59 protein-coding genes and 2 pseudogenes (1 of these 61 only partly in view) are annotated in these 55,560 nt (G+C 59.9%); 46 read left to right on the top strand and 15 right to left on the bottom strand.

Features of this window, described 5'->3' with window-relative positions; translation table 11 throughout:
* Positions 1-22: 22 nt before the first annotated feature.
* The 25 genes and pseudogenes from ACQ66M_RS16280 to ACQ66M_RS16400 all read left to right on the top strand — a co-directional run bounded on the left by ACQ66M_RS16280 (position 23) and on the right by ACQ66M_RS16400 (position 21,309).
* On the top strand, positions 23-829 hold the full coding sequence (locus ACQ66M_RS16280) for an enoyl-CoA hydratase/isomerase family protein (RefSeq protein WP_430405046.1): 807 nt from the start codon (positions 23-25) through the stop codon (positions 827-829).
* 32 nt (positions 830-861) lie between these two features.
* Positions 862-1,246 (top strand): annotated as a pseudogene (locus ACQ66M_RS16285) (IS3 family transposase); the annotation flags it as partial.
* A 65-nt stretch (positions 1,247-1,311) separates the two neighbouring features.
* Positions 1,312-1,662, top strand: coding sequence for a winged helix-turn-helix domain-containing protein (locus tag ACQ66M_RS16290; protein ID WP_430405048.1), 351 nt, complete (start codon positions 1,312-1,314; stop codon positions 1,660-1,662).
* Positions 1,663-1,694: 32 nt separating this feature from the next.
* The gene (locus ACQ66M_RS16295) at positions 1,695-2,651 is read left to right on the top strand and encodes an XdhC family protein (protein WP_430405049.1); all 957 of its coding nucleotides are present in this window, start codon (positions 1,695-1,697) and stop codon (positions 2,649-2,651) included.
* Positions 2,644-3,243 (top strand): nucleotidyltransferase family protein, encoded by a 600-nt coding sequence (locus ACQ66M_RS16300; protein ID WP_430405051.1) that lies wholly within the window; start codon positions 2,644-2,646, stop codon positions 3,241-3,243. Before ACQ66M_RS16295 ends, ACQ66M_RS16300 begins: the two co-directional genes overlap by 8 nt.
* Entirely contained in the window at positions 3,236-4,267 is a 1,032-nt protein-coding gene (moaA, locus tag ACQ66M_RS16305) for a GTP 3',8-cyclase MoaA (RefSeq protein ID WP_430405053.1), read from the top strand. Before ACQ66M_RS16300 ends, moaA begins: the two co-directional genes overlap by 8 nt.
* Positions 4,268-4,270: 3 nt before the next feature.
* Positions 4,271-4,519, top strand: a complete 249-nt coding sequence (locus ACQ66M_RS16310; RefSeq protein ID WP_350172301.1) for a MoaD/ThiS family protein — start codon at positions 4,271-4,273, stop codon at positions 4,517-4,519.
* 8 nt (positions 4,520-4,527) lie between these two features.
* On the top strand, positions 4,528-4,986 hold the full coding sequence (locus tag ACQ66M_RS16315) for a molybdenum cofactor biosynthesis protein MoaE (protein WP_350172303.1): 459 nt from the start codon (positions 4,528-4,530) through the stop codon (positions 4,984-4,986).
* A 3-nt stretch (positions 4,987-4,989) separates the two neighbouring features.
* Entirely contained in the window at positions 4,990-5,520 is a 531-nt protein-coding gene (gene moaB / locus ACQ66M_RS16320; protein WP_350172305.1) for a molybdenum cofactor biosynthesis protein B, read from the top strand.
* Positions 5,521-5,525: 5 nt separating this feature from the next.
* Positions 5,526-6,008, top strand: coding sequence for a cyclic pyranopterin monophosphate synthase MoaC (gene moaC, locus ACQ66M_RS16325; RefSeq protein WP_430405055.1), 483 nt, complete (start codon positions 5,526-5,528; stop codon positions 6,006-6,008).
* Complete coding sequence (locus ACQ66M_RS16330) at positions 6,005-7,213, top strand: molybdopterin molybdotransferase MoeA (protein WP_350172309.1); 1,209 nt, start codon at positions 6,005-6,007, stop codon at positions 7,211-7,213. Before moaC ends, ACQ66M_RS16330 begins: the two co-directional genes overlap by 4 nt.
* A 3-nt stretch (positions 7,214-7,216) precedes the next feature.
* Entirely contained in the window at positions 7,217-7,981 is a 765-nt protein-coding gene (locus ACQ66M_RS16335) for a sulfite exporter TauE/SafE family protein (RefSeq protein WP_350172311.1), read from the top strand.
* A 203-nt stretch (positions 7,982-8,184) separates the two neighbouring features.
* The gene (locus ACQ66M_RS16340; protein WP_350172313.1) at positions 8,185-8,640 is read left to right on the top strand and encodes a (2Fe-2S)-binding protein; all 456 of its coding nucleotides are present in this window, start codon (positions 8,185-8,187) and stop codon (positions 8,638-8,640) included.
* 10 nt (positions 8,641-8,650) lie between these two features.
* Positions 8,651-10,834, top strand: coding sequence for a molybdopterin cofactor-binding domain-containing protein (locus ACQ66M_RS16345; protein ID WP_430405057.1), 2,184 nt, complete (start codon positions 8,651-8,653; stop codon positions 10,832-10,834).
* Between the two features lie 96 nt (positions 10,835-10,930).
* The gene (locus ACQ66M_RS16350) at positions 10,931-11,179 is read left to right on the top strand and encodes a c-type cytochrome (RefSeq protein ID WP_350172317.1); all 249 of its coding nucleotides are present in this window, start codon (positions 10,931-10,933) and stop codon (positions 11,177-11,179) included.
* Positions 11,172-12,458: an NAD(P)/FAD-dependent oxidoreductase gene (locus tag ACQ66M_RS16355; protein WP_350172319.1), complete on the top strand. Its 1,287-nt coding sequence runs from the start codon at positions 11,172-11,174 to the stop codon at positions 12,456-12,458. Before ACQ66M_RS16350 ends, ACQ66M_RS16355 begins: the two co-directional genes overlap by 8 nt.
* A gap of 38 nt (positions 12,459-12,496) precedes the next feature.
* Positions 12,497-12,910 (top strand): sulfur oxidation c-type cytochrome SoxX, encoded by a 414-nt coding sequence (soxX, locus tag ACQ66M_RS16360; protein ID WP_430405059.1) that lies wholly within the window; start codon positions 12,497-12,499, stop codon positions 12,908-12,910.
* 1 nt (position 12,911) lies between these two features.
* The gene (locus ACQ66M_RS16365) at positions 12,912-13,382 is read left to right on the top strand and encodes a thiosulfate oxidation carrier protein SoxY (RefSeq protein ID WP_430405061.1); all 471 of its coding nucleotides are present in this window, start codon (positions 12,912-12,914) and stop codon (positions 13,380-13,382) included.
* A gap of 9 nt (positions 13,383-13,391) precedes the next feature.
* Positions 13,392-13,712: a thiosulfate oxidation carrier complex protein SoxZ gene (gene soxZ, locus ACQ66M_RS16370; RefSeq protein WP_350172325.1), complete on the top strand. Its 321-nt coding sequence runs from the start codon at positions 13,392-13,394 to the stop codon at positions 13,710-13,712.
* Positions 13,709-14,491: a sulfur oxidation c-type cytochrome SoxA gene (gene soxA / locus ACQ66M_RS16375; RefSeq protein ID WP_350172327.1), complete on the top strand. Its 783-nt coding sequence runs from the start codon at positions 13,709-13,711 to the stop codon at positions 14,489-14,491. The genes soxZ and soxA overlap by 4 nt, the downstream gene beginning before the upstream one ends.
* A 222-nt stretch (positions 14,492-14,713) precedes the next feature.
* Positions 14,714-15,043 carry a helix-turn-helix transcriptional regulator gene (locus ACQ66M_RS16380; RefSeq protein ID WP_350172329.1) on the top strand — a complete coding sequence of 110 codons (330 nt, stop codon included), beginning with the start codon at positions 14,714-14,716 and terminating at the stop codon, positions 15,041-15,043.
* Positions 15,040-16,338, top strand: coding sequence for a type II toxin-antitoxin system HipA family toxin (locus tag ACQ66M_RS16385; protein WP_430405063.1), 1,299 nt, complete (start codon positions 15,040-15,042; stop codon positions 16,336-16,338). The genes ACQ66M_RS16380 and ACQ66M_RS16385 overlap by 4 nt, the downstream gene beginning before the upstream one ends.
* Positions 16,339-16,602: 264 nt before the next feature.
* Entirely contained in the window at positions 16,603-17,754 is a 1,152-nt protein-coding gene (locus ACQ66M_RS16390; RefSeq protein ID WP_350172332.1) for an HlyD family secretion protein, read from the top strand.
* A 92-nt stretch (positions 17,755-17,846) separates the two neighbouring features.
* Positions 17,847-19,400, top strand: coding sequence for a DHA2 family efflux MFS transporter permease subunit (locus ACQ66M_RS16395; RefSeq protein ID WP_430405065.1), 1,554 nt, complete (start codon positions 17,847-17,849; stop codon positions 19,398-19,400).
* 211 nt (positions 19,401-19,611) lie between these two features.
* Positions 19,612-21,309 carry a class I adenylate-forming enzyme family protein gene (locus ACQ66M_RS16400; protein WP_430405066.1) on the top strand — a complete coding sequence of 566 codons (1,698 nt, stop codon included), beginning with the start codon at positions 19,612-19,614 and terminating at the stop codon, positions 21,307-21,309.
* 8 nt (positions 21,310-21,317) lie between these two features.
* Here the strand turns inward: ACQ66M_RS16400 and ACQ66M_RS16405 are convergent, their stop codons facing one another.
* From ACQ66M_RS16405 to ACQ66M_RS16420, 4 genes are read right to left on the bottom strand one after another with little or no spacing between them, the layout of a single operon-like run.
* A complete protein-coding gene (locus ACQ66M_RS16405; RefSeq protein WP_350172338.1) occupies positions 21,318-21,635 on the bottom strand; it encodes an ArsR/SmtB family transcription factor in 318 nt (105 codons plus the stop codon).
* Positions 21,635-24,904: an efflux RND transporter permease subunit gene (locus ACQ66M_RS16410; RefSeq protein WP_430405067.1), complete on the bottom strand. Its 3,270-nt coding sequence runs from the start codon at positions 24,902-24,904 to the stop codon at positions 21,635-21,637. Before ACQ66M_RS16410 ends, ACQ66M_RS16405 begins: the two co-directional genes overlap by 1 nt.
* A gap of 5 nt (positions 24,905-24,909) precedes the next feature.
* Positions 24,910-25,902 (bottom strand): efflux RND transporter periplasmic adaptor subunit, encoded by a 993-nt coding sequence (locus tag ACQ66M_RS16415; protein ID WP_350172342.1) that lies wholly within the window; start codon positions 25,900-25,902, stop codon positions 24,910-24,912.
* Positions 25,889-26,311: a rhodanese-like domain-containing protein gene (locus tag ACQ66M_RS16420; protein ID WP_350172344.1), complete on the bottom strand. Its 423-nt coding sequence runs from the start codon at positions 26,309-26,311 to the stop codon at positions 25,889-25,891. Before ACQ66M_RS16420 ends, ACQ66M_RS16415 begins: the two co-directional genes overlap by 14 nt.
* 85 nt (positions 26,312-26,396) lie before the next feature.
* On the opposite strand from ACQ66M_RS16420, the gene ACQ66M_RS16425 reads away from it, so the two are divergent.
* The 8 genes from ACQ66M_RS16425 to ACQ66M_RS16460 all read left to right on the top strand — a co-directional run bounded on the left by ACQ66M_RS16425 (position 26,397) and on the right by ACQ66M_RS16460 (position 33,843).
* Positions 26,397-27,668 (top strand): NAD(P)/FAD-dependent oxidoreductase, encoded by a 1,272-nt coding sequence (locus ACQ66M_RS16425; protein WP_430405069.1) that lies wholly within the window; start codon positions 26,397-26,399, stop codon positions 27,666-27,668.
* 44 nt (positions 27,669-27,712) lie between these two features.
* Positions 27,713-28,135, top strand: a complete 423-nt coding sequence (locus ACQ66M_RS16430) for a thioredoxin family protein (protein ID WP_350172589.1) — start codon at positions 27,713-27,715, stop codon at positions 28,133-28,135.
* A 33-nt stretch (positions 28,136-28,168) separates the two neighbouring features.
* Entirely contained in the window at positions 28,169-28,372 is a 204-nt protein-coding gene (locus tag ACQ66M_RS16435; protein ID WP_350172348.1) for a YgaP family membrane protein, read from the top strand.
* A gap of 190 nt (positions 28,373-28,562) precedes the next feature.
* The gene (locus ACQ66M_RS16440; RefSeq protein WP_350172350.1) at positions 28,563-29,990 is read left to right on the top strand and encodes a circularly permuted type 2 ATP-grasp protein; all 1,428 of its coding nucleotides are present in this window, start codon (positions 28,563-28,565) and stop codon (positions 29,988-29,990) included.
* Between the two features lie 4 nt (positions 29,991-29,994).
* Positions 29,995-30,936, top strand: coding sequence for an alpha-E domain-containing protein (locus tag ACQ66M_RS16445; protein WP_350172352.1), 942 nt, complete (start codon positions 29,995-29,997; stop codon positions 30,934-30,936).
* A 2-nt stretch (positions 30,937-30,938) separates the two neighbouring features.
* Entirely contained in the window at positions 30,939-31,736 is a 798-nt protein-coding gene (locus ACQ66M_RS16450; protein WP_350172354.1) for a transglutaminase family protein, read from the top strand.
* Positions 31,737-31,773: 37 nt separating this feature from the next.
* On the top strand, positions 31,774-32,505 hold the full coding sequence (locus tag ACQ66M_RS16455; protein ID WP_350172356.1) for a proteasome-type protease: 732 nt from the start codon (positions 31,774-31,776) through the stop codon (positions 32,503-32,505).
* Positions 32,506-32,643: 138 nt separating this feature from the next.
* The gene (locus tag ACQ66M_RS16460) at positions 32,644-33,843 is read left to right on the top strand and encodes a CaiB/BaiF CoA transferase family protein (protein ID WP_430405071.1); all 1,200 of its coding nucleotides are present in this window, start codon (positions 32,644-32,646) and stop codon (positions 33,841-33,843) included.
* A gap of 22 nt (positions 33,844-33,865) precedes the next feature.
* Here ACQ66M_RS16460 and ACQ66M_RS16465 read toward each other — a convergent pair whose 3' ends face one another.
* Positions 33,866-34,744, bottom strand: a complete 879-nt coding sequence (locus tag ACQ66M_RS16465; RefSeq protein WP_350172360.1) for a LysR family transcriptional regulator — start codon at positions 34,742-34,744, stop codon at positions 33,866-33,868.
* Between the two features lie 107 nt (positions 34,745-34,851).
* Here ACQ66M_RS16465 and ACQ66M_RS16470 point away from each other — a divergent pair, with 107 nt between their 5' ends.
* The 3 genes from ACQ66M_RS16470 to mmsB are packed head-to-tail and all read left to right on the top strand — an operon-like array spanning position 34,852 to position 38,033.
* The gene (locus ACQ66M_RS16470) at positions 34,852-36,351 is read left to right on the top strand and encodes a CoA-acylating methylmalonate-semialdehyde dehydrogenase (protein ID WP_350172362.1); all 1,500 of its coding nucleotides are present in this window, start codon (positions 34,852-34,854) and stop codon (positions 36,349-36,351) included.
* A gap of 5 nt (positions 36,352-36,356) precedes the next feature.
* The gene (locus ACQ66M_RS16475) at positions 36,357-37,133 is read left to right on the top strand and encodes an enoyl-CoA hydratase-related protein (RefSeq protein ID WP_350172364.1); all 777 of its coding nucleotides are present in this window, start codon (positions 36,357-36,359) and stop codon (positions 37,131-37,133) included.
* A 9-nt stretch (positions 37,134-37,142) separates the two neighbouring features.
* Complete coding sequence (gene mmsB / locus ACQ66M_RS16480; protein WP_430405073.1) at positions 37,143-38,033, top strand: 3-hydroxyisobutyrate dehydrogenase; 891 nt, start codon at positions 37,143-37,145, stop codon at positions 38,031-38,033.
* Here mmsB and ACQ66M_RS16485 read toward each other — a convergent pair.
* The 3 genes from ACQ66M_RS16485 to ACQ66M_RS16495 form a co-directional block, all read right to left on the bottom strand.
* Complete coding sequence (locus ACQ66M_RS16485) at positions 38,030-38,827, bottom strand: crotonase/enoyl-CoA hydratase family protein (protein WP_350172368.1); 798 nt, start codon at positions 38,825-38,827, stop codon at positions 38,030-38,032. The two genes, mmsB and ACQ66M_RS16485, sit on opposite strands and share 4 nt — an antisense overlap.
* Before the next feature lie 76 nt (positions 38,828-38,903).
* Entirely contained in the window at positions 38,904-39,692 is a 789-nt protein-coding gene (locus tag ACQ66M_RS16490) for a TIGR03084 family metal-binding protein (protein ID WP_430405075.1), read from the bottom strand.
* Between the two features lie 145 nt (positions 39,693-39,837).
* Entirely contained in the window at positions 39,838-40,182 is a 345-nt protein-coding gene (locus ACQ66M_RS16495) for a hypothetical protein (RefSeq protein WP_430405077.1), read from the bottom strand.
* A gap of 488 nt (positions 40,183-40,670) precedes the next feature.
* Here ACQ66M_RS16495 and ACQ66M_RS16500 point away from each other — a divergent pair, with 488 nt between their 5' ends.
* The 8 genes from ACQ66M_RS16500 (at position 40,671) to arsH (ending at position 46,935) form a co-directional block, all read left to right on the top strand.
* Positions 40,671-42,800 carry a TonB-dependent receptor domain-containing protein gene (locus ACQ66M_RS16500; RefSeq protein WP_430405079.1) on the top strand — a complete coding sequence of 710 codons (2,130 nt, stop codon included), beginning with the start codon at positions 40,671-40,673 and terminating at the stop codon, positions 42,798-42,800.
* Entirely contained in the window at positions 42,800-43,177 is a 378-nt protein-coding gene (locus tag ACQ66M_RS16505) for a MerC domain-containing protein (RefSeq protein ID WP_350172376.1), read from the top strand. The genes ACQ66M_RS16500 and ACQ66M_RS16505 overlap by 1 nt, the downstream gene beginning before the upstream one ends.
* Before the next feature lie 83 nt (positions 43,178-43,260).
* Complete coding sequence (locus ACQ66M_RS16510; RefSeq protein ID WP_350172378.1) at positions 43,261-43,596, top strand: ArsR/SmtB family transcription factor; 336 nt, start codon at positions 43,261-43,263, stop codon at positions 43,594-43,596.
* Between the two features lie 84 nt (positions 43,597-43,680).
* Positions 43,681-43,827 (top strand): hypothetical protein, encoded by a 147-nt coding sequence (locus tag ACQ66M_RS16515; RefSeq protein WP_350172380.1) that lies wholly within the window; start codon positions 43,681-43,683, stop codon positions 43,825-43,827.
* An 11-nt stretch (positions 43,828-43,838) separates the two neighbouring features.
* A complete protein-coding gene (gene arsB, locus ACQ66M_RS16520; protein ID WP_430405081.1) occupies positions 43,839-44,861 on the top strand; it encodes an ACR3 family arsenite efflux transporter in 1,023 nt (340 codons plus the stop codon).
* Positions 44,862-44,873: 12 nt separating this feature from the next.
* Positions 44,874-45,743, top strand: coding sequence for a VOC family protein (locus ACQ66M_RS16525; protein ID WP_430405083.1), 870 nt, complete (start codon positions 44,874-44,876; stop codon positions 45,741-45,743).
* Positions 45,736-46,164, top strand: a complete 429-nt coding sequence (locus ACQ66M_RS16530) for an OsmC family protein (RefSeq protein WP_350172384.1) — start codon at positions 45,736-45,738, stop codon at positions 46,162-46,164. The genes ACQ66M_RS16525 and ACQ66M_RS16530 overlap by 8 nt, the downstream gene beginning before the upstream one ends.
* Positions 46,165-46,215: 51 nt before the next feature.
* Entirely contained in the window at positions 46,216-46,935 is a 720-nt protein-coding gene (gene arsH, locus ACQ66M_RS16535; protein WP_430405085.1) for an arsenical resistance protein ArsH, read from the top strand.
* A gap of 76 nt (positions 46,936-47,011) precedes the next feature.
* On the opposite strand, the pseudogene ACQ66M_RS16540 reads toward arsH, so the two are convergent.
* The 3 genes and pseudogenes from ACQ66M_RS16540 to ACQ66M_RS16550 all read right to left on the bottom strand — a co-directional run bounded on the left by ACQ66M_RS16540 (position 47,012) and on the right by ACQ66M_RS16550 (position 49,705).
* Positions 47,012-47,442, bottom strand: a pseudogene (locus ACQ66M_RS16540) (RpiB/LacA/LacB family sugar-phosphate isomerase).
* Positions 47,443-47,455: 13 nt separating this feature from the next.
* Positions 47,456-49,018 (bottom strand): glutamine-hydrolyzing GMP synthase, encoded by a 1,563-nt coding sequence (gene guaA, locus ACQ66M_RS16545; RefSeq protein ID WP_430405087.1) that lies wholly within the window; start codon positions 49,016-49,018, stop codon positions 47,456-47,458.
* Between the two features lie 69 nt (positions 49,019-49,087).
* Complete coding sequence (locus ACQ66M_RS16550; protein ID WP_350172392.1) at positions 49,088-49,705, bottom strand: M15 family metallopeptidase; 618 nt, start codon at positions 49,703-49,705, stop codon at positions 49,088-49,090.
* A 140-nt stretch (positions 49,706-49,845) separates the two neighbouring features.
* On the opposite strand from ACQ66M_RS16550, the gene ACQ66M_RS16555 reads away from it, so the two are divergent.
* Entirely contained in the window at positions 49,846-50,910 is a 1,065-nt protein-coding gene (locus ACQ66M_RS16555; RefSeq protein WP_350172394.1) for an aspartyl/asparaginyl beta-hydroxylase domain-containing protein, read from the top strand.
* On the opposite strand, the gene ACQ66M_RS16560 is transcribed toward ACQ66M_RS16555, so the two are convergent.
* The 3 genes from ACQ66M_RS16560 to ACQ66M_RS16570 all read right to left on the bottom strand — a co-directional run bounded on the left by ACQ66M_RS16560 (position 50,907) and on the right by ACQ66M_RS16570 (position 53,655).
* Positions 50,907-51,365, bottom strand: a complete 459-nt coding sequence (locus ACQ66M_RS16560) for a hypothetical protein (RefSeq protein ID WP_350172396.1) — start codon at positions 51,363-51,365, stop codon at positions 50,907-50,909. The genes ACQ66M_RS16555 and ACQ66M_RS16560 overlap by 4 nt on opposite strands.
* Entirely contained in the window at positions 51,362-52,669 is a 1,308-nt protein-coding gene (locus tag ACQ66M_RS16565; protein WP_430405197.1) for an RsmB/NOP family class I SAM-dependent RNA methyltransferase, read from the bottom strand. The genes ACQ66M_RS16560 and ACQ66M_RS16565 overlap by 4 nt, the downstream gene beginning before the upstream one ends.
* A gap of 83 nt (positions 52,670-52,752) precedes the next feature.
* A complete protein-coding gene (locus tag ACQ66M_RS16570) occupies positions 52,753-53,655 on the bottom strand; it encodes an NAD(P)/FAD-dependent oxidoreductase (protein ID WP_430405089.1) in 903 nt (300 codons plus the stop codon).
* 129 nt (positions 53,656-53,784) lie between these two features.
* On the opposite strand from ACQ66M_RS16570, the gene ACQ66M_RS16575 reads away from it, so the two are divergent.
* A complete protein-coding gene (locus tag ACQ66M_RS16575; protein ID WP_350172400.1) occupies positions 53,785-54,387 on the top strand; it encodes a GNAT family N-acetyltransferase in 603 nt (200 codons plus the stop codon).
* Positions 54,388-54,392: 5 nt separating this feature from the next.
* Here ACQ66M_RS16575 and guaB read toward each other — a convergent pair whose 3' ends face one another.
* Positions 54,393-55,560 carry the 3' portion of an IMP dehydrogenase gene (gene guaB, locus ACQ66M_RS16580; RefSeq protein ID WP_350172402.1) on the bottom strand. The gene runs 290 nt beyond the window's last position, so only the last 1,168 of its 1,458 coding nucleotides appear in the window; the start codon falls outside the window, past its right edge — the gene reads right to left on this strand; its stop codon occupies positions 54,393-54,395.

The following is a 55,560-nucleotide window of genomic DNA, read 5'->3' on the forward strand; positions in this document are numbered from 1 at the left end:
TTCAGGAGAAAACGTCGAGACTATGCAGAAAACTTACGAGACGATCAGCGTGGAGAAGCGCGGAAAGGTCGATTGGCTTATGCTGAACCGGCCGGAATCATTGAATGCAATCAACCTGAAGATGGTTGAGGAGCTCAATGACTACTTTGGCACTCTCTATAACGATGGAAGCGTACGGATCGTTGTAATGAAGGGCGCAGGCCGGTCCTTCTGCGCCGGTCTGGATATCAAGTCTCGCCACGATTCCGCTGACAGGGCCGTTCCCTTCGGCGGAGGCTTCCACTTTCAGGGTTACCTTGCGGATGTATATATCAAGATGCGGCGTTGCCCTCAGCCGATCATCTCACTTGTCCATGGCGCAGCGTGCGGCGGCGGCTTTGCCTTTGCGCTTGCATCTGACGTTCGGATTGCCGGTGAGAGCGCGCGCATGAATGCCGCTTTCATAAAGCTCGGCCTGTCAGCATGTGACATGGGCGTGAGCTATTTCCTGCCACGTCTCGTGGGCGCTTCTGTTGCTTCGGAGCTAATGCTGACTGGGCGCTTTATCCACGCGCCGCGTGCGCTGGCGACTGGACTCGTATCCGAGGTGGTGCCCGACCAGGATCTTGAAAGTGCAGCACAGTCATATGTTGACGAGATGCTTGACACATCGCCAATGGGACTTCGCATGACCAAGGAAGGTCTGGCGATGGCAATCGACGCATCCAGCCTCGAAGCAGCGATGGCGATTGAAAACCGCAATCAACTGATGACAAGCAAAAGCCCCAATGTCGCCGAAGGAATGGCGGCCTTCCTGGAGAAGAGAAAGCCAATCTATTCAGACGATTGACTCATTACATCCTTTCAGACGCACAAATAGACGCCCTGAACAGCCTCTGGGTTTCGGACTTCGCCTGTGTCTCGACCAGGACCGGGTATGTCCATGTCGCTTTCCAGATCGATGGCTTCGCGCGCCGTATCGCTGGCTGGCGGCTCAGGCGCATTTGACATGCAGGCTTTGTCCTGGTTGCCCCAAGCAGGCCTCAAGCCTTACGGCGGCAGCGCCGGAGACTCCGATGCAATGCGCGAGGCAGAGACGATCAATGGTCTGTACAAGTCTGAAGTCGTCCATCGAAAGGCGCCATGGAAGTCGATGGACGCCGTCGCGTATGCGCCCCTCATCTGGGTGGACGGGTTCAACAGTCGCTGGCTGCCGGCGGAAGCCGTCGCCAACGCCTATGCAAGGCTCAGGGAAATCGCTATCGCTGGATGGTCCCAACAAAACTGCCTCCGGAGTTACCGCGGCGGTTCAGTGCCTAGGAACGTCTCTCGATGGACATAAATCTGAGCATACGTCTGGATGTCGACAATGAGGGCCGGTTTGGCCCCGGAAAGGCGGCGCTGCTCGACGCCATAAAGGCGTCCGGCTCGATTGCGGCCGGTGCTCGCGCGCTTGGCATGTCATATCCGCGCGCATTGAAGCTCGTCGAGAGTATGAACGTTTTGTTTCGGGCGCCCCTGGTGGCGTCCAGCCATGGTGGCAAGGATGGCGGCGGCGCCGTTCTTACCGCACGGGGGCTAAGAGTGCTTGAACTGTACCACGCTCTCTGCGAACAGGCAGCCGAGTCAACGAGCACCTTCCGCAGCGAGATCGCATCCCTGATTGTATCCTCGAAGGACTAGTATCGATATAAATCGCCATTTATAATGATGGCATGAGTACGGTCTCACCTCTTGCCACATGCGAGCATCCTCAGGACGCGCTTCGCGCCGCGCTGGACTTCATCGACGCCGGAGAGGAAGTCGCGCTCGCTATCGTAACAGCGACGCTTGGCGGCGGCGTTAGGGCGCCCGGCGCAATGATGGCCATCTCGAGAGCGGGCGGTTCTGCGGGCTACGTTTCGGGCGGCTGCATCGATGCTGATGTCCGCCTCAATGCCATCCGCAGCCTGCAAACGGGCCAGATCCAGCATCTGCGATACGGGTCGGGGTCACCTTTTGCCGATATCCGGCTTCCCTGTGGCGGCGCCATCGATGTACTGATCGTTCCCGTGACGAACGCGCAAACAGTCTCAATGGCGCTCGCATCGCTGGAAGCCCGCAGGCCCCTATCGTTCGCTGTGCAACCCTCAGGCGAGATTGCGATATGCGACGATCCTGACATGCCTGCTGCATTTCGAACAAGATACCGACCGAAACTTTCGCTGCGCATTGCCGGTCGAGGTTCAGACTGCCTGGCACTCGCTCGCCTTGCCAGCGCAAGCGGGTTCAATATCCGGCTGCAGCTACCCGATCAGGATGACTTCGATGCAGCCCGTTCAGCCGCCATCGGAAAGGTCGAGCGCCTGACCACACCATCAAGCCTTCCGGCGGTCGACGATGACGCGGAGACAGCCTTCGTTCTGATGTTTCACGATGCGCACTGGGAAACGGCCTTGTTGCACCAGGCGCTTGGCGGACCGGCTTTCTATATCGGCGCTGTGGGCAGCGCGAGGACGCACGCTGCCAGGTGCGCCCTGTTGCAGGCAGCAAGCGTACCGGTCGCCGACATTGCGCGAATTCGCGGACCAATCGGTCTTGTGCCTTCCATGCGCGACGCTTCGATGCTGGCAATTTCAGTGCTCGCCGAAATTGTCGACGCCTTTCACAAAGTGGAACCGGCCCATGTTTGACCAGGCGTCCATCTTGCTGCTCGCAAGCGGCCTCTCATCCCGCTTCGGTGTGGAGGACAAACTCATGGCAGACCTTAATGGCCGCCCGGTTTTGAGCTATCCGGCCCGTGTGCTCGGGTCCGAATCAGGCGTCCATCGCTTTGCTGTTGTTGGCGCCTGCCAGGAGGCTCGCAAAGCCTTGCTGGAAGCACACGGCTTTCGTGTCGTAACAAACCCTGTCCCGGAAAAAGGCCAGGGGCGGTCCCTGGCAATCGGCACGGAGCACATTCGCGACACGACCAATTCTGACAAGGTACTGATCCTTCTCGGCGACATGCCGTTTGTGACGGACGCGCTCGTCACCTGCCTGGCAGCAACTCTGGCGCGAGACGCAAGCGCTGTCATGTCAGAAGCAAACGGCGTCCTGTCGCCTCCGGCCATGTTCCGCCGCTCGGCTTTTGATCACCTCGCCTCACTTCAGGGCGACCGGGGTGCGCGCAGCGTATTTGATCAATTGCCTGAAGCAAGGGTCGTGGCCACCGATGCAGGCATGCTCACCGACATTGACGACAGAAACGACCTGGAGCGAGCAGAGGAGCGAATGCATGGCTGATGGCGAATTCCTGACCGGTAAAAGTCCGTTGGTCGATCGCTACGGGCGGCAGGTCACCTATCTGCGCCTCTCCGTCACCGATCGCTGCGACTTGCGCTGCACCTATTGCATGTCTGAAAAAATGTCATTCCTTCCAAGAGCCGAGTTGCTGACACTGGAGGAACTTGACCGGGTCGCAACCGCATTCGTCAGCCGCGGTGTCCGCAAGATCCGGATTACCGGTGGAGAACCGCTCGTGCGCAAGGACATTGGCTCCCTGTTTCTCCGCCTGGGGCGCCTTATTGGGCAGGGACTCGATGAGCTGACCCTGACGACGAACGGGACACTGTTGACTGAACACGTGGACGGGCTCTTGCAGGCAGGCGTGCGGCGCGTGAACGTATCTCTCGACGCGCTCGATCCGGAAAAGTTTTCGCAGATCACCCGACGCGGCGACGTCTCGAAAGTCCTGAATGGCATTGAGGCGGCGCTGTCTGCGGGCTTGAAAGTAAAGATCAATACGGTTGCGCTGAAACACCAGAATGCGTCCGATATAGCAGGCATGGTCGAGTGGGCGCACACCAAAGGCATGGACATGACACTTATCGAAGTCATGCCCCTGGGCGACACAGGCGAAGACCGCATGGACCAGTACATTCCGCTCCCTATGGTCCGGGATGCCCTTGAGACACGCTGGACCCTGTCCGACGAGACAGACCGCCAGCCCGGCGCAGGTCCCTCGCGATATGCGCGCGTTCACGAAACCGGCGGCCGACTGGGTTTCATTACGCCGCTCACAAACAATTTCTGTGCAGGCTGCAACCGGGTGCGGGTCACATGCACGGGACGAATCTACATGTGCTTGGGGCAGGAGGATCACATCGATTTGCGCGCGGCCCTGCGCGAGGCACCTGAGCCGGATCTTGCGCTCGACGCTGCGCTTAATCGGGCCATGTTCGCGAAGCCGGAAAAACACGATTTCGAGATCAAAAGACGCGGGGACGTCTCCAAACTGCCCCGCCACATGTCTGTTACGGGAGGCTGAAATTTGGCCAGGCTGCGTTACTTCGGACGTCTCATGGACCTTCTCGGCGCGAGTTCGGAAACCCTCGCCTTGCCCGCGGGCGTAACGGATACCCGCGCCCTGCGACGCTGGCTGGACACTGACCGCCAGCTTGGAGGGGCTCTGTTGGAGAGGTCGGTGCGCATGGTCGTGAACGACGAGATCGTCAACGACCCATGGGCAATATCGGACGCCGACGAAATCGCATTCCTTCCACCCGTCGGCGGGGGTTGAGCGGTCAAGTGATTTCCCTGATCGGCCATCCCTTTGACGCCGCCGACGCGTTGCGCGCTTTCGAAACGCGCGCCGTGGGGGCTGGAGCGATCGCCAGCTTCACGGGGCTCGTGCGCGAGACCGGCAAGATGGGAATTGTGAAGACATTGCATCTGCAGGCCTTTGACCCGTTGACCGAGCGCGGCATAATCGCTGCGGTCAGCGAAGCGAAGAGGCGCTGGCCGCTGACGGCGGAGACTATCATCCACCGGACAGGCGACCTGGCGCCCGGAGAACCGATCGTGTTCGTCGCTGCAGCATCGGCGCACCGTCGCGCAGCACTCGAAGCCGTCGACTACCTCATGGATTACCTGAAGACAGAGGCCGTCTTCTGGAAAAAGGAAACGACCGCCACGGGTGCGCATTGGATCGAGCCGCGACCGGAAGATTACACTGACCGGAACCGCTGGTCGAAGACAGGAGAGTAAACCTTGCACGGCATAAATCAAAAGCTTGAATTTTTTCCCGTGCGCATCGCTGTACTGATCGTCAGCGATACGCGAACGACCGAAACCGACACGTCCGGTGCATTGCTTGTACAGCGCATCGAGACGGCCGGACATGTCGTGGCGGAAAGGCTCATCGTGCCAGATGATGTGATGTCGATCCGGAATACTGTCTCATCCTGGATCGCTGATCCGGATGTCGACGTGGTCATTTCCAGTGGCGGCACGGGCCTGACGGGACGGGATGTGACGCCCGAAGCCGTCACCCCCCTTTTCGAGAAGACGATCGACGGGTTCTCGGTGATCTTTCACCAGGTCAGCTTCCAGAGTGTGGGGCTGTCGACTCTCCAGTCGCGCGCCGTTGCGGGACTGGCGGGTGGCACATTCATTTTCTGCCTTCCAGGCTCGAATGGTGCCGTGAAGGATGGCTGGGACAAGGTCATTTCCTACCAGCTGGACAGCCGCCACAAGCCCTGCAATCTCGTTGAACTCATGCCGCGCCTGCAGGAGCGATGAGCGCGATGAACGATCTCACGCATATCGGGCCGGATGGCCGCGCCCAAATGGTGGATATCGGCTCCAAGGCCGAGACAGACCGAACCGCCGAGGCGACAGGACTGGTGCGTATGGCGCCCGCCACTTTGCAACGCGCACTGAGCCGGGACACCAGAAAGGGTGACCCCCTTGCCGTTGCAGAACTCGCAGGTATCATGGGCGCCAAGCGCACATCGGATCTTGTCCCCCTGTGCCACCCCCTGCCCCTCACAAGCGTGACAGTCGCAATCGAACAGGAACGCGAGGCCTGCGCCCTGCGCGTGACCGCGACGGCAAAGACGACCGGCAGGACCGGCGTCGAGATGGAGGCACTGACAGCCGTGTCCGTCGCCTGCCTTACGCTCTACGACATGCTGAAAGCCATCGACAGGTCAATGGTGATAGAAGGTATCGAACTGGTCGCGAAGTCTGGGGGAAAGTCTGGCGACTACAGAAAGCCCGCCTCATGAGCGCGCTGACAAGCGTGGATGAAGCACTGGGTTTGCTTGCGCAAAATACCTTTGCGCGCGCCGCCGAAACTGTCTCGCTTGACGCCGCCCTCGGTGCCCGGCTCGCGGCGCCCGTGATCGCGCGTGTATCACGGCCACCGGTCGCGGTGTCGGCCATGGATGGTTATGCGGTGCGGCTTGCTGATGTTGCCGCCGCTGGAGCAAGACTTCGCATCATAGGAGATGCGCCAGCTGGTCGTCCTTTCGCGGGACGCATCCGCGAGGGCGAGGCGGTGCGCATATTCACCGGGTCAGTTATTCCGGACGGCGCTGACCATGTGGTTATCCAGGAAGATGCAGACACGGATGGCGCCACAATTGTCTGCCTCAATACTTATGCCGCACCTGAACATGTCCGCCATGCCGGGATCGACTTTGCCGAGGGTGACACCTTGCTCGAGCAAGGTGCATTGATCACGCCTGCTGGATTGTCCGTCGCTGCAGCGGCCAATCACGGCAGTCTTTCGGTCTGGAAGCGGCTGCGCATCGGCATCCTGGCAAATGGCGACGAACTGCGCCCGCCCGGATCTGAGCTGAGCGCCGGGCAGATCGTCAATTCCAATCCGGCGGGATTGGGCGCGCTGGTCCGGGAATGGGGCGGCGAGCCGGTCGACCTAGGTATTGTGGGCGATTCACTGAGCTCCATTCATTCGAGAATTGAAGGTGCGCGAGACATAGACATTTTCCTGCCAGTCGGCGGTGCGTCAGTCGGAGACCATGACCTGATGCGGCCCGCCTTTGCAGGCGCCGGCTTTATGCCAGTGTTCGAAAGGGTTGCGGTCAAACCGGGTAAACCGACCTGGTTTTCCAGGCGCGGTCAGCAACGCGTTGTCGGCCTGCCGGGCAATCCCGCGTCCGCATTCGTATGTGCCCACCTGTTCCTCAAACCGCTCCTCACGGGCCGAACCGGTCATGCGTTCATCAAGGCGCGGTCCGTCAGTGCGCTGCCTGCTCCCGGGCGAAGGGAGACGTTCCTGCGAGCCTCAATCCACGCTGGCCCGGACGGTGTCCTCCACGTGGAATCAGCGCCCGATCAGGACAGCTCGCTCATCTCGCCGTTTCTGAATGCGAATGGGTTGATCAGACGGCTTTCCGGCTCCCCGGCAGTCGCTGTCGGCGACCTCGTGGACGTATTGATGATCGGACCTGTCAGGCCGGGGAAATAGCCCGTGCCCCTCCTGCTGGCTGCCCTCTTTTTTATCACCGCCACGCTATATGCAGCGGTCGGGTTCGGAGGCGGGTCGACCTATAACGCCCTGCTTGTCCTTTACGGCACGGATTACAGGATCCTTCCGTCGATCGCGCTCGCCTGCAATATCGTCGTGGTGACTGGTGGGGTGATCAGGTTCTGGCGTGCGGGACTGCTTTGCGTCAGGCGACTTCTTCCATTCCTGCTGGCATCCGTTCCGGCCGCCTGGATCGGTGGTCGACTACCTGTGTCCGAGATCATGTTCGTCGGCCTGCTCGGCGCAGCGCTGATGCTTTCAGCACTGCATCTCACCTTCCAGCCTTCACCCGCATTGGATGACAAATCCCGCCCGCGCGCATCTTCGCTACCGATTGGCCTGGGCATTGGCGCGGGCATCGGACTATTATCAGGACTCGTGGGGATCGGAGGAGGGATTTTCCTCGCGCCAGTTCTGTATGTCCTGAGGTGGGGTGGCCCCCGCGAGATCGCTGCGGCATGCAGCTTTTTCATCCTCTCAAATTCCCTGTCCGGCCTCACCGGACAGGTTATGAAATTGCAGGATGCGGATGTGCTGGCGCTTGCGGTGCCCTATTGGCCCGTCTTGCCATGCGTCTTAGTCGGCGGGCAGATCGGGTCCTGGCTGGCCAGCAAGCGCATGCCGGCGACGCTGATCAAGCGCATGACCGCAATCCTTGTCTTCTATGTGGCAGCGCGTCTCCTGTTGCGCTGGGCCGCGCTGCTTTGATCAGGCGGCTGACGCCTGGAAACTGACCATTGTTTTTCCCGAACTCCCTCGAAATCGACGACGGAGTCTTGGCAATCAGCTGAAATGAACGCATCCTGTCCCTTGAGCGAGCCAGGAGGCGTGGGTCAATGATTGAACCCTGCTTTCGTTCGCCCGGATAGAACGACTGCCTGATCGCCGGCCAAGACCGAAGGAAATCGACAATGACAACGCTTAAAGTCAACGGACAAACGCTAACAGTTGAAGTGGATGATGACACGCCACTCCTTTGGGTCCTGAGAGAGCAGCTTGGCCTGACCGGCGCCAAGTATGGATGCGGCATTGCCCAATGTGGCAGCTGCACGGTTCATGTCGATGGCGCACCAGTCCGCTCCTGCGTCTATCCGGTCGCCGCGCTATCGGGGACAGAAGAAATCACAACGATCGAAGGTCTTTCGAAGGCAGGCGATCACCCCGTTCAGAAAGCCTGGGCGGAACTGGACGTCCCGCAGTGTGGCTATTGCCAGCCGGGGATGATCATGGCCGTCGCAGCCATGCTGGAAAGCAACCCGAACCCAACCGACGAAGACATCGATGCCGAAATCACCAATATTTGCCGGTGCGGCACATTTGTTCGCGTCCGTGAGGGCATTCATCTCGCCAAGACGAAGAAAGCCTGAGGAGGAGATCATGACCAACATGCTCAATCTATCACGCCGCACCTTTATTGTCGGAACAGGCGCTGCCGGGCTGACCATAGGCGTCCTCGCCGCATGCTCGAAACCGGCCGAACCTGACGTATCAGGTCTCGAGGCGAATCCTGAAGTGAACGCATGGGTTCATATCGGACATGACGACATCGTTACCGTGCGCATCGCACGGTCCGAAATGGGCCAGGGCACGTTGACAGGCCTCGCCCAGCTTGTTGCCGAAGAGCTTGAATGCGACTGGGACAAGGTCGTTACCGAATACCCGACTCCGGGTCAGAACCTCGCCCGCGAACGGGTCTGGGGCGATTTCTCGACCGGCGGAAGCCAGGGGCTGCGCGGATCCCATCAATACGTCCGCGAAGGCGCAGCAGCTGCCCGGATCATGCTAATCGAAGCGGCCGCGAATGAATGGGGCGTTCCGGTCAGCGATTGCACCGTGTCCAGGGGGGTCATTTCGCACACCGGCTCGGGCAAGAAGACCACGTATGGAAAAGTCGCAAGCGCAGCGGCGCGACTCGCGCCACCTCTCGATGTGGAATTGAAGGACCCCAGGGACTGGACCATCATAGGACAACCTAAATTGCGCCTGGACACCGCCGACAAGCTGACGGGCGCACAGGTCTATGGCGCAGACCTCACACTGGACGGCCTGTTGAACGCCTCCATCAAGGCGTCACCCCGGCTTGGAGGAAAGGTGAAGAGCTTTGACGCCGCCGCCGTCGAGTCCATGCCGGGCGTCAGGAAAGTCGTGCAAGTTGGAGACGACGCCGTAGCCGTCGTCGCCGATACATGGTGGCGGGCAAACAAGGCTGTGCTGGCCCTCCCGGTGGAGTGGACCGAAGGCATCGACTATTCAAGCGCGGCTTTCGAATCGGAACTGGACGACGGCTTGACGTCCGGCGACGCGTTCCTTGGTAACAAGGTCGGCGACACCGCAGCAGCTTTTAGCGATGCCGCAAAGGTCATCGAAGCAACCTATCGCGTGCCGCACCAGAACCATGCACCGATGGAAACCATGAATGCGACAGCGGTCTGGACGCCGGAAAGATGCGAAGTCTGGTGTCCGACGCAGAATGGCGAAGCAGCCCTCGCGGCAGCCGCGACTGCAGCTGATCTGCCAATCGAGCAATGTGAAGTCTACAAGTTGCATCTGGGAGGCGGATTCGGTCGTCGTGGCATGTCCGACTATGTCATTCAAGCCGTGCAGATTGCCAAACAGATGCCCGGAACGCCGGTCAAGCTGCTCTGGTCCCGTGAAGAAGACATGCAGCATGGCTTCCTTCACCCGACGACCAAGGCCAGGCTGCGTGGTGCGCTCGACGCCGACGGTAATCTCACCGCGCTCCATGTGCGTATCTCTGGCCAATCAATCTTGGCCGCCCTGATGCCGCAAGCCCTGCGGGATGGCGCCGACTATGCCACATTCCAGGGCCTTCTGCCTTCAGGGCTCGACCCGCGCGTAGAGGACCAGACACTCAAGTACACATTCCCGAACCTCATGGTCGATCACGCCATGCGCAACCCGCCTGTCCGGCCCGGCTTCTGGCGCGGGGTCAACGCGAACCAGAATGCGATCTACCTGGAATGCTTCATGGACGAACTTGCCCATGCAGCCGGACGCGACCCCCTGGAGTTCCGGCTTGCACACCTGAAGGACAGCCCGAAATCTGCAACTGTCCTGAAGGCTGTGGCCGAGAAATCCGGCTGGGGCTCCAATGACGGCAAGGCCCGTGGTCTTTGCAACTTCTATTCCTTCGGTTCCTACACGGCAGCCTGCGCAGAGGTCACGGTCGACGATGATGGCTACCTCAAGATTGACCGCATCGTGGCCGCCACCGATCCCGGTAACGCCGTCAATCCGCAGCAAATCGAAGCGCAGGTACAAGGTTCGTTCGTCTACGGTCTGTCGGCCATGCTCTTTGGCGAGATCACGTTCGAGAATGGTGAAGTCCAGGAACGAAACTTCGACACGTTCAATTCCATGCGCATGGCCGACATGCCGAAGGTTGAAACGCTGGTCATGCCGTCCGGCGGCTTCTGGGGTGGAGTCGGCGAACCGACAATCGCCGTTGCCGCGCCAGCGGTACTGAACGCCATCTATGCCGCCACTGGCAAGCGGATGCGTCAGCTGCCACTGAAGGACCAGAGCCTGAGGGACGCCTGACCCTTGCTATGCCTGAGAGCTCTCCTGCCGGCCACCGCTTTGCTGACAGCCGCGGCGTGCCAGCAGGCATCCGTTCCGCCGCCTGAGACACCTCTCTTGCCGGCCCCGGCCAGCCTGTCGGCATCGGCAGCGCTCTCGTCTTCCTGCTCGGGCTGTCACGGCGCAATCGGCCCTGCCTTGCCTGGGTTCGGACATCTCGATGCTGAGGCGCTGAGCGCACGTCTTGCCACTTACAAATATGATCCGACTGGAACGACCGTGATGCATCGCCTTGCACGTGGTTATTCGGATGAGCAGATCGAGATGATCAGCGCCTATCTTGCGATGGGGCAAACCAATGACTGAGCGTCTGTCCGGCACGAACCGGCGCCTTGTCCTTGCTGGCCTGGGTGCCCTGGCCGTTCCATTTGCAGATCCGGGTTACCGCGCATTCGCCCAGGCTCGCGCAAGGATCGTTATCGTCGGCGGAGGCTTTGGCGGTGCGACGGCGGCGTGGAGCCTGCGTCGCCTTCTGCCAGACGCCGACATCACCCTTGTCGAACCAAACCCCATCTATACCGCCTGCCCGTTCAGTAATCTTGTCATCGGGGGGACACGCAACCTCGACGCCCAGGCCTTCAATTATGCGCCGCTCGCGCTATCGGGTGTCCGTGTCATCCATGCCCGCGCCATTGCGATCGATGCGGCCCTGAAACAGATCAGGCTCGAAGACGGCGCCCTGCTCACCTATGACCGGTCGATCCTTTCACCCGGGATAGACTTTCGATGGGGGGCAATTGAAGGATATGACAGGGCCGCCGCACTGCGCGCGCCCCACGCCTGGAAGGCGGGCGCTCAGACCGAACGCCTTCGCGACCAACTTGCTGCGATGGATGATGGCGGCCTCGTTGTCATGTCCGTGCCCGCGCCTCCCTTCCGGTGTCCTCCCGGACCCTACGAACGTGCCAGCCTTATTGCCAACTACCTAAAAACCCGCAAGCCACGGTCAAAGCTGCTGATCCTCGATCATCAGGACAGTTTCTCGAAAATGCCACTCTTCAGGGAAGCCTGGGCTGAATATTATCCTGATCACCTTGAATGGCGCGGCGCATCGGACGATGGCCGGGTGTCCCGCTTCGATGCCGCCAGCCTGACCCTCGCAACCGACTTCGAAGAGATCGGCGCAGATGTCGCCAATATCATTCCGCCGCAAAAAGCTGGCGAGATCGCACACAGCGCAGGTGTCGTCGATGCGACGGGCTGGTGTCCGATCAATGCCACAAGCTTTGAGTCCACGATCCAGGATTGCATTCATGTCATCGGCGACGCGACCATTGCCGCACCTATGCCCAAATCGGCTTTCTCCGCGAACCTCCAGGCAAAGATCTGCGCCATCGCTGTGGCCCGCCTGGTGTCCGGCCAGGAACCTGAATCCACTGTTTTGGCAAACACCTGCTACTCTTTCGTCACGCCTGATCAGGCCGTGTCGATCTCAGGTGTGTATTCCAATGATCGCGGCCAATTCAGCGCGATTGATGGCGCCGGCGGCCTGACGCCCGTCGGCTCGACATCCAGCATCCGCTCAGCAGAAGCAAGCCAGGCCGAAACATGGTTTGCAGCCATTACAAGCGAGGCATTTGGCTGATGCGTGGGGTATGCTGCAGCGCATGTTTCACATTACTGATGGTTGCCGGCTGCAATGATGCGCAGGCTCGGCTGGTGCCCCGTGACCGGATTGTGAATGATGCCATCCCCGCACCCCTCACGAGCACGCCGGGCGATGCCGAGGCAGGCGCGAATGTGTTTGCCTCGCGTGGCGGCGGGCACTGTGTTCTGTGTCATCAGGTGGACGGACTTGATGCCCCCTTCCAGGGCAATGTCGGCCCGGTACTTACGGACGTCGGATCGCGGTTATCTCCGGGCCAGATCCGGCTGCGGATTGTTGACTATGAACTCATCCGGCCAGGTGTCCTGATGCCTTCCTACTATCGTACACACAACCTATATCAGGTTTCCGAGGCTGAAGCGGGCCGGCCGGTGCTCCCGGCGCAATCGGTTGAGGACCTCGTTGCCTATCTGTCCAACTTGAAAGACTGAGATGTACTCCCGTTCCCTCCAGAAAGCTCTCAATCGTCGCGCCCTGATGCGCATGGGCGTGGGCGGAATCCTGATCGCGGCGACTCCCCTTCCGGCCCTGGCAGAACCAGCTGATCTGATACAGGCACAGAAAAGCCTGTTCGGCGATCGCCCGATCAGGGAGGGACGCGTGACGCTGAAGCTTCCCGCCATCGCCGAGAACGGTTATTCGGTGCCTCTAGCGGTCGACGTCGATAGCCCCATGACGGATAGTGACCATGTCAGGCAAATCGCCATCTTCTCGCCTCGCAACCCGATTGCTAAAATTGTTCGGTTCGAACTTGGCCCCCGCGCTGGACGCGCTGCGGTATCAACACGCATACGACTTGGCGGAACGCAGACGGTCCAGGCTGTCGCCGAATTCAGCGATGGCTCTCTCTGGTCGGGCTCCGCGAAGACCGTGGTCACGCTCGCAGCCTGCGTCGTGCTTTAGGAGAGGCCCATGGCCAGTATACGACTCTCTGTTCCCCCGACCGCAAAACGCGGTGATGTGATCGAGCTCAAGGCCCTGATCCAGCATCCCATGGAGAGCGGCTACCGGCGAGGGTCCCGAGGCGAAGCGATACCGCGAAACATCATCACACGCTTCGAATGCCTGTATGATGGTGAAATCGTGTTCGCGGCCGACTTCCAACCTGGTATCGCCGCAGACCCATTCCTCACATTCCACACGCGCGCGACCCAGAGCGGCACGCTGGTGTTTCGGTGGACAGACGAGCATGGCGAGTCTTGGCAGGAGACAGCCATGTTGATGGTGACATGACCAGCAAGATTGCCTGGGTTCTTGTGATGTTCCTTGTGTCGGCATGTACGCCCGCCGAGCCTACGGGGAACAAGCTGAATGGGCCGTTTGAACGCCCGCAATCGGGATATGATTTCCTTACCCCGGAAACTCAGGCTTTGCAGGACGATACATTCAGCAATCCGGGATATCTCTGGGTCGATCGCGGGGCAGCCCTGTTCGAAACTGGCGGCGCGGACGCACCGTCCTGCGCATCCTGTCACGCGTCTGGCCTCATGGGCGTCGCCGCATCCTATCCGGCGATCGATACAGAAACCGGTCAACTTCTCAATCTTGAAGGTCGCATAAATACATGCCGCGAGCGGCATCAGAACTTGCCGGCTTTAGACCATGAAAGCGATGACCTGCTCGCCCTCACCGTCTATGTCGCCAACCAGTCGCGCGGCGTCCCTCTGTCGGTCGATACCGGAGGCGCCGCTGCAGCGCACTACGCCAACGGACGCGATTATTTTTTCACGCGTCGCGGACAATTCAACCTGTCCTGCCATCAGTGCCACGATCAGAATGCCGGAATGCGCCTGCGCGGCGACACGATCAGCCAGGGGCACGGAAACGGGTTTCCCGCCTATCGCCTCGAATGGCAAACGCTCGGGTCGCTTCAGAGGCGGATACGCGACTGCGACACAGGCGTCCGCGCTGAACCTCTGTCGCTGGGAAGTCAAACCTATATCGATCTGGAACTCTACCTGAACGCCAGGGCGAACGGTCTGGACATCGAAAGCCCGGCAATCCGACGCTAATGTCCGGCCCGGAACTGCGTGGAATATGGGACCACGCCTTCCGGGACAGACCAGCAATCCCCAAAACATATTACTAGTGATATATATTGCGTTATTTTGGCGATAAACTATCACTTTTGATCGCTTTTTGAGTGTGCAATTAGGTGACTGTTAGCACTCCATCTGCTATCAATTGTGATCTGTTTTAAACCTTTTTGGCAATTTTATATCACGTTCAATATCATGAAAATTGATCACCTTACCCCTGAATCCGCGATGCTGGACGAGCTCGGCAGACGACTTGCGCAAATCCGGAAGCAGCAGGGATATACTCAGGAAGAACTTGCCGCAGAGGCAGGCATAGGCGTTGCGACGCTCCGCCGGATCGAGGGCGGCCAGGACAGCCAGCTGGAAACCTGGCTCAAACTCCTCAGAGCGCTTGGCCTTGCTTATGCGATCGACGCGCTTCTGCCGGAGAACCATGCCTCGCCCATGGCCGAGGTGCGCGCTGCCTCGCGCCGTAAGCGCCGCAAGCCTGCCTCGGGGATTGTATGGGGTGATGAATCTGAATGAGCGCGGCGACCGTCCACCTCTGGGGCACGCCGGTTGGCTATGTCTCCATGGACTATTCCGAGCGCTTTGCTCGCTTCGAATACGATCCGGACTTTGCCGCGTTCGGGATCGAAGTTGCACCATTGAAAATGCCTGTTCGTGCTCGTCGCATCTACCAGTTTCCGGAACTTCATCCCCGCGCCTTCCATGGGCTTCCCGGTCTATTGGCCGACAGTCTTCCTGACAAATATGGAAACCGGCTGATCAATGTCTGGCTCACCCAGACAGGCCGCCAGCCCGAAACATTCAACGCGGTCGACCGCCTCTGCTATACCGGCCGGCGCGGCATGGGTGCCCTCGAATTCGAACCCTCCACAGGCGCCGATACAGCCCAGGACAAGCAGATCGAGATTCAGCAATTGATCGAGCTTGCCGCGATGGCCTTTGCCGATAAGCAGGCCCTCGACACCCGGTTTGCATCCGGCAAGGAAGAAAAAGCTCTTCTCGACATATTGAGCGTTGGCACGTCTGCTGGCGGGGCGCGCGCAAAGGCCGTGATCGCGTTCAACCCAGACACCAAACAGGTACGGTCCGGCCAGCTTGATCTGCCAACCGGGTTCGATCACTGGCTGATCAAGTTTGACGGCGTCGCCTTCAGCGGCGACTGGGGGGTCGCCGACCCCTCCGGTTACGGTCTCCTGGAATACAGCTACTACCTGATGGCCAGGGAGTGCGGCATCGACATGATGGAGAGCCGCCTGCTCAGCGAGAATGGCCGCAACCACTTCATGACGCGGCGCTTCGACCGGGATGAGGCAGGCCGCAAGACGTTCATCCAGACCTTCGCGGCGCTGCAGCATTTCGACTATTATGAGAGCGGAGCCTACTCCTACGAACAGCTGATCATGACCATGCGCCAACTAGGCATGCCGCAAGCTGCGCTCGAAGAACAGTTCCGGCGTATTGTGTTCAATCTGGTTGGCTGCAATCAGGACGATCATGTGAAGAACTTTGCCTTCACCATGGACCGTCAAGGCAAATGGGATATCGCCCCTGCCTATGACCTCTGCCATTCTGAGGGGAGCGATTTTACCCGGAACCACCAGTTGAGCCTGAACGGAAAGACGACGGGCTTTACGCGCGAAGACCTGAAAGCGCTTGCACAGTATGTGAGCCTGCCACGCGGACGCGAAAAGGCCGTTCTCGAACGGACAGTTGAGGTCTTTTCCAATTGGAGGTCTAGGGCTGAGGCATTGGGAATTCCAAAGCCACTTAAGCAACACGTGGAGCGGACGCTGCGGCTAATCTGGGATTAGGACCATTTCAGCGTCAACCAGAATGCGGAATGCGCACCAATCTCCAGCGCCATCACCTCCGCGGAACACGAAAACGCACGAGTTGCCCCCACGGCCCAGAAGCCCCGTTCTTTCTGGCCGTTGCTCAATGCGTTCCGTCGATCGTCGCCGGGAAAGCCGCCCCAACGTCAATCTTGCCTTTTGTGAAACACGGGCGGCAAATTGTCTTGCCACGCGTGTTTTACGAAGAATGACATAAAATTCCGGCATCGCATGGGAGGAGATATGGACCAGAAAACGATCAGCCGAGAGGATAAGGTCAAGCCGGCGATGTACCATGACTGGCGCGACCGCCTTACGTCCCCACGTTCGGTTTTTGCGACCCTGTCACTGTTGCTTGTTCTAGGGCTGGCAGGTGCTTGGCTGATTGACCGCTCTCACTTCGTTTCCACGTCTGATGCGCGCATTGCAGCCGACATCCTTTCTGTATCCGCTGACGTTTCGGGCAACATAACCGCCGCCTATGTCGCTTCCGGTGACAGGGTCCGAACCGGAGACCTTCTCTTTCAGATTGACGACCGGGAGGCCCGGCACCTGCTGACGGAATTCCTCGCCGAAGAAGATGGTCTTGCCGCGCAAATCCAGCGCGAGCGAACGCGTCTTGGCCTCGTTGGGTCGCGCTCCGGAACTCAAATTGATGCCAGCAGGGCGGATGTGCTATCTGCGCAGGCTGCTGTGGAGGCAGCCAAAGCTGATCTGACTGCCGCCCAACGAGACTATGACCGAGAGCTGCGACTCAGAGAAACGGGACTGGTGACACAAAACGTCTGGGATCAGGCCCTGAACAAGCTGCAAGCGGCACAACAGGATCTACGCGGCGCCGAAGCGCGACTGTCGTCATCGTCGGCCAAAGCCCGTGAAGCTGTAATCTCCAGAAGCGATGCTTCACTCGTCGAACATGACCTGAATATACTGCAAGCCGCCCTGCAGCGTGCCAGAGCTCAGACCGAAGGCCAAAAGGTCATTATCCAAAAGCACCAGATCCGCAGTCCAATTGACGGCATTGTGGATGAGATTTTCTTTGATGCAGGAGAACGCACCCTGTCCGGATTTCGGGTCGCCTTGCTGCACGATCCCAACAAGGTTTGGGTGTCGGCCAACATCAAGGAAACACAGGTGCGCCATGTAGAAGTAGGAGCAGCGGCCAAGATAAAAGTCGACAGCGCTCCTGACGCAAGCGTGACAGGCCGCGTCGCAGTCATTCGTGATCTGACCGTCGCCGAAGCTGCGCTGATGCCCAATCCAAATGCGACCGGCGTCTTTACAAAGATAACGCAGCGCATCCCCGTACGGATCGAACTGGATTCAGGAGACACTTACCTTCGTCCCGGATCAATGGTGCGCGTGTCAATCGAGCGACGCAAGGCGAAGAAGTGACCCCGTCGGGAAAAGGTCTGCTCGCTGGCAAGGCGCATAGCCACCTGCATCACTCCCACGCACTCGATATACCCGATACCGCTGGAGCGGCCGTGCGGGAACGCTTCCTCAGGTTCGGGCGGTCATATCGCTGGCTGCTTTTGTTCAGCCTGCTCTGCGGATCCCTATCGACCATGCTCGCAGCAACGACAATCAATGTAGCCTTGCCGTCTATAATTGGCGCATTCGGTCTCGGGCAGGACAAGGCCCAGTGGATGTCCACGGCATTTCTTGCCGCATCGACGGTTGCCATGCTCGCTAACGCCTGGGCAATGAGCGCCTTTGGCGCCCGCGCAACCTACCTGGTGGCTCTGACATTGTTCATCAGTGGATCCGTACTTGGAGCGGTTAGCTCCACATTTGAACTATTGATTGTCTCGCGCGCCATGCAAGGGGTCGCCGCCGGATTGCTCCAGCCCATGTCCATGTTTCTGATCTTCCAGACATTCCAGGACAAGATGCGCGGAAGTGCGATTGGCATATTCTCTATCGGCGTCGTGCTCGCACCTGCTTTCGGACCTGCACTAGGCGGAATTGCCGTGGATTTATCCAGCTGGCGCCTGGTGTTCATCGCCACCGTGCCAATCGCATTGCTTGCCTTGCCGCTTGCCGCCTTACTGATGCCGGAGCGCGACAGCATTCGCGGCACGAAAGCGCCGCCACTTGACTGGGTAGGGCTTCTTTTGATTGCTGTCGCTGTTGTCGGGTTGCTATCAACCATTGCAAATGGAGACCGTGATGGCTGGTACTCCGACAAAGCGCTTTTCAGGTTGGCCATATCTCTTTTGGCCGGGGCATTGTTCTTCTGGTGGGAACAACGTCATCCATTCCCTGCCCTCAATCTCAACGTGTTCAAACACTGGCAATTTGCGTCCGCCGGTGTGGTTATCGCTTTCACCGGGACAGCCATCTACGGCTCAACATATCTCATCCCAATTTTTGTTCAGATTGTGCAGCATTATTCACCGACTGCCGCTGGTGTAATGATGATCCCCGCCGGCCTTGCCATGGTCGTAGGTTTTCCGGTTGCCGGGCGCCTGAGCGACCGGTTTGACGCTCGGCTTCTACTTGCATTCGGCGTCACGTGCTTTGGCTTGTCGATGTATCTGATGGCCGGTGTCGCCTCTGCTACGCCGTACTGGACACTTGTTGCCTGGATCATCCTCAGCCGCATCGGCATAAGCTTCTGTATGCCACCAGCCAACACCACAGCCATCCGCGGCGTACCTGCAAGCTTGCTTGCCAGCGCTGCCGGGGCAGCCTCGTTCCTGATGCAGGTTGGCGGAGCGTTTGGCGTATCTTTGCTGGCCATCCTGCTGCAGAGGCGAAATGTGTTTCATGGCGAACATCTTTCGTCAGCTATGACAGAAAGCAATCCGGAACTGCTCTATCAGCACCAACAGAATATGTGGGCTGCAATCGCAAATGGGGAACCGTTTCAGCAGGCCCATATGAGTGCATTTGGTCCCATTGCTGACGCGGTTCGCCGCGAAGCCATGGTGCTGGCATTCCGCGACTGCTTCCTGGTGTGCTCAATTGGCTTTGCGGTCGCGCTCGCGTTCATTCTGCTTATGCCTGAACCGGAGAACAAATCAGCCCAAACCTAAGGAAAAAACGCATTCCACGTTCACGCAATTGGTAAGGTGGCACCCTAATTTCAGCGCCGATGCCGTTATGCTTGGAGACAGGCAGGCGTTCGATTCAGTACAGGAATGCACCAATTTGTGTGGCGAGGCGACGTCGCGGAAAGCTTGTCGCCCCCCCTTCCGTCTGTATGTGTATTCTCAAAAATAGCGCTTCAGGGAGAACGAGAGAGCCATGCATTACAAAGAACTCCTAAAGGCACGTGATGAGCTTACCGGCGCAGGTGGTGCGTTCGAGATTGGCGAAACAGACGTTCTCGGTACCCGAGTTCGATTTTACAAGAATGCGCCGCTCAATGTGCGCGATGTCTGGCTATCTACGATTCAGTTTTCCGAACGCCCCTATCTGATCTATGGTGAAGAACGCCTGACCTACGGCGAGTCCCACAAACAAGTGAACGCCGTTGCGGCCTGGCTTTTCGCTCAAGGCGTTAAACCGGGGGATCGCGTCGCAATCGCAATGCGCAACTATCCTGAGTGGATGCTGATCTACTGGGCATGTGTATCTTCCGGGATCGCAGTGGTTGGCATGAATGCGTGGTGGACGACCGAAGAAATGGCGTATGCAATTGCAGACTCCGAACCCAAAGTCGCGTTTCTGGATGCTGAGCGCCTTGGCCGACTGCGGGAGCGCCCGGATCTGACTAAAACACTGAAGATGGTGGGCATTCGCATCCCCGACGCCCCAATTGAGGTGACGCCCTGGTCTGAAGTCATCGCTCATGGCGGCCTCATGCCCGATGTATCGGTCGATCCAGAATCCGATGCTTGTATTTTCTACACGTCAGGCACCACTGGAAACCCCAAGGGAGCGCAACTTACGCACCGAGGCTGCGTTTCCAACCTGTTCAACCTGATGTACGCGGCTGCCTCGTCAGCGCTTGCCACACAAAAGGCGACAGGCGTGGAGCCACCCGAAACACCTCCCGTCCCGACAACTTTGATCACTACGCCACTATTCCACGTGACCGCAAACAATTGTGGAGCCTATGCAACGACGGCCGCAGGCGGGGCGCTGGTACTAATGTACCGCTGGGATGCAGGAGAGGCGCTACGGTTGGTCGCCAGGGAGCGGGTGACGTCGATGAGCGGTGTCCCGGTCATGGCGCGCGAACTGATTAGCCATCCCGACTTTGTCTCCACCGACACCTCGAGCCTGACCTCGCTGTCAGGTGGTGGTGCCCAAGTGCCTCCGGACCTGGTGGCAAAGATCGAGTCGCAAGTGGCCACTGCCCGACCAAGCACAGGCTACGGCATGACCGAGACCTGCGGAATCATCACATCGATCGCAGCGGATTTCTTCGTGGACAAGCCAGATAGCGCCGGTCCCGCCATGCCAAACTTTGAAGCCAAGTGTGTCGATGACGAAGGCAACTCGGTCCCACCCGGACAGATTGGCGAATTGTGGATCAAGGGATCTTCAGTGATCAAGGGCTATATCAACCGCCCCGAGGCCACCGCTGAGTCAATCACCGATGGCTGGCTTCATACGGGCGACATTGCCCGCATTGATGAGGATGGATTCATATTCATCGTCGATCGCAAAAAGGACATGGTCCTGCGTGGCGGAGAGAATATCTACTGTGCCGAAGTCGAAGCAACCGTTTACCGGCACGAAGCTGTAGCGGAATGTTGCGCGTTCGGTGTGCCCGATCAGCGTCTCGGCGAAGAAGTCGGAATCGCGGTCGTTCTGCAGCCTGGCGAAGCCCTCACAGAGCAAGCGCTTCGCGACCATTGCGAGGCGATAATGGCAAAGCACAAAGCGCCGCGCTACGTGTGGTTTTTGGAAGACGCTCTTCCGCGGAATGCCAGCGGCAAGTTTCTTAAACGCGAACTTCGCGACCGCCTCAGCGCACAATTGCTCGCCACTTGAACTGCAGACTACTTATAGAAATCGCAAAGCGTGTTCACGAGCACGCTGCCAATGCCACCACTACAACGATAATAGATCGTCTGGGCATCCCGTCGCGATTCAACCAGCCCGGCAGCCCGCAGCTTCGCGAGATGTTGCGATACCGCTGACGACGACTGGTTCGTGAGTTCGGCCAGCTGATTGACCGGCATTTCGCTGTTATTGAGCGCGCAAAGCACTTTCAATCGCGTGTCGCTGGCCATTGCTTTGAGGATTCCGGTGGCTTCGGTCACCCTCTCCGACATCAGGTTGAATGCTTCGGGAGTCGTCGGTTTCGTGCGTGACATCACGTCTGGGCTTCCTTCATGGGCGCAAAATCGTCATCAACAGATAGGGGCACACCAGCCGGTTTCCAATCTGGCCCCCTCAGCGCCACATAGATCGCTGGGATAACCAGCACGGTGAGCGCTGTCGACGAAGCCAGACCGAACAGAAGCGAGATCGCCAGCCCCTGGAAAATAGGGTCGGTCAGGATGACGGAGGCGCCAATCATGGCGGCAAGCGCGGTCAGAACGATCGGCTTGAACCGAATCGCGCCAGCATCCAGCAGCACTTGCTTGAGGGGGGTATCGGCGTCTTGCCGGTGACGCACAAAATCCACCAGCAGGATCGAATTGCGGACAATAATGCCAGCCAATGCGATGAAGCCGATCATGGATGTCGCGGTAAACGCTGCACCAAAGATCCAGTGCCCGAGCATTATACCGATCAGGGTCAGCGGGACCGGCGTCAGAATGATGAGCGGGATGCGGAACGTTCCGAATTGTGCCACGACGAGGATGTAAATCCCGACAAGGGCCACGCCAAATGCCAGCCCCATGTCGCGGAAAGTCACATAAGTGATCTCCCATTCGCCATCCCACAACAGGGTCGGCCGCGTCTCGTCTTCTGGCTGCCCATACATTCGGATGGCTGGTTTGATCAGACCCGCCGCCTCCCAATCAAAGACGTCTATCCGGTCTTGGATGTCGAACATCCCATAGATCGGCGCCTCAAACCGGCCAGCCAGTTCACCCATCACCATGTCCGTGAAATGGCCATCTCGGCGGAACACGATCGGAGAGCCCTGCTCTTCGGACACATTGACGAGTGCGCCCAGTTCGATGGGTGAGGCGCCTGCCCCTGCCAGTCGGCGCGGCACCGGGATCGCTGCAGTTTCCTGTGACCAGATGCGTTCGGATTTTGGTAGCCGAACTCGGATGTCGAGCGGATTGCGCCCCTCGCCACGCGGGCTCACTCCAGCAGTCTGACCTGCAAAGGTAAGCGCGATCGTATCGAGAATGTCCTGCTGCATCACGCCATAGTCGGCGGCTTGCGGTTCGTTGATCGCGATCATCATCCTTGGCTGCGGGTCGCCGATGGAATCGTCGACATCGACGATAAAGTCTGCCTCCTCGAAAAGCTGCCGCACAATACCCGCTGTTTGCCGGCGTGTTTCCGGATCAGGTCCGTAGATTTCTGCCATTAACGTCGCAATGACGGGTGGACCAGGCGGAACTTCAACCACCTTGGCACTCGCGCCAATGGGCAGCGCCAAGCCTTGTATCCGGCTGCGAATATCGAGGGCTATCGCATGGCTGGCGCGCTTGCGATGGGACTTTTCAGACAGGTTGACCTGCAGGTCACCAAGCTCCGGTGCATTCCTGAGAAAATAGTGACGAACCAGTCCGTTGAAATTGAAAGGCGCGGCGGTGCCTGCATAGGCCTGAATCGTTTGGACTTCCGGTACATCGCGGATCAGGTCAGCGATTGCGAAAAGTGTGCGCTCGGTGTCTTCGACGGAAGAGCCTTCCGGAAGGTCGAGAACGACCTGGATCTCCGACTTGTTGTCGAATGGCAGCAATTTGACCGTAACGGCTTTGGTGGCGAACAGACTGACGGACAACAGCGTTGCGACTCCGACGACGCCAAGGAAGATCCACGCGTTTCGCCTGGAAGCCACAACAGGAGCAGCGACACGCCGATAGAACCGGCTGAGCCGTGTTTCGCCCTCGTCATGACCCGCTGCATGCTCTGTTGCTTTCACACCACCTGCGATGCGCATCAGCAACCAGGGCGCGATGGCGACTGCGACGAAGAATGAAAACAGCATTGCAGCCGACGCATTGGCCGGGATTGGCGCCATGTAGGGCCCCATCAATCCCGACACGAACATCATCGGCAAGAGTGCGGCAATGACGGTCAAAGTCGCGATCACAGTTGGGTTGCCGACTTCGGAGACCGCATTGATGGCCGCCTCGACCCGGGTGCGCCCATCATTCATCGCCCAATGACGCGCAATATTTTCGATCATGACGATGGCGTCATCAACCAGAATGCCAATCGAGAAGATTAGCGCAAAAAGGCTGACGCGATTGATCGTGTACCCCATCATCATGGAGGCAAAGAGCGTCAGAAGAATTGTTGTTGGAATAACGATCAGCGTAACCAGAGCTTCACGCCAGCCGATCGCGAAGGCGATAAGGATGACGATCGATACGGTTGCCAGACCCAAATGGTAGAGAAGCTCATTGGCCTTATGATTGGCGGTTTCGCCGTAATTTCGCGTGACTTCAAGTCGCACACCCTCCGGAACGAGGTCGCCCTGCAGGCTTTCAGCGCGCGCAAGAATGGCCTCTGCCACTTTCACGGCATTGGCGCCGGGGCGTTTTGCCAGCGAAACGGTCACGGCTGGAATGGCAACGAACCCGTCCTCCTTGCGATCAAGCGTCCAGACCCGGGATTCCGTTTCGGCGCCTGTGACGCGTATGGTTGCGACATCTGAAAGATAGACCGTTCGGCCGTCACCGCCGCGCAGCTCAAGGCGCTCAAGCTCGCTAAGCGCATTGATCCGGTCACCGGCCTGCACAATCAGGGATTCTCCTTCCCGGCGCGCGGTGCCAACCGGTTTGACATTGGCGGCCTGGCTCACCGTCTCCACCAGGGTCTGCAATGGCACGCCATAGGCAGCCATGGCGTGAATATCAGGCTCCACCCGCATCTCGAGCGGCCGGCCACCAACGACGCTGGTCAGGCCGACATCATCGACCTTGATCAACTCCTTCTGGAGTTCTTCAGCTAGCATCCGAAGGGACGTGTCATTCCAGACGTTGCCGGTCCATGGTTCCGGCGAAAGCGTCAGCGTCACGATCGGTACGTCATTGATGCCCCGGCCAACCACCAGCGGCATCGGCACACCTGTGGGTATCCGGTCAAGGTTCGCCCTGATCTTTTCGTGGACGCGGAGTATGGCGTCGTCGGCGTCCGTGCCGACATCGAACCGCGCAGTGACCAGCGCGCCATCATCGCGGCTTTGCGAGTAGACATGTTCAACGTCCGGTATCGCCTTGATGATTTCCTCAAGTGGTTCCGTCACTTGCTCCACGACATCTGGCGCCCGCAGGCCGGGCGCTTCGATAATCATGTCGACCATCGGAACCGAAATCTGCGGTTCCTCTTCGCGCGGAATTGTCATCAGCGCGATCAGTCCGACTGCAAGCGCAGTCAACAGGAATAGCGGAGTCAGCGGCGAACGGATTGTCGCCCGGGTGATTGCACCTGAGAGATCGGGTTTCATCGTCCCTACTCCGGCTTTTCGATCTGATCGCCACTCTTCAATCCGGACAGGACCTCATATTGACCGGCATCGTTCGGCAGGGGCGCTGACAGGGCAACCGGCGCATCCACGAAGCGGTCTCCCACCTTCACGCGAATGAAATCCACGCCATAACGCGTCGACACGAATTCAGCCGGCACAAGCATCGCCCGGCGCTCACCGACAGGCGCGAGCACGTCTACCCGCTCTCCCACCAGGGCTTCCAAACCACCCTGGACGACCGCATCCGCCACCACGGCACCATCCCTCAGCTCAGGATACACCTTCATGATCGTGGCCGTGCGCACTTCACCGCCGCGAGCAGGAAGACGCAACGCGACCGTCTCCCCTTCGGCCATTTCAGACGCATGACGCTCAGGAAGAGAAAGCCTGACGACGCCGTCAAGGGTCGCGAAGCTGGCGATGACTTCGCCGGGGGAAATGACTGAACCGGCAACGACCTTGACCGAAGTCACTTTTGCATCTGCTGGAGCAAGAATGCGCCCCTCCGCTTTTCTCGCTGCGAGGGCTCGCCGCTCCGCTTCTGCCGAGGTGAGGCTCCGCTGCATGACGTCGAGTGTCGTACGTTCAGATTCCAATCGCGCCTTCGGATAGAATCCTTGCTTTTCCAGTGCTTCAGCCCGTGCGATGTCGTCCTGATTCTGCTTGATCTGGGATCCCATGCCGGCGATCCGTGAATCCAGCGCTGCAAGTTGCGGATCGAGCGTTGCATCTGTGACAAGCGCCACCAGGTCGCCCGCTTTCACCACATCGCCTTCATCAACCAGCAGCCTTGTGATAACGCCCTGCAGCCGCGACCGGGCTGTTGCGGTATCGCCCGCCTCGACTCTCGCGACGACGGGTCGGAAATCGACGATCACGGACTCTTCGACTGTCATGACCTGTGCCGATGCCTCGACAGCAAAGACCATGCTGGCGGCAGACATCCCAAAGGCTGCAATCAGACTAGTAATGCCCATTATCAACTACCCGGCCAGTTGCTGGATCAATCTGTGCGCATGGCAGCCCCTGCTCTTTCCATGCAGCAATGCCACCCGCCATATGTGCCGCGTCCGCTCCCGTGGCAGCCAGATAAGTGTCGAGTGCATTGCGGGATCGTTTGCCCGATCCGCATTGGAATATGATCCGGCGCGAGCCATCAGTCGGCAAAGCCTTTGGCTCGAAGGTCGAAAGCGGCATCAGCACCGCGCCATGGATACGCTGGTTGGCAAACTCCGCAGGCTCCCTAACGTCAACAAGCAAGACGCGTCCCGCTTTCAGGTCTTCAAAAATGGCGGATGGTGCAATGTTTTGCGCATCGGTCATGGTCGCCCCTCTTCCAAAAATCGTTCGGCCCAAACTGGACAACAGACGAAAAGATAGTGTCATCGCAATCTGGCCTCTATCCGTATAATTGCGTATTTAAGTGAATGCTTAATTATATGACATTTGCGGAAAAGCAAAGGAGAGGTCAATGGCACGCGTGGTAATTCTTGGGGCGGGGCTGGGTGGCGTGATCGCCGCCTACAATATCCGCAAGACGATCCCCCGGCAGGACGACGTCATCGTCATCAACGAGAATGACTTTTATCAGTTCGTCCCCTCCAACCCCTGGATCCTCGTCGGATGGCGAGAGCGCGAAGACATTCTGGTCGATCTCGCGAAGCCCATGAAAAAACGCCGGGTGGAACTCATCGTCGGTGCCGCGAAAAAGGTCGATCCGAAAGGAAAGGCCGTGCTGATGGAAGACGGAACCTCCGTCCCCTATGATTACCTGGTCATCGCCACCGGTCCGGAACTTGCCTTCGATGAAATTGAAGGCCTGGGACCAACAGGCTTCACCCAATCGGTTTGCCACATAGATCATGCACAGGCGGGATATGCCGCCTTCGAGGCGCTGTGCGATGAACCAGGGCCTGTCATCGTTGGTGCGGTCCAGGGGGCCTCATGTTTTGGACCCGCCTACGAAACGGCGATGATCATCGAAACCGAACTGCGCAAGCGCAAGATTCGCGACCGTGTTCCAATGACCTTTGTTACCTCAGAACCTTATATCGGGCATCTTGGTCTTGATGGAGTTGGCGACACGAAAGGCCTCCTTGAGAGTGAAATGCGCGAGCGCCACATCAAGTGGATCACGAATGCCCGGGTGAAGAAGGTCGAGGCGACCCGCATGCTGGTCGAGGAACTGAACGAGGACGGTTCAATCAAGACCGAGCATGATCTCCCTATGAAGTTCTCAATGATGCTGCCGGCTTTTCGCGGCGTCGCAGCCGTTCGTGACATTGAAGGCCTTGGGAACCCCAAGGGCTTCATTCTCACTGACAAGCATCAGCGCAACCCGACCTATCCTGAGATTTTCGGGCTCGGCGTGTGCATAGCCATTCCTCCGGTCGGAAAAACACCGGTACCCGTGGGTGTACCGAAAACAGGCTTCATGATCGAATCAATGGTGAATGCCGTCGCGGAAAACATTGCCGCATTGCGCAAGGGTGAGCCGCCGACACACGAAGCGACATGGAATGCGATCTGTATCGCCGATTTCGGCGATGGGGGTGTCGCGTTTATCGCTCAGCCCCAAATTCCTCCACGCAATGTCAATTGGTCGGTATCCGGTGGATGGGTGCACACGGCCAAGGTCGCCTTTGAAAAGTACTTTCTGCGCAAGGTTCGAACCGGGCATGCCGAAACCTTTTACGAGAATGCGGCTCTGGCTCTGTTGAAGACCCACAAGATAAAGGATTGAGAACCACCGATATGCCGACCATTGTGAGCCCGACCGAAACCATCATGTGCCATAAGTGTGGGGCACTCAATCGCGCGCCAAGCGGTCGGGCCCTTTCCGCTGGGAAATGTGGAAAGTGTTCGGCCTCGCTCGCAACACCTCACCCGGTCGACATTGATGACGCAAAACTCTCGCGCCTTCAGGCGCGTGACGAGGGAACTTTCATCATTGATGTATGGGCGCCCTGGTGCGGACCGTGCCGCATGATGGCGCCTGCCTATGATGCCGCCGCCACTTCATTCGTCGACCGGGTCCGCCTGTTCAGGCTGAACTCGGATGAGAACCAGGCGAGCGCCGCCAGCCTCGGGATCAGGGGGGTGCCTACCCTGATCGCTTATCGGGGCGGCCGGCAAGTGGCCCACCAGTCCGGTGCCCAGACAGGGCCCGCGCTAAATCGCTGGATATCGTCCGCGATCTCCCTTGCCTGAAACCACGCAACCATCACGAAAAGGATCAACACCATGAACATCGACCGCGCAGTATTCGCCTTTGCAGGTATCGTCGTCCTCATCGGGCTCGGGCTCGGCTACTTCCTGTCACCATGGTGGTTCCTACTGACCGCCTTTGCGGGCCTGAACATGGTGCAGGCCGCCTTTACCGGGTTTTGTCCAGCCGCAATGATTTTCAAGGCGCTGGGCCTGAATCCGGGCAACGCATTCCGATAGTGAACCGACCCGTTTAACAGTCCTTGAAAGACAAGATATTCGCCGAAAAGCCTCTACCTGACGGCTACATTGGCGATTCTTCAGGCGGGATTTTGTGCCTCCGCTGAAAACTTGCGCACGGGCTTGGCGGCGCGACGCGACAGTGCGCGCCCCCTTGCATGTCTGCGAAATTTCGTGCGACGTCAAAGTCATGGGCGATCAGCCAACCTTTTTTGACGAGATGAAGCGCGCAGACGGTACGGCGCGACCGCCCTATGCCGACTATTGCGAATGGCTGGAAACCGTGAAGTTGAGCGACCTTCGCAAGAAGTCCCGCGAGGCAGAGATATTCTTTCGCCGAACAGGCATCACCTTCAATGTCTATGGCCAGAAGGATGCCGACGAGAGACTGATTCCGTTCGACTTGGTCCCCCGGATCATTGATGGCAAGGAATGGCGGCTTCTCGTGAGAGGCATCGAACAGCGTGTTCGTGCAATCAATGCCTTTCTACACGACATCTACCATCGTCAGGAAATCATTCGCGCCGGACGTATCCCGGAACACCTCATCGCGCAGAATGAGGCCTTTCTGCCCGAGATGATTGGCGTCACGCCGCCAGGAGGCGTCTACACTCACATCGTCGGTACGGATCTTGTGCGAACGGGGGCAAATGAATTCTTCGTTCTTGAAGACAATGCCAGAACGCCGTCCGGGGTTTCCTACATGCTGGAAAACCGGGAGACGATGCTGAAGATGTTCCCTGAACTCTTCTCGCAGATAAAAGTCCAGCCGATCAGCAACTATCCGTCGCTCCTGCGCAGGTCCCTCGGCAAATGCGCACCAAATCGCTGCACAGGCAGTCCGACGGTTGCCGTTCTCACTCCCGGCCTCCACAATTCGGCATATTTTGAGCACGCCTTCCTGGCAGACCAGATGGGTGCCGAGCTTGTCGAAGGGCATGACTTACGGGTCGTGGATGGACGCATCGCCATGCGCACGACGCAGGGCTTTCAGCCAGTTGACGTTCTCTATCGCCGCATAGATGACGAATACATTGACCCGCTAAACTTCAACCGGGACTCGCTTCTTGGTGTTCCGGGAATCATGGATGTCTACCGTTCTGGGGGAATCACTCTGGCGAATGCGCCGGGCACAGGCATCGCTGACGACAAGGCCATCTACTCATACATGCCAGACATTGTAGAGTTTTATACCGGCCAGACCGCGATCCTGAAAAACGTGCCGACGTACAGATGCGCCGAAGCTGACTCCCTGAAATATGTCCTGGAAAATCTGGCCGAACTCGTCGTCAAGGAAGTTCACGGCTCCGGCGGTTATGGCATGCTGGTGGGTCCTGCTGCGAGCAAGCGTGAACTGGCAGCATTCCGGGCCAAGCTGGAGGCCAATCCTTCGAACTACATTGCCCAGCCCACACTCGCGCTTTCAACTGTCCCCGTCCTCGCCCGCGACGGGCTGGCTCCGCGGCATGTCGACTTGAGACCCTATGTGCTGGTTTCGCCCGACAGCATCGACATCACACCGGGCGGCCTGACCCGCGTTGCGATGAAGGCAGGTTCACTGGTCGTGAATTCCAGCCAGGGTGGCGGCACCAAGGATACCTGGGTGCTGGAGGAATGATCCCATGCTAGGCAAGACCGCAGGCGGGTTGCTCTGGTTGTCCAGATACCTTGAACGCAGCGAAAACACCGCACGTCTCGTCGAGGCAGGCTTTCGCATGGCATTGACCCGCGCGGCGGCTGGCGAAGATGAATGGGCGTCCGTCCTCACCACCGTTGGCTGCCTTGATGCCTATTACGCCCGTCACGACACGATTTCTCCCAATTCGGCAGTCGACTTCCTTTTGCGCGACAAGACCAATCCTTTGAGTGTCTATTCCGTCATGCGCGCGGCACGGGACAATGCGCGGGCAACACGAACTGCTCTGACCCGTGAAGTCTGGGAAGCCGTCAATGACGGCTGGATGCAGCTCAAGGAAATGCTGAAGAGGCCGGTATCGCAAGCAGAACTCCCCAAGGTCCTGACAGCCGTCCGTCAACTGAGCGCTTTGGTGCGCGGGGCGCTCCAGGGCACGATGCTGCGCAACGATATTTTCAGTTTTTCGCGCATCGGATCTCTCATAGAGCGGGCAGACAACACGGCCCGCATTCTTGATGTGAAGTATTATGTGCTTCTGCCCACGGGAGCGTCCGTCGGCTCGTCGCTGGATAATGTTCAGTGGGAAATGATCCTGCGCTCTGCATCAGCAGACAAGTCATTCCATTGGCTCTACCCCGGCAACGCCAATCCCAAAGCAATTGCGGAATTCCTGATCCTTGACGCGCGCATGCCGCGCTCGCTTGCCTATTGCTATGATGAACTGGTTGGCCACCTTGCTGCGCTCGAAAGCGAATATGGTGATCGCAGGACGTGTCATGATCTTGTGGCAGGCCTGGAGGCGAGCCTGACAGGACGGACAATTGATGACATCATCGATTTCGGCCTCCATGAATTCATCCGAGAATTCCTGCGAGCCAATGCCGCCCTCGCCGCGCAAATAGAAACCGACTACAGGTTCTACGAATAACCATGCGACTGCACATCAACCACAAGACGCACTATTCCTACGACCAGCCGGTTCCCTATGCGCTGCAGCAAATCCGCCTGACACCCAAATCGGGTCAATGCCAGACTATAGACAACTGGGATATCAAGATTGAAGGTGGCCGCACGGAGTGTGCTTTCGACGATCAGCATGGTAACAGGGTCCACCTGATCAGTCTGAATCCCGGCCAGACCGAAATCGCGATCACGTGCTCAGGTGACATCGATACGATCGCGACAGCAGGCGTCACCGGCCCTCATGGTGGCTACACACCACTCTGGTATTTCCGGCGTCAGACCGCCCTCACCCGACCGGGCAAGCTGATACGGAAACTCGCCAGTGACCTGAAGGAAAATCCCGACCCCATCGCTCGCCTCCACGAACTTTCGGCCTCGATCCGGGAGGCCATCGTTTATGAAACCGACCGAACCGATTCGGGCACAACAGCCGAAGAAGCCCTTCGCGCAGGACACGGTGTCTGCCAGGATCACGCCCATGCGTTCGTGAGCGCCGCACGCCTCCTCAACTATCCGGCCCGCTATGTGAGCGGCTACCTGATGATGGATGATCGCGTGTTTCAGGAAGCGAGCCACGCCTGGGCGGAAGCACATGTTCCAGATCTCGGCTGGGTTGGTTTCGACGTTTCGAACGTCATCTCGCCCGACGAGCGATACGTCAGAATCGCGACAGGACTCGACTATGACGAGGCTGCGCCGATCTCCGGCATCGTCTTCGGTGATAGTAAAGAATCCCTGCTTGTATCCCTGCAGGTCCAGCAGTAACGCTGGTCGGCTCAATTAGGGATTTTATGGAAACCGCATGACCTACTGCGTCGCGCTACGTCTTGATAAAGGCCTGCTATTCATGTCGGACACCCGCACCAATGCGGGCGTCGACAATATCTCCACATTCCGCAAGATGTTCACATGGTCGGTCGAAGGTGACCGCGTCATAACGATCATGACGGCCGGCAACCTGGCGACGACTCAGGCTGTCATCAGCCTGCTCGATGAGCGATCTGTGGTCCCGGCGGAACGCAAACAGACACTTCTGGCTGCGCCAACTTTGTTCCAGGTCGCCCGGTTGGTGGGTGACACGCTGAAAGAAGTCATCCACTCGCAGGCTGAAGAGGGCCAAACGGCAGAAAGCACGTTTGGCGCGACGATGATTGTCGGCGGGCAGATCAGGGGCATGGAGCCGCGCCTATTCCTGATTTACCCCGAGGGCAATTTCATTGAAGCGAGCGACGAAACCCCCTTCTTTCAGGCGGGCGAAACCAAATACGGCCGGCCGATCATCCTGCGCGCCTTTGACCCGGCCATGAGCTTTGAGGATGCGATCAAGCTGCTTTATGTGTCCTTTGACTCAACGCTCAAGGCCAATCTCGCGGTTGGAATGCCCCTGGACATGCACGCCTACCGTTCAGGTTCATTCGAAACCGGCATACAGCGTCGGATACCGTCGGATGATCCGTATTTTCGAACCATCTCCTCTGGCTGGGGCGAAGCGCTCAAGGCAGCCATCGACAAGCTCCCGAATTTCAGTTTCTAGGCCTTCAAAAGTAGGGCACTTCGGTCCGGTGTCCCGACGTCAGGTCCGGAATGGACGCTGACTCCCCCTTCCCTTTTACACCTGCAGAGTCCAACCTTGTTCACAAGAAAATGGATGGTCTGAGAAGAGGTTGAAGGCATGCTGGAAGGTCTTAAAGTCGTTGAGTATGCCACCTATATGGCCGCGCCGGGTGCAGGGTGTATTCTCGCAGACTGGGGCGCCGAGGTGATCAAAGTCGAGCCACCTGGCGGTGATCCGATTCGCAATTTCTTCCGCTCGATAGGTACCGATTACCAGGACAACCCGGTCTTTGACTTTGACAATCGCGGCAAGAAATCAATCGTCGTCGATACGACCACGCCGGAAGGGCAGGAAATTGTCCGCAAACTGGCCGCTGAAGCTGACGTCTTTCTCACCAATGTCCGGCCCGGCGGCCTGAAGCGCTCGGGCATGGATCATGACAGCCTCCGCAGCCTCAACCCGAAACTCGTCTATTGCTCCCTCACGGGCTACGGCCTCGAAGGGCCTGATGCAGACCGGCCCGGCTTCGACATTGCCAGCTTCTGGAGCAGGACAGGGGTGGCCCGCCTGACCATCCCGAAAGGCCAGGATCCATTCGCCCTGCGCACCGCTTTTGGCGATCACACCACGTCAATGTCTGCTGCAGCCGGAATCTGCGCCGCGTTGGTGGAAGCCCAGCGGACCGGCAAAGGCCGCCTGGTCGAAGCGTCCCTGTTTCGGACCGGCCTCTACGCCATGGGTTCGGATTTCGCGATCCAGCTTTTCTTCGGACGCATCGCGTCGACCAAGGGCCGTACCGAGCAGATCGTCCCATTGTCCAATTTCTACAAGACGGCCGACGATCACTGGATATGTATCGTGGCCCGTCAGGGCGACGTCGATTGGGTGCCCATGTGCAAGGTCATCGACCGCGAGGACCTGGCAGACGATCCGCGTTACGTCACGGCGAAGGGACGTCGCCAGAATATGGAAGACGTTGTCGCGATCATCGACGAAGGCTTCGCCAAATATACCCGCGAGGAAATATCCGCGCGCCTCGACGCCAACTCCATCGCCTGGGCGCCGGTCCAGACGCTCGGCGAAGTTGCGCAGGATCCGCAGGCCTTTGCGTCTGGCGCTATCGTGCAGACCCCGAGTGCCAAGGGCGACGGCTCAACGTACCCTGCCCCGGCCTCACCCGTCCGGTTTCCCGGTGCCGATGACGGCCCCAAAGGACCGTCTCCCCGTATGGGCCAGCATACGAAGGAGGTCCTGGCGTCACTCGGAATCGCCGAATCCGACATTCAGGCCATGTATGATTCGTCTGTCGTTGCCTGATCGCTCTTGGCGCTGGGCTGGATCAGAATTCATCCTGCCGCGCTCTGACCTTCTGAACGACATATTCCGACAGGACCTTGATCCGTGCCAGATCGGCGAGATCCTCATGCACGGCCAGCCAGAAGGACCGGTTCACCTCGATGGCGTCCGTCAGGATCGGCACAAGATCGGCGTGCCTGTTCGCGATGAATTTCGGCAGGATGCAAAGCCCTGAACCGGCGCGGGTCATCTCAAGCTGGGCAATGATACTCGGGCTGGACAATCCCGGGTGCAGTCCCGGCAGAACTTCGTCGAAGTAACGCAGCTGGGGCGAATAGATAAGATCGTCCACATAACCGATCAGCCTGTGGTCGCTCAGGACATCGACCGTATCGATCGGCCCCCTCGCCGCAAGATAGTCACGGCTGGCATAAAGCCTGAGCGAATAATCCGTCAGTTTGCGCACCTTCATCCGGCCCGCCTTGGGCCGGGTCAGCAGCACAGACATGTCGGCTTCGCGTTTCGGCACGCTGACCAGGCCTGACAGTGCGATCAGGTCGATTTCGATCCCCGGCCATTCCTTCACGAACTGCGCCAGAATGGGGGCGATGAAGGCCGTGCCGAACCCTTCTGTTGCGCCCAGTCTGACCTTCCCGACGAGTGATCGCCCACCTTCGCCCGTATCCCCAATGCCGAGCGTGATCGCTTCTATCGCTTCGGCGCGCTCTGCCAGCGCCTCACCTTCAGGTGTGAGCACATGCCCTCTGCGGGTTCGCTCAAACAGCGTCTGGCCAATGTCAGCTTCCAGCCGGCGCAATCGCCGGCTGAGCGTCGTCGGGTCCTGATGCAGGACAGCGCCTGCCAGATCCAGCTTCTGCTGGCGGCTCACCACCAGGAACAGCTTCAGGTCATCCCAGTTCATGTCGCTCGCCTGCAAAAACACAGGTATAAGCTGCATTTATCTTCATTTACCAGAAGAAACACTGGTCTTAAGCTGGCTCTAAATGGCAATCAAAGGGATACCTGCCCATGCGCGACGTGCATCACTTCATCAATGGCCAGCAGGTCGTCGGCAAATCCGGCCGCTTCGGCGATATCTACAATCCGAACACGGGTGAGGTTCAGTCGCGGGTCCAGCTTGCAACCGAGGCAGAACTCGGCGCGGCCGTCGATAGCGCCAAGGCCGCCTTCCTCGGCTGGTCCACGACTAATCCCCAGCGCCGCGCCCGCGTCATGTTCGAGTTCAAGCGCCTGCTGGAGGCAAACATCAACGAACTTGCTGAACTGCTCTCGTCCGAGCATGGCAAGGTCGTGGCGGACTCAAAAGGTGACGTTCAGCGCGGCATTGACGTGGTCGAATTTGCCTGCGGCATCCCCCATCTGCAAAAGGGCGAATATACCGAAGGCGCTGGGCCCGGCATCGATGTCTATTCCATGCGCCAGCCTCTCGGCGTCGTCGCTGGCATCACGCCGTTCAACTTCCCCGCCATGATCCCCTGCTGGATGTCGGCTGTGGCGATTGCTTGCGGTAACACGTTCATCCTGAAGCCGTCCGAGAAAGATCCTTCTGTCCCGCTTCGCCTCGCCGAGCTGATGCTGGAAGCTGGCGCGCCTGCCGGGGTTCTCAACTGTGTGCATGGCGACAAGGTCTCGGTCGATGCGATCCTAACCCATCCTGACATCAAGGCGGTCAGCTTCGTCGGTTCCTCCGACATTGCCCAATACGTCTACAGCCTAGGCACCAGCCACGGCAAACGCGTCCAGGCCATGGGCGGCGCGAAGAACCACGGCATCATCATGCCGGACTGCAACATGGAGCAGGCGGTGAAGGATATTGTGGGAGCTGCCTATGGCTCTGCGGGCGAGCGCTGCATGGCCCTGCCCGTCGCCGTCACAGTCGGCAAGAAGACCGGTGATGAGTTCGTTGAGCGCATGCTCGACGCCGCCCGCACCCTCAAGGTCGGCATCTCGACCGACGCCGACGCCCATTACGGCCCCGTCGTCTCAGCCGCCCACAAGGCCAAGGTCGAGTCCTACATCCAGATGGGTGTCGACGAGGGGGCAGACCTGTTGATGGATGGCCGCGGCCACACGCTGCAGGGCCACGAGAATGGCTTCTTCATCGGCCCGTCCCTGTTCGACAATGTGAAACCGCACATGCAGTCCTACAAGGAAGAGATCTTCGGCCCTGTCCTGCAGGTCGTACGTGCGGAAACTCTGGAACAGGCAGCCTCGCTCGCCTCCGATCACCAATATGGCAATGGCTGCGCCATCTTCACCTCCAATGGCCGGGCCGCGCGCGAGTTTGCCGCGCAGGTCAATGTCGGCATGGTCGGCGTTAACGTTCCGATCCCTGTTCCGGTGTCGTATCACACGTTCGGAGGGTGGAAGCGGTCCGCGTTTGGTGACACAAACCAGCACGGGCCTGAAGGTGTCCGGTTCTGGACAAAGATCAAGACGGTCACCCAGCGCTGGCCCGAAGGCGACGAGATCGGCGACCAGGCCTTCATCATTCCGACAATGGGTTAAGCAACATGGCGAACTTCAACACGATCACTTTCGAACATACCGGCCGCGTCGCCCTCGTCACGCTGAACAGGCCCGACAGCCTCAACGCCCTCAATGCCGAGACCATGGCCGAGATCGCTGCCCTGTTTGCCGAGCTCGACAGGCACCCGGACGTCGCCGTCACGGTGCTGACAGGCGAGGGCCGCGCCTTCGCCGCTGGCGCCGACATCAAGGAGATGCAGCCGCAGGGCTTCTCCGACATGTATATGCAGGACTATTTCGCCGGTTGGGACCGGTTTGCCGCATCACGCAAACCGATCATTGCGGCGGTCAACGGGTTCGCCCTCGGCGGAGGCTGCGAGCTCGCCATGATGTGCGACCTGATCATCGCTTCAGACAAGGCGAAGTTCGGCCAGCCTGAAATCAAGCTTGGCGTCACCCCCGGCATGGGAGGCTCCATCCGCCTCACCAAGGCCGTCGGCAAGGCCAAGGCCATGGACATGGTCCTCACCGGCCGCATGATTGACGCGGCTGAGGCCGATCGCATCGGGCTCATCTCCCGCGTCGTGCCGCATGATTCATTGATGGACGAGGCCATGAAGGCTGCCAACGAAATCGCGTCTTACTCCCTGCCATCCCTCATGGCTGCTAAGGAAATGGTCGGCCGCGCGCTGGAACTGCCGACCACTGAGGGTGTCCGTTTCGAGCGCCGCCTGTTCCAGGGTCTGTTCGGAACAAAAGACCAGAAAGAAGGCATGACGGCCTTCACCGAAAAGCGCACACCTGAATTCAAGGATCGCTAGGAGCCACGCATGACACGCATCGCCTTCATCGGTCTCGGAAACATGGGCGCCGGCATGTGCGCCAATCTCGCGAAAGCAGGCCATCAGGTCCGCGCCTTCGATCTCAACAAGGATGCCATCGCCAAAGCTGAATCCTCGGGCGCTAAAGGCGCGGCAAGCGTGGCTGAAACGGTGAGCGATGCCGAAGTCGTGGTGTCCATGCTCCCCGCCGGCAAGCACGTCCTCAGTGTCTATTTTGGGCCCGATGGCGTCGCCGCGAATGCGCCCAAGGGTACGCTTTTCCTCGACTGCTCCACCGTATCCGTTGAAGACGCACGTGAAGCGTCGAGGCAGGCTGAAGCGGCAGGCTTCACGATGGTCGACGCACCCGTCTCAGGCGGCACCGCAGGTGCCGAGGCTGGCACGCTCACCTTCATGTGCGGCGGACTGGAAGACGGTTTCGCGCGCGCCAGGCCCCTGCTTGAAATCATGGGAAAGAACGTCTTCCATGCCGGTGGCAGTGGCAACGGACAGGCCGCCAAGATTGCCAACAACATGCTGCTCGGCATTTCCATGATCGCAACGTCCGAGGCGTTCAACCTCGCCGAAAAGCTCGGCCTCGACGCGCAGACCTTCTTCGACATCTCGTCGACAGCATCAGGACAATGCTGGTCGATGACGTCCTATTGCCCTGCCCCCGGCCCGGTGCCCGCATCCCCGGCCAATCGCGACTACCAGCCCGGTTTCGCTGTCGCGATGATGCTGAAGGACCTGCATCTCGCTGCTGAGGCGGCAAAAGCGTCAGGTGCCGAGATTCGCCTCGGCGAAATGGCCGAGGCGATCTATGGCAAGCTGGATGAAAAAGGCTTTGGCGGCCTCGACTTTTCCGGCGTCATCAAGGACGTACGCGGCGAAATCTAGCGGCCCTTGAACTCGGGTTTGCGCTTCTCCAGTATCGCGTTTACGCCTTCCATATGGTCTTCGGTCTCGTGCATCAGGGCCTGTGCAGCGGCCGACATTTCCATGATCGTGTCATATGAGGCCGTATTGGCCTGACGCATCAGCGTCTTGGCGAGGCGCAATGCCTGCGGCGGCTGTCCTGAAATGCGCTCTGCCAGTTTCATTGCCTCATCCATCAACTGGTCTACCGGATATATCTCGGACACGAGACCCCATTCCTTGGCGGTTGCGGCGTCAATCACATCGCCGGTGAACAGCAACTGCGCTGCTCGCGACGCGCCTATCAGGCGTGGCAACAGCCAGGCTCCGCCATCGCCCGGAATGAGTCCCAGTTTGAGAAACGTAACGCCCAGCTTGGCATGGTCGGCTGCGAGCCGGATATCTGCCATGCAGGCCACGTCGCAACCGAGGCCAATGGCCGGGCCGTTGATCGCGGAAATCAGTGGCACTTCAAGATTGTAGAGCGACCGCACGATGACGTGGATATTGTCGCGATAGCCACTGCGCACGTCATACGGCTTGCCGCCAAACGCACCGGTCCGTTCCTTCATCGCCTTCACGTCCCCGCCTGCCGAGAAGGCACGGCCGGAGCCTGTCAGGATCGCACACCGGATCGACTTGTCGGCCACCACTTCTGCGCAGACCTGCGCGACTGCCGGGCCATCGCCCTCCTGGCCAAGCGCATTCATCATGTCCGGCCGGTTCAGCGTCATTACTGCAATGGGGCCGCGCTTTTCGAGAAGGAGGATCGACATGGTTGTTTGTCCCTGAAAGTTTGAATTTGCCTACCCTGCTGTCAGGCGCAGGCGGGTTTGTCCACTCCCCCTGCCCCTAGGACGAATGCTTTGTCCGCGCACCGGCTTCCGGAGGTGTTTCTGGTTTCCCGGCGAAGCACTGTGCATAGGCCATCCAGATTTCCGCCGTCTGGCCCTGAACCTGGAGCTGTGTATCGCCAATGTTGCGTGTCTGGGTCACGACCTGGCAAAACTCGTCTGCCCTGCCCGCAATGCGCTCCGCCGTACTTTCATCCCCATAGGTCCACACATCGCCTGAAGGCGCGGTCAGGTGAACGAACGGCATTGCCGCCGGCACGTCCAGCTTTCGATTGCGGAACGTCCAGCCAAACGTATTGATACCCAGCACGACAATATTGCGGATCCGGTCGGCCTCTACGCGGGTCTCTCCCAAGCGGTCATAGACTTCCTGCCCATGCGCCCATGTCTCCATCAGGCGGGCTGTGATGGAGGAGCGTGCACTCATGTCAGGCCCCGCCCATTTCAGCCGCGCTTTCGGGTCTGCGGTACTGAAAGCCTGCGCCGTCGCCTGAGCCTGCGCCTTCCACAAGGTCAGCAAGGCCAGTCCGCCGGCGCCATCGACATGCGCGCGCTCGACCGGTCGCATGCCGCCTGCACGGGCGATTTCGCTCATTTGGGCAACCAGAAGCGCCTCGTCATTCAGCTGCAGCCACGCCATCCAGTTCCAATAATGAAGGTGCCTCAGTACATCATTTATGGTCCACGCCTTGAACTGGGTGACCAGCTCAAAGTCCGAATCCGGCCGACCCGACAGAAGACGATCAAGCGCCAGGCTCTCGTCCAGAAAGTCTTGTGCCTGTTCCATGGGTCGCTCCCTTCCGATGTTTACTTACATCGATACAATAGCGACCCATTCTGGCGATGAAATAGCGGTTCCTCCCTTCCGTAGGGTCCGCACCTATCGCGTCCCGCCTCATCTTGCAGCCAGCACGTCAGTGGAGCGCGTAAGCCTAGCGACCAAATTGCCAGGAAGCGGCGATCTTGAAATTGCGGCCGGGCTCTGAAACGCCCGCGAAGACGCGTTCATAATCCTTGTCAAACACGTATTCGACCCCAGCATCAAAGCGCAGCCCGTCCGTAAAACCAGGCTGCCAGCTCGCATATACATCAAGCACCGTATAGCCGTCGCGCACCTCGACGATCTCAAGTGCGCTGGCCGCATCCAAGTCACGCCGCTCGAAATCACCAGCGACCTGAATGCGCATGCCAAACCGCGCGCGCCATTCAGGAACGTTGACTCCCATGTCAAATGCAATCCGGTCGGGAGTCAAAGCGCCAACATCCGCACCAGTCACGGTATCGGTTCCCTCAATCTACCCGCCCATAGATCCGGTTTGCATCATAGGCGAATTCAGCCTCGACGCCTTCCAGTTCAGTCGCATCGACATTGGCGGAGTTCGTCGTCCCTGCCGTACATGGAAAGAAGGCCGGCGCGGCGAAATAGATGTCCGCAGCTATTCTACGGCACTAACGCTTCCGGCCGTGTGAAGCATCGTCCGGATGTGCTTTCCACGCCTGGTCTGATCGGTGGTTGGCACTCGCGACGGCGGACATTCGGCCTCCAATGCCATGACGACAGGCGCTAGAACGTACTCCTTTCGCGATGACGCCTGGTCCGAAAACGGCGGGTCTTCGTGCGACCCCACGCCATGAATGCAAGTGGCGTGTTGCCCTCAGGTGACCCGAAAAACAACCAACAGCCCTCCACGTGAAAACCTCTTGCCAACTTTTGCCTTCCTTACTAATCAAATGTTATATCGTAACGAAACCGAAAGAGTATCTTATGTCCCGTTTCCTTCTCCTGGCGGTGGCCAGCGGACCGCTTTTGGCTGCAATGGCCCATGCACAACAGCTCGAAGACCAGGAATTGAGAGCCTCCCCTGTGATCGTCACCGCACCGGGCCCGGATCGCACGGCAGATGAGCTGATTGGCAATGCCACTGTAATCGAGCGTGAAGACGTCCTGGAAATGCTTGCCGGTTCGCTTGGCGACACGCTGGACCGCCAGCCCGGCGTGTCCACCACCTTTTTCGGTCAGGCCGCCAGCCGTCCGGTCCTGCGCGGCCTAGGCGCAGAACGTGTACAGGTACTGACCAATGGCATTGGCGTGATTGATGCCTCGGCGGCCTCGCCGGACCACCAGGTCGCCGCCGACGGCATTGATGCCGAACGGATCGAAATCCTGCGTGGATCGGCCGCGCTGGCCTATGGCGGTCAAGCCATTGGTGGTGTGGTGAATGTGATCGACGGACTGATCGTCGAAAGCCTCCCCCAGAAACCGGTCTCGGCCGAACTTTTCGGCGCCTATAACAGCGTCAATGAAGGGACGGAGCTGGCAGGCCGCGCGCAGTTCACCGGGGGCCCGCTGGTCTTCACGTTGTCGGCGTCCCAGCGCGATTTCGGTGACTTCGACATTCCGGATTTCGCAGAATCGTCCCGCTTCCGCGCTCTGGAGGAGGCCGAAGAAGCGGAACACGAGGGCGAAGAACACGAACATGACGAAGAGGCAGAAGCCCGCGATACGCTGGAAAATTCCTTTGCAGAAACACAGACCCTCGCCGCCGGCCTGAGCTGGATTGGCGACACGACCTTCCTTGGTATTGCCGTGCGCCAGCAGACAGCGGAGTACGGCCTGCCCGGTCACGGCGGGCACGAACATGGACATGACGAGGAGGAAGAAGGCGAAGATCATGAGGAAGAAGGGGAAGAATCCCCCTTCATCGACCTGGAACAGACCCGCGTGGACATACGCGGCGGCATCTCCGTCAATAATGGCTTCCTGACCGACATTGTCGCGACGCTGGCCATCGCCGATTACGATCACACCGAGTTCGAGGCGCCGGGTGAAGCCGGTACCGTTTACAAGTCCGAAGGTGTGGAGGGGCGCGTGGAATTCGGCCACACGCTTGGCGATTACAGCGGCGCCTTTGGCCTGCAATTCATCGACAAGGAACTCAGCGCTTTCGGCGACGAGGCTTTCATCACCCCGACAAAGACGCAAAGCATCGGCGCCTTTCTTTACGAGACCCGCGAATGGGGCAACGGACTGGGCGTCGAGGGCGGCCTGCGTATTGAAACCGTCGAGCTTGATAACACGATTTCCGGATCGGTCGATTTCGATCTTCTCAGCGGTTCTGTCGGCCTGCACCGGCATTTCGAAAGCGGCGTCTTTTTTGGCGGCCAGCTCTCCTACACAGAGCGTGCACCCAATGAGAGTGAGCTGTTCGCCTTTGGTCCGCACCTCGCCTCCGAACAGTTCGAAGTCGGCAACGCAGCGCTCGGAAAAGAAAGCGGTCTGAACCTTGAAGGCACAGCGCGCTGGCGCGGGGCGAATGGCGGCATCGGGATCAACCTCTTTGTCACCGAATTCAGCGACTTTGTCTTCCTGACACCTGGCCTCATCATTGAGGACGGTGTCGAGGTGGACGAAGCAGACGACCTGCCGGTCTTTGCCTTCGTTCAGGAGGATGCCAGCTTCATCGGCGGCGAGATCTATGCCGATTACACCTTTAAGAATGGCCTGCTCAGCGCCGATTGGACCTTCGATGCCAGTGTTGATTTTGTGAATGCAGATCTTGATAGCGGCGGCAATGTCCCCTTCATCCCGCCTGTCACCCTGAATGCCGGCGCAAGCGCGGACTGGGGTGCTTGGGAACTCGGCGCAGCCATCACTGTGGCTGGCGATCAGGATGATGCCGGTGCGGGCCAACTCCCGACAGACGGTTACACCACGCTCGACCTGCGGGCTGAAGTAGACCTGTCAGACTTCGGTTTTGGCGCTGATGGCACGGAAGCCTTCATTGAGGCGCGCAACGTCACTGACGAGGAAGTGCGTTATTCCACCTCCGTCCTGAAAGATGTCGCCCCTGCTCCAGGCCAGAACATCCGGGTCGGCATACGGGTGGCCTTCTGATGACTGCCCGTGCAGCCGCGATTGACGCCTCTGCCGTCACCCTGTCGGGCCTATGCCTGATTCACTGCATGGCGCTGCCCCTGCTTGCAGCTTTCCTCCCGGTCGCCGGGGTCTTCGCGGAAGCAGAATGGGTACACAAGGCGTTTGTCGCGGCTGCGCTTCCGGTGTCGGGATTCGCCATCGTGCGGAGCTGGAAATCGCGAGGCGGAACAGGCTTCACCTTGCTCGCGATTCTCGGTCTCACACTGCTCGTGTCAGCGGCCTTTGTCCCTGCCCTGCACGCTTATGAAACACCCCTCACGGTGACTGGCGCACTGCTTCTGGGATCAGCGCACATCTGGCGCTGGAACCGGCACGCTCGCACGCTCCAAGAGTGACGGGCCATGGTGAAGAGGCCATCCGGCATTTGCGTCATGCGAAAATCCTGTATGATTCAATGATTGCCTAGGACGCGCACCAGATGACCGACCTCACTGAAACACTGAAGCAACTTTCCGCCCTCTCCCAGGAAACGCGCCTCCTGGCCTTCCGGGCGCTCATGGAAGCCGGACAAGAGGGACTGCAGGCCGGAGCGATTGCCGAACATCTTGACCTTGCACCCAACAAGCTCTCTGGCCACCTCACAATTCTCGTCAATTCCGGCCTCGTCAGCGTTGAGCGCGATGGCCGGCGCATGATCTACCGCGCAGAAATCGACGCCGTGAATCGGTTGCTCTCAATGCTCGTGGAGAATTGTTGTCATGGACGACCTGACGTCTGTGCGCCACTTGCAGAACTGCGCGGAGTTTCCTGTTAAATCAATATTCGATGGAATGTTGAAATAAAGTGCGACCTCCTCTAGGACGTGACGTGTCGCGCATCCCTCGCGGCGGGGAGAGCCATGAAACGCGCTGCATTCACGCTATTTCTGCTGGCCGAAGTGACCGGCGCAGCCTCCGCGCCGCCCGCCTTCCGTTTGGAAGACGCTGGCAATGCACCAGACTGGCTGGCACGCCTTGGCTACACACAGCTTTCATTCAGTTTCTGAAGGATCACTTCATGGGAAATTTCGAACGCTATCTCTCTGTCTGGGTCGGGCTCTGCATCCTCGCAGGGATCGGGCTCGGCGTGCTCATACCCGGCGCGTTCCAGCAGCTTGCCGCGCTTGAATATGCCAACGTCAATTTTGCCGTCGCCATCCTGATCTGGGCCATGGTCTGGCCGATGATGATCGGGGTGGATTTCTCGGCGATGCGCCGGGTCGGCGAGAAGCCGAAAGGGCTTATCATCACGCTGGTCGTGAACTGGCTGATCAAGCCCTTCACCATGGCCGCGCTCGGCGTTCTCTTCTTCCGCCACGTCTTTGCCCCCTTCATCCCGGCCGAGGATGCCGAGGGCTATATCGCAGGCCTCATCCTTCTTGGCGCGGCCCCCTGCACGGCCATGGTCTTTGTCTGGTCCCAGCTGACAAAGGGAGATCCGAACTACACACTCGTGCAGGTCAGCGTGAACGATGCGATCATGGTCGTCGCTTTCGCGCCGATCGTTGCATTCCTCCTCGGCGTCACTGACATCGCCGTGCCCTGGGAAACATTGCTTCTCTCGGTCAGTCTCTATGTGGTCATACCGCTCATCGCAGGTGTCCTGACGCGCACGGCGCTGATGAAGCGTGGCGGCGAACCATCCATCACCGCCTTCACACAGCGCATCAAGCCACTCTCGGTCATCGGTCTGCTGGCAACCATCGTCCTCCTGTTCGGGTTCCAGAGTGAAACCATCGTCGCGAAGCCCTTCGTGATTGCCCTGATTGCGGTGCCCATCATTATCCAGTCCTACGGCATCTTCGCCATGGCCTACGCCGCCGCATGGGCCTGGAAGGTGCCGCACAAAATCGCGGCCCCCTGCGCCATGATCGGCACATCGAACTTCTTTGAGTTGGCCGTCGCGGTCGCCATCAGCCTGTTCGGGCTGAACTCCGGGGCGGCGCTGGCTACTGTCGTTGGTGTGCTTGTGGAAGTGCCGGTCATGCTATCCCTCGTCGCGTTCGCCAATCGCACACGCAATGCCTTCCCGGAAAACTAGAAGGAAACTCCCATGCGTCTCCTTTTCCTCTGCGTCGCCAACTCCGCCCGCAGCCAGATGGCCGAAGGGCTCGCCCGGCACCGTTTCGGCGACCGCGCCGAGGTCGCCAGCGCAGGTTCAAAGCCGACGAAGCCAAACCCCTACGCAATTGCGACCATGGCCGAGCGCAGCATCGACATCACCCGTCACACGTCGAAATCTGTCGATGGCATGAATGCCGGTGATTTCGACTATGTCATCACGCTCTGCGCCGAGGAAATCTGTCCTTGGCTGCCCGGCACGGCGAAGCGGCTTCATTGGCCAATCGATGATCCGGCGAGTGACGATCCGGGCCTCACGCCGGAAGACTTCCGCGCCAGGTTTGCAGGCGCACGCGACAAGATCGACATGCGGCTTGCCATCTTTGAAGCCCTCATGGATTTGCCAGCCGGACCAGAGGCGAAGGAATTCCACGCCAGCATCAGGGTCAGCGACCTGCCGGAAAGCACTCGCTTTGATGCCTGGCTTCTGGGAATGTGGCCGAAAGACTGGACGAATCGCTTTGCAACTTTCATCCGGCCAGATCTGAACCTGAACTTTGTCCTCCTGGTGACGGATGGAAAGACGCTCCATCATGACACGCTCTATCATCTGGGCATCGATGTCGGATCAAAGGCAGCCGTCATTGAAGCATATCAACGCGCGCTGAACCTCGGTGCACAGGTTCACAAGCCACCAAGAACCACGTGGCACGGAACGCCCTTGCACGAACTTTGGCTCCGCGACCCCGATGGGAACCTGATCGAGGTTTATGCCCGTCTGACGCCAGCCGAACACGATGAAATGCCAGAGAACAAGGCTGAATTCTTTCTGGTCGCAGGAACAGAGGCAGGTCATGCTTGAGTATTCAATCACCGCCAGCCGCATTGACGCACATGGCAGCGAAGCCCGCACCAAGGACGCCGTCCTGACACTCGACACCGATCTTTCAGGCCGGCCGGATGCCTTCAATCCGGCGGAACTGTTCCTTGCCTCAATCGCAGCCTGCATGCTGAAGGGCATTGAGCGCGTCACGCCCCTCCTCGATTTCGATTTGCGTGGCGTCTCCCTGACCCTGCGCGGCGTGCGCCAGGACGCGCCGCCGAAAATGCTGTCAGTCACCTATGAAATCACCGTGGAGACAGACGAGCCCGACGCCCGTCTTGATCTCCTGCACAAGAATGTCCGCAAGTATGGCACCATCTCGAACACAGTTGCCGAGGCGCTGGTTCTCGAAGGCGCGCTGGTCCGCAAGCCAGCTGCCACTGCCACCACGCCCCTCTAGCAGCCACCCGGCACAGCGCCCCTCTCAGGCGATAGAAAGACCTGCACACGCATGAACAAAACAGCTGATTGCCCCGCTCTCCATGAAGACAGCTTCCGCGAGATTGACCGCGACGCCCTCCTTGCACCGGCCATCAGAACGCACAAGCCGCGCATCCTGCTGCTTCATGGCTCCCTGCGCGCGCGCAGCTATTCACGGCTCGTAAACGAGGAAGCTGCGCGCATCCTGCAAAGGCTCGGCTGCGAAACGCGCAGCTTTGATCCGGTCGGCCTTCCACTCGCCGATGGGGCGGACGAGACGCATCCCAAAGTCGCTGAGCTGCGTGACCTTGTCATCTGGTCGGAAGGCATGGTCTGGTGCTCACCAGAACGCCATGGCGCCATGTCCGGCGTGATGAAGACCCAGATCGACTGGATACCGCTTTCGCTGGGCGGTGTCCGCCCGACCCAGGGCAAGACGCTCGCCGTGATGCAGGTCTGCGGTGGCTCGCAAAGTTTCAACGCCGTCAACCAGCTGCGCATTCTCGGGCGCTGGATGCGGCTCATCACCATCCCGAACCAGTCCTCGGTGGCCAAGGCCTTCCTGGAATTCGACGAGGCGGGACGGATGGCTCCGTCGCCCTATTACGATCGTATCGTCGATGTCATGGAAGAACTGGTGAAGTTCACCCTGCTGACGTGCGACCGCGCCGACTATCTCGTTGACCGCTATTCCGAACGCAAGGAAAGCCCGGCCGACCTTTCGAAACGGGTCAACCAGAAAAGCATCTGAGACCTTCCGCAAGGGCCCGGTCAACGCTGAATGCAGCCGCGATCAACGCCTCTGCCGTCGCCTTGCCCGGGCTGCGCTACCCCTCCAGCGCGCCGAACATGTCCACCCGCATCGCATGCCGCCCACCCTCGAACTGAGCGCTCAGGAACGCATCCACGATATCCAGCGCCAGCCCTTCGCCCACTACACGCGCACCGATGGACAGCATGTTGGCATCATTATGCTGGCGGATCATACGGGCTGAAAATGTATCGTCGCAGATCCCGCACCGGATGCCCTTCACCTTGTTCGCCGCCATCATGACGCCTTGCCCGGTACCGCACAGGATTATGCCAAACCGGCAATCACCTGTAGCGACGTTTCGCGCGGCTGCTTCCGTGTGCTCTTATGTGTCACCGGTCCGATATCGACCACGACCCAGCCTTGCGCCGCGATATGAGCAGCAATGGCTTGCCGGAGTTCTATTGCGGCGTGGTCGCTGGAGAGGACAATGCGGTTGGCGATCATGGAGAAGCCGACCCTATTCCCACTCGATCGTGCCTGGCGGCTTGCTTGTCACGTCATAGACGACGCGGTTCACGCCCTTTACTTCATTGATGATGCGTGTGGCGACGCGGCCGAGGAAGGCGTGCTCGAACGGATAATAGTCCGCAGTCATACCATCGGTTGATGTCACCGCCCGCAGCGCCAGAACGGCCTCATAGGTCCGCTCGTCGCCCATCACGCCCACGGTGTTCACCGGCAACAACACACTGAACGCCTGCCAGATTTCATCATACAGGCCTGCCTTCTTGATCTCGTCGATATAGATCAGGTCCGCCTTGCGCAGTGTGTCGGCTTTCTCGCGCGTGATGGCGCCAGGAATGCGGATCGCCAGGCCTGGTCCCGGGAACGGATGCCGCCCGACAAAGGCTTCCGGCAGGCCCAGCTCGCGGCCAAGTGCCCTCACCTCGTCCTTGAACAATTCCCGCAGCGGCTCCACCAGCTTCATGTTCATGCGTTCCGGCAGACCGCCGACATTATGGTGGCTCTTGATTGTCACGCTCGGACCGCCAAGGGCCGACACGCTCTCGATCACGTCCGGATATAGCGTACCCTGTGCCAGGAAGTCCGCCCCGCCGATCTTCTTGGCCTCGACCTCGAACACGTCGATGAACAGGCCGCCGATAATCTTGCGTTTTGTCTCCGGGTCCGACACGCCCTCCAGCTTGCCGAGGAACAGGTCTGACGCATCCACATGCACCAGTGGAATATTGTAATGCTCGCGGAACAGGCTCACCACCTGCTCGCTCTCATTCGCCCGCATCAGGCCGTGATCGACGTAGACGCAGGTCAGCTGCTCGCCGATCGCCTCATGTATCAGCACGGCCGCCACCGACGAATCGACGCCCCCCGACAGGCCGCAGATCACCTTGCCCTTGCCCACCTGGTTGCGGATCTTCTCGATCGCTTCGGCGCGATAGGCCGCCATCGTCCAATCGCCCTTCAGTCCCGCCACGCCATGCGTGAAATTGCGCAGGATCTGCGCGCCATGCGTCGTATGCACGACCTCCGGGTGGAACTGCGTGCCATAGAATTTCCGCTCAGGGTCCGCGATGATCGCATAGGGCGCGCCAGGCGATTTCGCGATCACGCCAAAACCCGGCGCCATTTCGGCAACGTGGTCGCCATGGCTCATCCAGACCTGCTCATGCTCGCCGCTCTCCAGCAGGCCCTCAAGGAACGGATCGTCCACCACTTTCTCAATAAAGGCCCGGCCGAACTCGCGGCTCGTGCCGCCCTCAACATGCCCGCCTAGCTGGTGCATCATCACCTGCTGGCCGTAGCAGATGCCCAGCACCGGAATACCCGCTTCGAAAATCGCCATGTCGGCCATCGGCGCATCATCCCAATACACGCTCGATGGCCCACCCGACAGGATCACGGCCTGGGGCCCGTAGGCTTCCAGAAAGGCCTTGTCGACCTTGTTGAACGGGTGGATTTCGCAATAGACGCCGCTTTCACGCAGGCGCCGGGCGATCAGTTGCGTCACCTGGCTGCCGAAGTCGACGATAAGGGCGCGTTCGTGTCTTTGCTCTGTCATGGCGCCGTTTAGCTGAGTCCCGCCGCCCACGGCAAGCCTGAATGGCCTGTCCGCAACGAAAACGTGGCATCAGACGTAGGATTCGCCAGCTTCGAACCGGTCACGGATTTCGGAAATCTTGTTGTACGGGCTTGCCACCTGATAATGCGGCGTATCAGGAAAACTCCGCCACGCGCCGCCCCATTCCAGCCCGTCCACCAGCGCGTGTCCCGCCAGGTCGCGATAGGCCTGGGCATCATGCGTCGCGTCGCCATTCATGTACCGGCCACCCTCGAATAAGGCGACATCCCAGGCGATGCCGAAATTATGGTTGCTCTGCCCGCCCTTGGCATTGGTCACTTTCGGCCCCGCCCGGCCCCAGCGGCCCCTGCGATAGAGCTCATCCTGCTCGGCATAGGTTCGCGTACCCGAAATGATCCGCGCGACAAAGGGAAAGGCGGTGGCCCGCTTCATGAATTCGCGCGCCAGATACTGGGCCCGGATGTGCAGCCCCAGGATATTGCCTTCCGAGCGCGTGTCGAATGCACCGAGTTCGTCGCGCAGGGCCGCGCTGGCCGCCAGAAAGGCCTGATCGGCCGCTGCCGTATTCGGCCCCCATATCCCGTCCAGCCCATTGGGATCGAATCCCGAAGCCTTCAGCAGGCGCTGGCGGAACAGCACCTCCGACTTGATCAGTTGATAGCTCATGCTGGTCCCCTCAGCGTCCCGGCCGTGCGAGTCGGCTGCTTCCACTATACATGATCGCGCCGCCATGGTCAGCCGCCCGGCCGGGCATGGTTCACGTCCCGCATCTTGACCTTACCAGCGGCATCCGGCCATGTCGTGGAATGACGCAGGCTCCCACCCTCGACGCGCGCAAACAGGCCGCATTCAACCACGCCCGCAACGGCCAGTTTGCGGACGCCGAAACCGCGCTGCAATCGGTATTGCGCGAGGCGCCGCGAGACCTTGGTGCCCTCCTCCTGCTCGGCGATGTCCAGCACGCCGCCGGCAAGACCCAGGATGCCAGCCGCGCCTATGGCGGTGCCATGCAGGTCGCCCAGATGCAGGCCGGGGCCCTTCCGGACGTCTTCAAGCCGGGTCTCCAGCGCGCGGCCACGCGCCTCGGCGAATATGCGGGCCAGTACGAAGCCTTCATCGCCGCGCAGATTCCACCAGAAGGCCGCTCGGCGCGCTTCAACCAGTCGGTTGGCATCCTGCTCGGCCAGTCCGGCATCTTCCTGCAGCAGCCGACGAAATACTATTTCCCCGAACTCCCCCAGATCCAGTTCTATGACCGCGCCGATTTCGACTGGGCCCCGGCCCTCGAATCGCAAACGCCCGCCATCCAGCAGGAACTGCGCGCCGTCCTTGCTGACCACGCCGCCTTCCGCCCCTATCTGGAGCGCGACGAAAGCCAGCCCCACGTCAAAAGCCACAATCTGGTCGGCAATGACGACTGGAGCGCCTTCTATCTCTGGAAGGATGGCGCGCGCGTTGAGGAAAATTGTGCCCGCTGTCCTGTCACGTCCGCCGCGTTCGAAGACCTCCCGCTGGACTACCTGCCCGGACAGGCACCCTCGGTCCTCTTCTCCCTGCTGAAACCCGGCGCGGCCATCCCGCCGCATCACGGCCTGATCAACACCCGCCTGATCTGCCACCTGCCGCTGCTTGTGCCTGGCCCCGCCTGGCTCCGTGTGGGCAATCAGACGCACCACTGGAAAGAGGGCGAACTCGTCATCTTCGACGACAGTATCGAGCATGAAGCAAAGAATGAGGCGAGCGAGACGCGCGTCGTCCTCCTGTTCGACATCTGGCGCCCCGAACTCTCCGTGCAGGAACGCGCGGAAGTCACCAAACTCCTCGGTGCCATCGCCCAATATTCCGGCGAGCCTGTTATCAGCGGCAACTAGTGTTCAGGCACTTCGGCCGGCCGGATCGCGCGGCCAGCGCTTGCCTCGATCCACTGGGCGAGCTCCGGGGTGATCAGAATCGTTACGTGTCCACTGCGCAGAGCGCGCAGCTCGCGATACGTCCAGAACAGCATCTTCCGCTCGCGCTGAACCAGGTCATCCAGCGGTATGGCGATGGGCGGCTGGAAAACGCCAAAGATGAACCAAGGCTTCACGATCAGCGTCCCGTTATCCACCGTCACGCCAAGACATGACCTGAACCGCACCAGAAACCAGCTCCGGTAGCCGATCGACGCGCTCTGGAAGGAACGCGATTCGCCCCCGATCTCGCCACGATAGCCATAGTCCCCAGCGAGTTCGTTCCAGCCTGACATCCGGCTCAACAGCCACAACACGCCGCACCAGATCGCGATGAACGCAACCGGGAACACCGTGAGGATGACGGTCAGATTCATCCCACGCGCCGCAACACGGCAAAGAAGAACCCGTCCGTGCCCGCCCGGCGCGGCGTCAGGCGCACGCTGCCGGTCGGCAGGCGGAAACGCTGCACGACGTTCGCGCCCTCATCCGTCAGCAGGCCTGAGGCAATCGCCGCCGCCGCCGCGTCTTCTTCTGTAAACTCCGGGTGCGTACTCAGGAATTCCGCCACGCGGTCCTCGTCCTCTTCCATCAGGAAGGAACAGGTCGCGTAGACCATACGCCCGCCCGGCTTCACGAATGCGGCCGCGCTGGCCAGGATCTCCGTCTGCTCGGCCATCCGCTTTTCCAGCTGGCCCTGTTTGACGCGCCACTTGGAATCCGGCCGGCGCCGCCATGTGCCTGTCCCCGTACACGGCGCATCCACGAACACGCAATCCATCAGCCCGGTCAGCGTGTCCAGCTGCACCGGTTCGCTCGGATGCACCAGCTGCACATTGGTCGCGCCTGACCGTTTCAGCCGCGGGATCAGCGCGCTGAGCCGCTTGCCGTCAATGTCATAGGCAAAGATCTGGCCCTTGCCGTTCATCTGAGCGGCCAGCGCAATCGTCTTGCCGCCACCGCCGGAACAATAATCCAGCACCTGTTCGCCTGGCTGGGCATTCGCCGCCGCGGCCGCAATCTGGCTGCCCGCATCTTGCACCTCGACCCAGCCCTTGGAATAGGCCGGGATGCTTTCCAGCGAGGCTTCGCGCTCGCTCGGGTCCTTCGCCGGAATGTGAAACGCCGTGTGCAGCAGCCGTGACGGCTCCGCATTGGCGCTCTTCAGCGGCACGGTCGCCTTCGCAGCGTCCACTTTCAGCGTGTTGACCCGCAGGTCCACATCCGCCCGCATCGCCATGGCCTGCGCTTCAGCCGCTGCGTCCGCGCCGAACACGCGGTCCATCATCGGTGTCATCCATTCGGGAAAATCGCCCGCAACATGCACGGGGACCTCCGCGTCAGGCGCGCCGGTCAGCCGCGCGCGTTCGTCCGGCGTCAGGACGTCGGGGCCATGCTCGTCGCCTGTTGCCGCTTCGATTTGGTCAATATCCCAGCCCCAGGCAAAGGCGAGCGCGCCGAGGACCAGCGCACGCGGATGGTCGTCGCCCATCCGGGAAGCCAGCGAATTCTTCTTGCGCAGCGCGTCCAGCACCAGGCCGGACACCCAGGCCCGGTCCTTGCTACCGGCATAGCGGGCGCTCTTGCCCCAGTCGCGCATCGCCGTCTTGACCGGCTGGTGCCGGTCCAGGATGTCCGTCAGGACCACGATCGCCGCTGAAATCTTGCCGCCAGTACGCATTGAAACCATAGCCCTCTTTTGTCCTGCCGCGCAGGAAGGGCCCCTGTTACCCTCCAAAACCCCGGAGGGAAACCGTCAAAGGCTTAACGCGACAGCCAGCGTTCCGCCATGGCCTTCCCGCTGGTCACGGCATGACTGGCCAGCGGCCCTAGCGCCCAGTCGCCCCCGGCCATCACTGTGCCATCCGTATTTGCAGCGCAGGGCGCGCCCAAAGGGCTGGCCGTGCGCGCATAACGCCAGCGATGGCTCTGCATGTAGGCCGGTTGCTGCGACACGCCGGTCGCCGCCCGGAACATTTCCATCAGACGTCCTGCCGCCTCTGCCTTATCGAGCTCCAGCCACGTGGCCGACCATTCAGGCGTGGCATGAACCGTCCACCGTTCCGCCCCGGACTGGCCGGGCTTTGCCAGCATGGGAAGGGCCAGCCCTGCTGGAAATGGCAGGTCCATTGCCTTTTGCGCCATCCCTGTCGGGGCCTCAAAACCCAGCAACAGCGTCCAGACGGGCGCCATGGTCACGCCAGACAATCCGGCTGTCATCTCCGGCACAGTGCCCAGCAGGGCCAATGCCTGCGGCGCCGGCACCGCCAGGATCACGCCGTCGAACATGCCAGGGTCGGTCCCGTCAGAATCGCCCAGCTGCCATCCGCCCGCCACCCGCTCCAGACTGGCAATCTCTGTCTCCTTGCGTATGTCCAGCCCCTCCGCCAGTGGCCGCACCAGCGCGCTCGCCCCCGGCAATCCACTGCATCTGGCTGCTTGCGGGCCATCCGCCCAGACATGCCCGCCCAGCAGCGCCGCCAGTTCCTGCGGAACCCCCGGTGCGCCATGATCAATCGGGCCAAGCGCGGTCCGCCGCGTTGCCAGCCGGCCGCCAAGCCCCCGGCTCTTGTCGAACACCACCACCGCACATCCGGCATCGGCCAGCCGCCGCGCCGCGGTCAGTCCCGTCAGCCCCGCGCCGATAACCGCTACCCTACCCTGCATCCTGTCGCCCTTTTTTGCTACGGGGCAGGAGATAGGCCGCGCCCGTCACAAGTCCCGGTTTCTGTCGCACCAGGGCCATGCTAATCTGCCGGAAAGATACACAAAACAACCGACACATGGGGCGGAAACATGCAGGTAGACCTTTCCGGCGACGTGCGCGCCGCCACGCCAGCCGACTGGCGCCAGCTGGCCGACATCACGGCTGAAGCCTTCGCCGACGATCCGGTCAACAAATGGATCTTCGGCAACAGCCGCGCCATCAAGTCGGCCTTCACCGTGCTAGCCCGGGAAATCTATGCAAAACGCGGCGAATGCTACCTTGCGGGCAATGGCGGCGCGGCCATGTGGTGCACGTCGGACATGGACCGCAGCCTGTCCACGCTGCCCCTGCTCTCGCTTGCGGCCGGCGTCATGCGCTGGGGCGGGAAAGGCGCCGTCAAGCGCGCCATCACCGCTGGCGAAGTCATGGACGCCAACCACCCCCACGAACCGCACATGTACCTCTTCACCATCGGCACACGGAAGGCCGCGCGCGGCAAGGGCCTCGGCAAGGCCCTCATCCGCCCCGTGCTTGAGGCCTGCGACCGCGAAGGCCTGTCCGCCTATCTCGAAAACTCGAACCCCGACAATACCGGCTTTTACATGAGCCACGGCTTCGAACACATGAAACTGTTTGAAGTGGGCGAAGGCGCGCCGCCGCTGGAGGCGATGTGGCGAAAGCCGCGCATGTAATTCCCCTACCCCCGGCTCACCGAATAGTTGGGCGCTTCGCGTGTCATCATCACATCGTGCACATGGCTTTCCTGCAGGCCCGCGCCGGTGATCTGCACGAACTCGGCCTTCCTGTGCAGCTCGTCGATATCCTTCGCGCCAACATAGCCCATCGCCGCGCGCAAGCCGCCGACCATCTGGTGCACGATGGGTCCGACCGGCCCCTTGAACGGCACCTGGCCCTCAATGCCTTCCGGCACCAGTTTCTCCGCCGCCGCGTCCTTCTGGAAATAGCGGTCGGCCGAGCCCCGCGCCATCGCGCCCAGGCTGCCCATACCGCGATACGCCTTGTAGCTGCGTCCCTGGTACAGGAACACTTCGCCCGGCGCCTCTTCCGTTCCGGCAAACATGCTGCCCATCATGGCCGTCGCCGCGCCAGCGGCCAGCGCCTTGGCAAAGTCGCCCGAAAACTTGATGCCGCCATCGGCAATGATCGGGATGCCCGTCTTCTGCGCCACGTTGGCGCACTGTTCGATCGCCGTCAGCTGCGGCACGCCCACACCGGCCACGATCCGCGTCGTACAGATCGAGCCCGGCCCGATCCCCACCTTCACAGCGTCCGCCCCGGCATCGATCAGCGCCTTGGTGCCCTCGGCCGTGGCCACATTGCCTGCAATGATCTGCACCGAGTTCGAAATCTTCTTGGCCCGGCGCACGGCATCCGCCACGCTGATCGAATGGCCATGCGCCGTATCGATCACCACCGCGTCAACGCCCGCCTCGATCAGCGCCATTGTCCGCTCAAAGCCTGCGTCGCCCACGGTCGAGGCAGCGGCCACGCGCAGGCGTCCGGCAAAATCCTTGGCCGCGTTCGGGTTCACGGCGGCCTTGTCCATGTCCTTGACCGTCAGCAGGCCGATGCAGCGCCCGTCATTGTCGACAATGACCAGCCGTTCGATCCTGTGCTTGTGCAGCAGCGCACGGGATTCCGATGGCTCGGTGTCCATTTTCACGGTGACGATCTCGCGCGTCATCATGCTGGCGACGGTCTGGTTCAGGTCCTCGGCAAAGCGCGTATCGCGATTGGTGATGATGCCCACCACCTTGCCGCTATTCTCGACCACCGGAATGCCGGAAAACCCCGTGCGCGCCTTCAGTTCGCGCAGCTCGCCCAGCGTTGCCGTCGGCGCGATG

The sequence above is a fragment of the Hyphomonas sp. genome (assembly GCF_965284475.1).
Classification (GTDB): Bacteria; Pseudomonadota; Alphaproteobacteria; order Caulobacterales; family Hyphomonadaceae; genus Hyphomonas.

Excerpts from the sequence above, each read along its gene's own strand:
- ACQ66M_RS16290 (WP_430405048.1), top strand. The coding sequence starts at position 1,312 with ATGGACATAAATCTGAGCATACGTCTGGATGTCGACAATGAGGGCCGG.
- ACQ66M_RS16410 (WP_430405067.1), bottom strand. The coding sequence starts at position 24,904 with ATGAAACCCGATCTCTCAGGTGCAATCACCCGGGCGACAATCCGTTCG.
- ACQ66M_RS16465 (WP_350172360.1), bottom strand. The coding sequence starts at position 34,744 with ATGAACTGGGATGACCTGAAGCTGTTCCTGGTGGTGAGCCGCCAGCAG.
- ACQ66M_RS16505 (WP_350172376.1), top strand. The coding sequence starts at position 42,800 with ATGACTGCCCGTGCAGCCGCGATTGACGCCTCTGCCGTCACCCTGTCG.
- moaC (WP_430405055.1), top strand. The coding sequence starts at position 5,526 with ATGAACGATCTCACGCATATCGGGCCGGATGGCCGCGCCCAAATGGTG.
- ACQ66M_RS16430 (WP_350172589.1), top strand. The coding sequence starts at position 27,713 with ATGTGCCATAAGTGTGGGGCACTCAATCGCGCGCCAAGCGGTCGGGCC.
- ACQ66M_RS16575 (WP_350172400.1), top strand. The coding sequence starts at position 53,785 with ATGCAGGTAGACCTTTCCGGCGACGTGCGCGCCGCCACGCCAGCCGAC.
- ACQ66M_RS16450 (WP_350172354.1), top strand. The coding sequence starts at position 30,939 with ATGCGACTGCACATCAACCACAAGACGCACTATTCCTACGACCAGCCG.
- soxX (WP_430405059.1), top strand. The coding sequence starts at position 12,497 with ATGGTTGCCGGCTGCAATGATGCGCAGGCTCGGCTGGTGCCCCGTGAC.
- ACQ66M_RS16530 (WP_350172384.1), top strand. The coding sequence starts at position 45,736 with ATGCTTGAGTATTCAATCACCGCCAGCCGCATTGACGCACATGGCAGC.
- ACQ66M_RS16470 (WP_350172362.1), top strand. The coding sequence starts at position 34,852 with ATGCGCGACGTGCATCACTTCATCAATGGCCAGCAGGTCGTCGGCAAA.
- ACQ66M_RS16380 (WP_350172329.1), top strand. The coding sequence starts at position 14,714 with ATGAAAATTGATCACCTTACCCCTGAATCCGCGATGCTGGACGAGCTC.
- ACQ66M_RS16300 (WP_430405051.1), top strand. The coding sequence starts at position 2,644 with ATGTTTGACCAGGCGTCCATCTTGCTGCTCGCAAGCGGCCTCTCATCC.
- ACQ66M_RS16390 (WP_350172332.1), top strand. The coding sequence starts at position 16,603 with ATGGACCAGAAAACGATCAGCCGAGAGGATAAGGTCAAGCCGGCGATG.
- ACQ66M_RS16420 (WP_350172344.1), bottom strand. The coding sequence starts at position 26,311 with ATGACACTATCTTTTCGTCTGTTGTCCAGTTTGGGCCGAACGATTTTT.
- ACQ66M_RS16280 (WP_430405046.1), top strand. The coding sequence starts at position 23 with ATGCAGAAAACTTACGAGACGATCAGCGTGGAGAAGCGCGGAAAGGTC.
- ACQ66M_RS16355 (WP_350172319.1), top strand. The coding sequence starts at position 11,172 with ATGACTGAGCGTCTGTCCGGCACGAACCGGCGCCTTGTCCTTGCTGGC.
- mmsB (WP_430405073.1), top strand. The coding sequence starts at position 37,143 with ATGACACGCATCGCCTTCATCGGTCTCGGAAACATGGGCGCCGGCATG.
- ACQ66M_RS16550 (WP_350172392.1), bottom strand. The coding sequence starts at position 49,705 with ATGAGCTATCAACTGATCAAGTCGGAGGTGCTGTTCCGCCAGCGCCTG.
- ACQ66M_RS16435 (WP_350172348.1), top strand. The coding sequence starts at position 28,169 with ATGAACATCGACCGCGCAGTATTCGCCTTTGCAGGTATCGTCGTCCTC.
- ACQ66M_RS16340 (WP_350172313.1), top strand. The coding sequence starts at position 8,185 with ATGACAACGCTTAAAGTCAACGGACAAACGCTAACAGTTGAAGTGGAT.
- ACQ66M_RS16565 (WP_430405197.1), bottom strand. The coding sequence starts at position 52,669 with ATGCGTACTGGCGGCAAGATTTCAGCGGCGATCGTGGTCCTGACGGAC.
- ACQ66M_RS16365 (WP_430405061.1), top strand. The coding sequence starts at position 12,912 with ATGTACTCCCGTTCCCTCCAGAAAGCTCTCAATCGTCGCGCCCTGATG.
- moaA (WP_430405053.1), top strand. The coding sequence starts at position 3,236 with ATGGCTGATGGCGAATTCCTGACCGGTAAAAGTCCGTTGGTCGATCGC.
- ACQ66M_RS16460 (WP_430405071.1), top strand. The coding sequence starts at position 32,644 with ATGCTGGAAGGTCTTAAAGTCGTTGAGTATGCCACCTATATGGCCGCG.
- ACQ66M_RS16400 (WP_430405066.1), top strand. The coding sequence starts at position 19,612 with ATGCATTACAAAGAACTCCTAAAGGCACGTGATGAGCTTACCGGCGCA.
- ACQ66M_RS16345 (WP_430405057.1), top strand. The coding sequence starts at position 8,651 with ATGACCAACATGCTCAATCTATCACGCCGCACCTTTATTGTCGGAACA.
- soxZ (WP_350172325.1), top strand. The coding sequence starts at position 13,392 with ATGGCCAGTATACGACTCTCTGTTCCCCCGACCGCAAAACGCGGTGAT.
- ACQ66M_RS16385 (WP_430405063.1), top strand. The coding sequence starts at position 15,040 with ATGAGCGCGGCGACCGTCCACCTCTGGGGCACGCCGGTTGGCTATGTC.
- arsH (WP_430405085.1), top strand. The coding sequence starts at position 46,216 with ATGAACAAAACAGCTGATTGCCCCGCTCTCCATGAAGACAGCTTCCGC.
- ACQ66M_RS16295 (WP_430405049.1), top strand. The coding sequence starts at position 1,695 with ATGAGTACGGTCTCACCTCTTGCCACATGCGAGCATCCTCAGGACGCG.
- ACQ66M_RS16445 (WP_350172352.1), top strand. The coding sequence starts at position 29,995 with ATGCTAGGCAAGACCGCAGGCGGGTTGCTCTGGTTGTCCAGATACCTT.
- ACQ66M_RS16490 (WP_430405075.1), bottom strand. The coding sequence starts at position 39,692 with ATGGAACAGGCACAAGACTTTCTGGACGAGAGCCTGGCGCTTGATCGT.
- ACQ66M_RS16455 (WP_350172356.1), top strand. The coding sequence starts at position 31,774 with ATGACCTACTGCGTCGCGCTACGTCTTGATAAAGGCCTGCTATTCATG.
- ACQ66M_RS16330 (WP_350172309.1), top strand. The coding sequence starts at position 6,005 with ATGAGCGCGCTGACAAGCGTGGATGAAGCACTGGGTTTGCTTGCGCAA.
- ACQ66M_RS16500 (WP_430405079.1), top strand. The coding sequence starts at position 40,671 with ATGTCCCGTTTCCTTCTCCTGGCGGTGGCCAGCGGACCGCTTTTGGCT.
- ACQ66M_RS16440 (WP_350172350.1), top strand. The coding sequence starts at position 28,563 with ATGGGCGATCAGCCAACCTTTTTTGACGAGATGAAGCGCGCAGACGGT.
- arsB (WP_430405081.1), top strand. The coding sequence starts at position 43,839 with ATGGGAAATTTCGAACGCTATCTCTCTGTCTGGGTCGGGCTCTGCATC.
- ACQ66M_RS16515 (WP_350172380.1), top strand. The coding sequence starts at position 43,681 with ATGAAACGCGCTGCATTCACGCTATTTCTGCTGGCCGAAGTGACCGGC.
- ACQ66M_RS16485 (WP_350172368.1), bottom strand. The coding sequence starts at position 38,827 with ATGTCGATCCTCCTTCTCGAAAAGCGCGGCCCCATTGCAGTAATGACG.
- ACQ66M_RS16570 (WP_430405089.1), bottom strand. The coding sequence starts at position 53,655 with ATGCAGGGTAGGGTAGCGGTTATCGGCGCGGGGCTGACGGGACTGACC.
- soxA (WP_350172327.1), top strand. The coding sequence starts at position 13,709 with ATGACCAGCAAGATTGCCTGGGTTCTTGTGATGTTCCTTGTGTCGGCA.
- ACQ66M_RS16555 (WP_350172394.1), top strand. The coding sequence starts at position 49,846 with ATGACGCAGGCTCCCACCCTCGACGCGCGCAAACAGGCCGCATTCAAC.
- ACQ66M_RS16415 (WP_350172342.1), bottom strand. The coding sequence starts at position 25,902 with ATGGGCATTACTAGTCTGATTGCAGCCTTTGGGATGTCTGCCGCCAGC.
- ACQ66M_RS16560 (WP_350172396.1), bottom strand. The coding sequence starts at position 51,365 with ATGAATCTGACCGTCATCCTCACGGTGTTCCCGGTTGCGTTCATCGCG.
- ACQ66M_RS16405 (WP_350172338.1), bottom strand. The coding sequence starts at position 21,635 with ATGTCACGCACGAAACCGACGACTCCCGAAGCATTCAACCTGATGTCG.
- ACQ66M_RS16425 (WP_430405069.1), top strand. The coding sequence starts at position 26,397 with ATGGCACGCGTGGTAATTCTTGGGGCGGGGCTGGGTGGCGTGATCGCC.
- ACQ66M_RS16525 (WP_430405083.1), top strand. The coding sequence starts at position 44,874 with ATGCGTCTCCTTTTCCTCTGCGTCGCCAACTCCGCCCGCAGCCAGATG.
- ACQ66M_RS16475 (WP_350172364.1), top strand. The coding sequence starts at position 36,357 with ATGGCGAACTTCAACACGATCACTTTCGAACATACCGGCCGCGTCGCC.
- guaA (WP_430405087.1), bottom strand. The coding sequence starts at position 49,018 with ATGACAGAGCAAAGACACGAACGCGCCCTTATCGTCGACTTCGGCAGC.
- ACQ66M_RS16510 (WP_350172378.1), top strand. The coding sequence starts at position 43,261 with ATGACCGACCTCACTGAAACACTGAAGCAACTTTCCGCCCTCTCCCAG.